The following is a 57671-nucleotide window of genomic DNA, read 5'->3' as shown; positions in this document are numbered from 1 at the left end:
GAATTCTTGGATCAACAACTGCATATACGATATCTGCTAAAAAGTTTGAAACGATTGTTAAACAAGAAAGAAACATCGTAAATGCCATCAATACTGTATAGTCACGGAAATTTAATGCTTCTAATTGAATATTACCAATCCCTGGCCAGTTAAAAATTTGTTCAATAATAATTGCCCCAGAAAACAATCCCGGTAATTCAAATGCTAATAACGTAATTGCTGGTAATATTGCATTTTTTAATGCATGCTTATAAATAACCGTCTTCTCCTTCAAACCTTTCGCTCTTGCTGTTCGTATGTAATCTTGTCTTACAACCTCTAACATACTTGTTCTAAAATAACGAGTTAGCGAGCCGACCCCAAGAAGTGTCAAAATAAATACTGGTAAAATCATATGTTTTGCAACTTCTATCACGTAAGCAAATCCTGTTGAATTACTGCCAACATCAATCATTCCACCTATCGGTAATAACTTAAAGTCAACCGCAAACACCTTAATTAAAAACAAGCCGATAAAGAATGAAGGGAATGACATTGCTGCAAAAACACCGATTGTTACAAGTTTATCGAATAAAGAATGTTGTTTCGTCGCCGAGAATACACCGATAATAAGTGCAATTAGCCAAATAAAAAACAATGCAATAATTGCTACACTAAAAGAATTCCAAATAAATTTATTTAATAATGACGTTACAGGCTCTTGATATTGAAGCGAGAAGCCAAAGTCCCCTTGCAATGCATTACCTAACCAATGAAAATAACGCTCAACAATCGGTTTGTTCAACCCATATAATTCCCTCAGTTCAGCTGCTCTTTCCGGTGTAATTTTCGGGTTTGAATCAATATAATCCCCAGGAAGAAGTGCGAACAGGACGAAGATAATAATTGATGTACCAAGTAGTGTAGGAATCATTTGTAACAACCTACGAACAATATATGTTTTCACCCTTTTTCTCTCCAATCTTATGCTTAAAATAGAAGAACATTTTTTCAAAGCGGCACATTACTAACCGAATGAAAAAATGTCTTCTACTTATACATTCTTATCGTTATTTTTCAAATGATAATACTGGTAAGTTTGCACTAATACTGTTGTACTTTTCGGGATCAATTCCTTTTATATTCCCGTTATAACCAGTAATTGTTCTACGGTAGTTTAATAGAATTACTGGTGGATCATCACTTAATTCTTTATACAATTCTTTATAAATAGGTTTACGCTTTTCGATATCTACAGTTTCAATACCTTTTTGAATTAGCTCATCTACTTTTGCATTCTTATAACCAAGACTAGTTTCATTTGCAGTAGACAAATATTCACCAGCTGTTTCACTCGGGTCACTTGTAATCGGTGTCGAAACAGAAGCTAAATCATAATCTCCTTTGTTTACCTTAGAAAGCATCGTATTAAAGTCCATAAATTCAGGATTAAACTCTACACCTATTTCTTTATAATTCTCTTTCGCAATCGGAATTAATAAATCACTATCTTTAGCCGAACTTGGACCGAAATAAGAAAGTTTTAATTTTTGACCATCTTTTTCACGAATTCCATCCGAACCAACTTTCCACCCTGCTTCATCTAATAATTTTTTCGCTTTTTCTTTATCATATTCGTATTTATTAACTCCTTCTTCCGTATAAGCCCAAGAAGTTGGATGAATTGGTACATTGGCTACTGTACCGTATCCTTTTAACGCTGTATCAACATATTTTTTGCGGTCTAATCCGTAAATAAGTGCTTGGCGAACCTTTTTATCCTTTAAGTAAGGCTTATTATTATTCATATAAATATAACTAAATGACGGCGCTGTTTCGATTTGGATATTTGCGAATTCTAAAGCCTTAGCCTGTTCAAGAACCTCATCACCGGTACCTAAGCCAGTATGGTCAACTTCTCCTGTTTGGAATAACTGAAGCTTCGTATCACCAGAAGTAATTTTATAAATAAAGTTTTGAATTTTTGGTTTACCCGCATAATAATTTTCGTTTGCTACAAAACGAACTTCTTGACCTGGAATATACTTTTCAAATTTATATGGACCCGCAGCTAATGGCTTTCCATATAAATCTTTTAAGTAATCTAAGCTTGTATTTTGCTTATAATCTTTTCCATAATAAGCTTTTGATAGTACTGTACCTCCTAAAACAAATATAGCTTGTGAATTCACTTTTTCAGTTGTAATTTTAATTGTTTGTTGATCAACAACTTGAATACCTTCAATTGAAGTTGCTTTTCCTTCTTTATATTCTTTACCACCTTTAACGGCATATTGAGAGATATCTACTTCACCTTCATATGCCTTATCATGTAAAAGCGTCAATGTGAAAGCTACATCATCCGCCGTTAATGGCGATCCATCACTAAATTTCAAATCTTTACGTAAATGGAATGTATATGTTAACTGATCAGAAGAAACGTCCCACTTCTCAGCTAATTCTGGAATTGGTTTCCCTTGTTTATCGGTTGATACGAGAGATGCAAAAATAACTGAAGTTACGTTTCCATCCCAACCATTTTGTTGAAAGTATGGTAAAAATACGCCGCCTGGCTTACTAATACCAACTACTAACGTATCTTTTCTATTCTTCGCCTTGTCTGGCACTTTCGTTTTATCTGTCGCAGCAATCTTTTCAATTTTCACACTTTTTAAATCCTGCTGTTTAACCGGCTCTGTAGAAGCCGCATCCTCCTGTCCCCCACAAGCAGATAACACAAGCGAACTACTCAGTAATACCGAAAATACACCAGCCCATTTTTTTGTCTTTTTCTTCATTGTCCCCACCCTAACTTTTCTTTTTTTAATAATTAAACCTTATGAACTGCTTGCCTTATGTATGCCTCCCACAGCAACATTTTATAGCCAATCGGAAAAGTCGGTTTTAATCGTAAAAAAATAGATGTTTTTGAGGGGTAACAATCTTATTCCGACCTTTCCGGTAGACTTTATGGTTATTAGCTTATATCTTCAGTTATATTTTGTCAATTCTTTCTAAATAAATATTTCAAGAATTTTTTTAAAATTATTATTCTATCTTTAATTTAGGTAAACTTAATAAAACTCCGTTATAGTCACCTTCTTATAATCCTTGAATTCGTGCATGATGTGTAGACACCATTTTGCTATTATTCAAGAAGATTACAGGCGGGGCTTCGCTTAACTCTTGATATAATTTTTTATAAATTTCCTTTCGCTTTTCAATATCCAACGTTTCTAATGCTTGCTTAGCTAATTCATCTACTTTCTGATTATAATATCCATCATAATTTCGTTTACTTGTTGAAATAAACTCTTCAATCGCTCTCTTTTATTTCTTATAAAAAAATTAAAAATTCACTTCTATTCCTTCAGCATGAAACATAGAATACTAATAACCACTTACCAAAAAGGGGGCGAAAATATGGACAACCTATTCCAATACGTCCTGCACTACGTATTATTAACACTTATGATAGTCGGAGCGCTATTACTATTCCCGTTCTTCCCAAAGTTCGTCCTCTTTTTAGCTTTTTTTATCATGCTCGGGATCGCTATTATAATTTCAACGAGAGAAGATGCCACGCAAAAAGAGAGCAGAGTTCAGCGCGTAAAGCTGTAACTTTGCTCTCTTTTTGTTTTCATTCACTAGTCTCTGTTACACATATTTATCCCGCTATTTGCCGTGCAGTAAGACCCCCACCTCAAAATTCAGCGAAAGCAAAATAAGTTAGGTCAGGGTCGGGGTGCCCGTAAAAGCCCTCACTTTATCTCTCGGGAAATAATTAGCCTTTGTTTTTGTAATTACTCCTATCGAAAAACCACTAATGACATTTATTTTTCACCTTATCATTTTCATATGTTTCACAAACTATGCAAATTGAGGAAAATGGATTTATCTAAGTTACTGTTTCACGTGAAACACATCGCTTCATTTAACCTTTAAAGCAAAATATCATTATGAAAAAAGCCACTTCCTCCAGCAAAACTGAAAGGAAGTGGCTTTCTACTCATTACTCCACCATATTCTCTAATTCATTATATAAATCTGCTCGTAACAACTCTTTCTTCGTTTTTTCCTCATACAATTGTTCAAGCATTTCAACATCAACTACTTGTTCCATCTTACACTCAAGTGTATATATATCTTCTTCTACATGCATTAACTCTGTTTCGATCTCTTCAACATTCCTAGATTCTTTCTTTTTTACAGGAGCTGTTTCCACACCTTTTCTTCCTTGGTGCTTCTGCTTTGTTACTTGTTTCTCGAGCTTTTCCTCCCACTTTTGACGAGCCCATGCATAGTTCCCTGCAAACTCAAATAATTTACGCTCATCAATCCAATACGTCTTTTCAAATAACTTATTTAAAAAATAACGATCATGTGAAACAGCTAAAATCGTTCCATTATATTGTTCAAGAGCTTCCTCTAAAACTTCCCTTGATTCAATGTCGAGGTGGTTTGTCGGCTCATCTAAAATCAAAAAATTGATATCTTGATACATAAGTTGCGCAAGTCTTAACCTCATTTTTTCTCCACCACTCAGCTGCGTTACTTTCTTAAACACCGCTGGACCATAAAATAAAAACTTAGCTAATATATGTCTCGCTTCTCCCTCTGTTACAGCTACATATTCTCTAAAAGCCTCTAATACATTACTCTTCATATTTCCGTACGCATGCTGTGATAAATAACCGATTTTCACACTACTACCAATTCGAATTTCTCCCGCGTCTGGTTCTATTTCTTCTAATAATAATTTTAGTAGCGTTGTCTTTCCTGTACCATTACGACCAACGATGGCCGCACGCTCTTGAAAACGAACATGTAAATTCACTTCGTTAAATAAGGGGTGGTCAGCAAATCCTTTACTCACTTCTTTCATTACAACAACATCTTTCCCACTTCTCTCTTGGCCTTCAAACTGAAGTCCCATTTGTTTTCGCTCTAAAATAGGTTTCTTTAGTTTTTCCATGCGCTCGAGTGCACGTTCCATACTTCTCGCTCTCTTATGCAATCCTTCATTCGGAGGATTCGCCTGATTTGCCCATTCACGTAGTCGCTTAATTGCTTCTTTCATTTTCTTTATTTTCTTTTGCTGTTCTTGATAAGCTTGAAACTCCTGAAGCAACCGTTCTTCCTTTTCCTCAACGAACTGAGAATAGTTTGTATGATACACGTGAATCTCTCCATCTTCTAAATCAAAAATCTTCGTTACAACTTCATCAAGGAAATAACGATCATGTGAAATGACCATAACCGTTCCATTGTATTCTTTCAAAAATTGTTCTAACCATTCTACCGCAAATAAATCTAAATGATTGGTTGGCTCATCTAGTAAAAGTAAATCTGGTTTCTGCAACAGCATGTATGCAAGGCTGACTTTTGTTTGCTCCCCCCCACTTAACTCCAGAAATGATCGAGGAAATAGTTCTGTCACCTGTAGACCATTTGCTACCTTCATAATATTCGCTTCTATTTCATAACCACCAAGGAATGCAAACTTTTCTTGGATTACTCCGTACCTCTCCATTAATCTTTGTAAAGCAGACGATTCCTGTTCTTCCGCCATATGTTTTTCTAAAGCATGCATTTCCCTTTCTAATTCCTTTTCTATTTTAAAAGCAGAACTCAATACATCATATACAGTCATATCTTCATCAAATTTCGGAATTTGCGCCACATGACCAATACGTGTACCTTTCTTCATATGAATGGCTCCTGCATCCAAACTTTCCATTCCAGTTAGAAGCCCAAAGATTGTAGTCTTCCCACTACCGTTTCGACCAACTAATCCAACACGTTCACCGTTCTTTATTTCAAGCGATATATTTTCAAATATGATGTTTCCACCAAAAGATTTCGTTACATTATTTACACTACAAATTGTCATTTTCCGTACTCCTTTCAATATAAAAAACCATGGGAAAGAAACATTCCCCATGGTTTTCGGCATAGAAAAAGGAAGCCAAATAGCTCCCTTTTCACACGTTTATTAAAAATGGGTGAAGAGATTTCTATCGTTCAATAGCTACTATGCAATTGTTAAAAAAGGACAGACGTATCCCGTTAACAACTACATCATGAAAAATCGCACGACAAAAATAGATAAAATCTAAAAATTTGGCACGCGCAGCTAAAGAACGTTTCATCTCATTCACCTCTTTCGTACGGCATTTAATACTTACTTCTTTATTATACTTTCCCGTTTCATGTTTGAATAGTCATTTTTCTGAAAATAATGAAGATAGACTAAACATTTCAATAAGTGACATCAAATCTTACAAAACTGTTATGTTCACGTAATGGAAAGCGATAGTACGAAAAGATGCCTCCCTATACAATAAAGATGTAAAACAAGAGAGACAAACACAAGGAGGAAACAAACATAATGAAAGAAATCGTAAAAGCAATCTTTGAGGTATTAGTGAACGGACAAGCAGTTGTAAAAGAACTAAATGAACTATAAAAAGGAGTGAAGAAATATGATGAACATGGTGAAAATGATTTTACACGCTTTAGTCGATGCAAAAGCAGTTAGCCAAGAATTAAACCAACAATAAAAAGGGGTATATGAATATGAAGAAAGCCATTATTATAATTGCAAGCACAGCAATTACTTTATACACAATAAAAAATAGAAAAAAGAAAAATAATGAAAATGTTCTATATTATCCATACACACTATTAGAGAAAAAATAAAAGACAAGGTACCCTATCGTAATGAGGATATCTTGTCTTTTATTTTTTCCATATTGTCTTTAGAGGATTTCCTTCTCCTTTTCCCGAATGTATTAAGCGGGATTTTTACACATATTTTAAAGGGGCATATATACAAATGGATACACAACAACTATATTTTTTAAACGATATCGGTAAACAAAAACCAGAAAGTATTCGGAATAGAAGCGCTGCATGTCCATTTTGCGATAAAGAACATTTAACGGATATTTTAGCAACTGATGGTTCTATTATTTGGTTAAAAAATAAATTTCCTACATTACAAGATACATTTCAAACGGTGCTGATTGAAACGGATAATTGCGAAGATCATATCGCAACATATACAGAAGAACATATGCGAAAATTAATGCAATTTTCTATTCAACATTGGTTACACTTACAGAAGAACGAAGAATTTGCATCTGTAATTTTATACAAAAATCACGGTCCATTTTCAGGTGGAAGTTTGCATCATGCACACATGCAAATTATCGGAATGAAATATGTAAATTATCTTGAAAATATTGAAGAAGAAAATTTCCAAGGGGTAATTGTTCAAAAAAATGAACGCATTGAACTTAATATTTCAGAGCGTCCCATTATTGGCTTCACTGAATTCAATATAATCATTGATAATATTTCATATATAGATGAAATGGCAAATTACATTCAGCAAACTGTACGTTACATACTGATAGATTTCCATAAAGGATGCAGTAGTTATAACTTATTCTTCTATTACTTAAATGGAAAAATCATTTGTAAAGTTGTACCTAGATTTGTCGTTTCACCATTGTATGTAGGATATAAAATACCGCAAGTTTCTACAAAACTAGAAGAGGTGAAAATACAACTCACGCAGTATTTCACGAAAGAAAAGGATGAAATTATTCATAAAAAAACAGAGTAGGTATAGAAAACCTACTCTGTTACCCCGCATTAACGAGCAGTAAAACTTCCACCTCAAAATCCGGAAAACGCTAGAATTTAGGCGGAAGATTAACTGCTCGTAAAAGCCCGATTGGTGAAGACTAATAATCAGCGGGGGATGAACAGACTCCCCCACTGATTAAAGTTTCACTTTATTACACCTTTATTTCGATAGTACACATCTTCTAGTCCGATGTTATACTTCATGTTATTATCCGTCCACTCTGGCCCTAAATTCCCTGGCCATCCAGATGTATTCGCTATATATTTCAGTAATGCAAAATCAGTCAAACCTTTTTGCACCCCACGCTTATATCCTTTCATTAAATGCGGCATTGCAATTTGCGCATTTGTACGTGGATCTTTCAGCTCATCATCAGTTAAATGTTCTGGTGCAAGCCCGCCGCCGCGGTGTAGTTGAAACAATCCAAATGAAGTTCCATTATCTCCAACACTTCTTGGATTTAATCGACTTTCATGCTCGGCAATTGCAAGAGGTATCCATTCCGGAAGATTTACTTTCTTCGCTTCCTCTATAATGATTTGTTTCATCTGTTTTGCTTCTTCTGAATCAACATAGCTTGTTCCATTCACTAGCTTATCCATTCCTTCAGACTTTCCTTGGAAATATAAATATACTCCAAGAACAACTAAAAATCCTACAAAGAATTTCTTCACTACCTCTACCTCTTTCTCCGCTGAAATTTGTCCCCTTTCAGCCTTCCCTTTACAATTACCTACATTCTATTACTCTTTTATCATAGCAAATAACTATACGTATTATCATCATGCTTTAGACCGATTTTGTGAAAAAACAGCTGGTAAATACGTGCAAAAATGTAACTTTCATAGACTATAACGCATTTATTGTATATAATTGTAAACTGAACTCTATATATAGAATAGGAGCGTACAAAATGAAAAAATGCCTAACACTCTTGTTCAGCATTTTACTACTCATCCCTACCTACACCTCTGCACAAACATCATCAAAACCAAAAGTACTTGTTTTGTATAGTACACAAGACGATAAAGTTTCAAATAATGTTCAAATCCTTAATACTCAATTAGGACATTTTACAAATGATATAACCGTAAAAAACTTAAAAGAAGCAACTTCAATTAATAACGTATCCTCCTATACACATATTGTTTATATCGGTCAAACAAAAGAAGCGTTTTCTGATGAAACGAAACAATTTCTAGAAAACTTCTCCGGCCCTGTATTAGTATTAGGACAAAATGTTGAACAATTATCTAAGCGTTTTTCTTTCATTACATTGAAGAGTGACGATATACGAGTTAATAAAATTGAATATCCAGAAAAGAAGCTAAAAAATACCTTAGAAGAGGAACGATTAATTCAATCATTTGATACGAATGGAACTGTGCTTGCTAACGCTTTAAGCTCAAATAACACTAACCCACTAATCGTTCAGCATGAAATATCTTATTATGTTGCAACACCTAACCTCTTTGATTGGATGTCTCATTACGTCGGTGAAATGTTATTTTCTTATTTCAGCCAAAAACCAACGAAAAATAAAGTTGAAGCTTATTTACGTCTTGAGGATGTTCACCCAGCAGCAGATATAAATCAATTGAAAGAAATTGCTAAATTACTAAAAGAGAAAAAGATGCCTTACATGATTACTGTTATTCCGGTATATAAAGATCCAGATACAGGAAAGATAATACATTTAAAAGATAAACCAGAACTAGTTGATCTTTTACGCTCTATGCAAGATGATGGTGCAGCAATTATTATGCATGGTTATACACACCAATTTTATGATAGTGAAACTGGGGAAGGTTTTGAATTTTGGGACGTAAAGACAGATCAACCAATTCGCCAACCGAAACATGAAAAACCAAAAACAAAAGATGCCTTCCCTAATATAGAAGCATATAATGCATACGTAAAAAAAGGGGAAGAATTTGAAGAAAAATATACAACTGAGCATATTGAAAAAGGCATTCAAGAACTTGTAGATGCTAAACTATATCCCGTCGCATTTGAAGCACCCCATTACACGATGTCTCAGAAGGGGTATGAAATATTATCAAGGTACTTTTCAACTTATGTAGGACAACTACAGTTAAATGATACAACTTGGAAATCCATGCACTCACCATATTATACAAGTACTCCTTCATTTTTACATGGAATGAAACTATTGCCTGAAACAGTCGGATTTATTGAAGAAGATACGCCACAAACTATTGCTAAAATGAAAGAACGTGCTCTATCTGTTTCTAAATTATCCGATGGGATTATTGGGGCATTTTATCATCCTTACTTAGGTGTGAAACCATTACAAGAAGTGTTAAAAGCTCTAGAAAGTATTCCAAATATAGAATGGATTGATTTACAAAAGGAAAAGAATGAAGTAAAAATGAAAGATATTCATATTACGACGAATAAAGACGGCATTCACGTTGAAAAACCAACCAGTGCGAATGACATAATTGATTATATAAAGCAATATGGCTTCTTCCTTATACTGGGGTTCGTTATCATTGTCTTTCTTTTATTATTAAAACGTGCGAAGAAATTAGAATCCTAATACAAAACCACCGAGCGGAACGCTTGGTGGTTTTTTGTCATATATCAAACCGTGGCATTTTATTAAATACATTCAATTTTCACTTTTTCCGTTATATGATTAAAACTATAATTCTCCTATCCTTTCAAATAAAATCGACTTGTATTTTCATATATTGTTTTTGCGACCTTATCAATGGATATGTTTTGTATAGAACTAATTTCCTTTAATACATCTCGAATCATTCTCGGGTGCGTCATAACATCGTCTTGAAATTCCCACGGTCCATCTGTTTCTACCATCATATATTCAAGCGGATAATACGAAACAATTTTTCTAATCTTCTCCTTATGTAAAACATCCGGTGTAATCGAAATATAATAACCATTCTTCATCATCCGTTTCATTGTTTCATCACTTCCTTTAAACCAATGGAAATGTGCACGTGAAACTTTATATTTCTCTAGCAAATCACATACAGTGTCAGCATCTTCATAAACTGCGTGTAATATAATCGGCAAATTATACTTACTAGCTAGTTCTATAAATTTTTTCAATACAGCTATGTATGGATCTACAGCAATGCTTTCATCTTCTTTCCTCAAATAATAGGGCAAACCTACTTCACCAATCGCAACAATTTCCTCTGCGTTCTGTTCAATAAGTTTATAAATCTGTTCACACTCTTCTTTATGAATCTGTTGCTCTGGATGAAACCCTATCGCTGGATATATAAAGGGATACTTCTTCGCTAAAGATAACGTTTCCTTACAAGATTGATAATTCATAGATACAGCAATAAGCCCCTTTATTTCATTACTATTTTCCACCTCTTTCAGTAATCTGTTCTTCTCTTCATCCTTATATTGATCAACATGTATATGACTATCAATCCATTTCATCTTTATGCCCCCATAAAAAAAAACAAGAAAGGACTTCCTTTCTTGTTTTAGCATCTATATTATTTAACAATTAAGTTTGTTATGATATCAAATAATCCAATACACACTACGGCAACAGTAAAGTAGCTACAGAAATCTTTAATTGGTAACTTCACTACTTCTTCTTTACGCATCCCATTTTTCTCCCTTCTTACTAGATCCCTAATTATTTTTCTATCTGTATCTATTATGCAAAAAATATGACAAATTTACTATCGAATTAACTTACGTAAACCTTACAATGTTGTAAGGTTTAAAAAAGGATCCTCATCTTTATTCAGATGAGGATTATTAAAAATTAGTTGGTTTTTCATTCTTCATTACAAACAGAAAGTAATACATTAAGACTTTCTAGTTACACTATATGAAAATTACTATCTTTTAACTATCGAATTACATTACAGAAGACTTACATGTTTGTAAGTTATGTGTAATGTAATTCGATAGTTTCCCTTACTTATATTTCGTACAATAAAGTTAGAAAGTAAGCCAAATAAGAAGAACACTCAAATAACCAAATTGCATTGCTAGTAGCTACTCTTCTTATACCTTTCAACCACGCTACTACAATGTACCCCCTTCCCCTTTATATAATAAAAAAGCCTTAGTCTATATGGACTAAGGCTTTTTTATTAACTCCTAAAATACCCTTACCTGGTATTTTTATTTTCGACAAAAAATAGCTGGGGGTATATTTTACTATCTCATCGTTAAAAGTTTACTCTTCGCATTTATAGGAATATTTGCAACCTCAATCTCTTCAATCGATTCACCGTAACGTCCTTTTGCAAAAACCTTTAATGCTTCATCTCTCTTTAACATATGCTTAACCGTTTTCTTTATTTTCTGCTCTCTACCACGTTCATCGAATGCAATAAATTCATATTCATACCACTCATCACCAATATGCTGACCAATTGTATTCACAACCGTATAGTATTCTTTCGTCTTATAAAATGGATTATATTTATCGATAACCGGTCCAAGTTTCGTAGGCAGTAACATTACTACTATCACTATCATCGCTATTATAGTAGTGATCATTTTTTTCTTCATAATAAACATTCCTCCTCTGCAGGATATATATACATCCATTTTAAAAAGGGGGAATAAAATCTACTATTGAATCTCATTACATTACACTTACATTTTTGTAAGAATTAAAAAAGGTGAACGAATTTACTCGTTCACCTTTTAGCTTGCTTTAAAGCCACCGCCAAGTACATCACGTACATCATGTATAACAACGAAAGCATCTTCATCTACCCGGCTAATAACTTGTTTTAACTTAACAAGCTCTTGTTTATTAATAACAACATATAAAACTTCTTTATTTTTACCAGTATATCCGCCGCGCCCTTCTAATACAGTAACACCGCGTGTCATATTTTTCGTAATAGCTTCACGAATTAAATCTGGTTGATTCGAAATAATCGTAACAGCCGTTTTTGTATCCATTCCTTCTACAATGAAATCAATCACCTTCGCTCCGATGAACACAGCTACAAGTGTATACATTGCCTTTTCTTGCCCTATTATAAATACAGAACCAGCAATTACAACAATATCAATAATTAGTACGCCTTTACCTACGCTCCAACCTAAATATTGATTTGCTAACCGAGCTAAGATTGCTGACCCTCCCGATGTACCTCCGGCTTTGAACATACAGCCTAATCCAATACCCACAAATAAACCAGCAAATAAAGCTGCTAATAATGTATCACTATTTACATGATACTCAATATGTTCTGTAACGTATAAAAACAAAGATGTTTCTACAATCCCTAAAATTGTATAAATCATTGTTTTCTTATCAAAAAATTTATAACCAATAGCTAGTAAAATTGCATTTATAGCAAAATTCACAATCCCTGGTGACCAATCAAATAAGTAGTACGTAACAACCGTTAAACCAATAATTCCACCTTCCGATAAACGGTTTGGAATTGCAAAGTAATTAATACCAATTGCGAATAATAATGAACCAATTGTAATTAGTGTTATTTCCTTTATACGTTGATTAACCATAGTTCATACCCTCCCCCCATTTGACATTGTATCACTATCTCCTAGAGGTTTAGAAGTGGTTTTTATTCCGCATTTTCCCTCTTAAAAATTGAAATATTATGTTTAAACAGAGGGTTGATTAATTATTCATATTTGCTCTAACTGCACGGACAAATTGCTCCACATTCCCTTTCTGAATATACTTAGCGCGAATGGTTTCATGATTACAAGTAAACTCAAAGTACGGATGAAAATCTATGCTATCTATATGCAAATATGAGTACTCTTTAAATGTTGAAGGATAGTAAGGAAATTTCCCGTAAAACAGGAGGCGTCTAGTAGTGGCAACAAAAATTCCATGTTGATAACATAACATGAAATTATCCTTCTCAAAGATCCCTACCACAAAAACCAAAATCTTTTCATCATCATCTACATACTTTTTCATACTCGATAAAAGTTCATTCATGCATATTCCTCCAAATTCTATTCACTGCTTTAACACTTGAAAAGAATCCATGGATATTACAGACCGGTTTAACTCCTTTATAAAGTATGAAACGCGTTTCCTGTCAAAGATATTTCAAAAAAATAATCCGTTATGCGATTATACACATAACGGATTAAGATTAAACTGTAGAGCGTTCCACAAGTTCGTATGGAATTTCCAGCTTTTCTTGTTTAGAACTCTCGTCATTCACTTTTCTATGCAACATTTCAAAAGCAGTTTTCCCTATCTCCTTTAAATTTTGATCAATAGTTGTCAATTGTAACACTTGCGAGATAGGTTGATTATCAAAGCCAATAATCGCTAAATCCTCAGGAACTTGAATCCCTAATTTTTCAACCTCTGTCATAACCCCAATCGCAACTTCATCACCTGCTACTATTAATGCTCCAGGAAGATCCTGCATCTCTTTTAACTTATGAGCCACTTTTACACCATCTTCTAGTGTAAAACATTCTGTAAAAATCCATTCTTCGTTAACCTCTTCATCTATAGATTGCAATTGCTGTTTATAAACATCAAAACGCTTTTGACTACTCGGCCCTAATTTTCTTCCCGTACAATAGCCAATTTTTTTATAACCTTTCTCAATCAAATAATCCATTCCTAATTGAAAGGCCGCTGAATGATTCGTATATACACTTGAGATGTTTGAAATATCATTGTCTTCACAAGCAATTATTGCGCCGTAAGAAGCATACGGTTCTATCGTTTCCCAATCATTTGCACGTGAACAAATAATAAGACCATCCAATTGTTTTGTTTTTAACATATGTAAACTTTTCATTTCTTCTTTTTTATTATAATTCGTTTGGCAAAGTAGCACCCTGTAATTATGCGCTAACGCAGTCTCCATCATTCCGCTCACCATCGCATCAAAACACGGATGATTAATATACGGTAAAATCACACCAACAATATTCGTTTTTCCTTTTGATAAATGAACAGCATTTGCATTTTGCGAGTAATTCAATTTCTCAACTATCTCTATAACCGCTTTCCTTTTTTCTTCACTTACATATGGGTGATCATTCAACACTCTCGAAACAGTCGTAACTGAAACTCCCGCCATCTTTGCAATATCTTTAATATTAGCCATACACTCACCTCTACCTTTAAGTTAATGAATCTCATGAACATATGTCAAATCTTCTTATCATTACACCTTCATTCGTTTCTCTTACAAAAGTGTAATTTTTCTGTAAGCTAATTCGATAGTGAATTTCCGCAACATTTCATACAATTAAGTCAGAGACAAGGTAACAACTATTCGAAAAGGAGCGGATTAATATGATGAACAAAATGAAAACGAACAATTTCTTACATACAATGGGCATGGTATTTTCCGCCCTTATCGACGCAAAAGCTGTTGCTTCTACATTAAACAAGTAAGGAGAATATATTATGAATAACATCACTTTTAACAAATTAGATTTTTTAGGACTAGCTAGTGGCTCGCTTCTTCTTACTGCTTTTATTTACACCGCTACGCTTGTATAACTTTGTGTCCCCTTTCCCCTTTATTATAAATAGTAATAGAAAAGACGACCGTCTATGCCCGGTCGTCTTTTCTTATTTTTGATTTGATTGCAAAGCTTCTTTTAACTCCTCAAACTTCTCATTTAATTGATCTGTCATCATTTTCATAGCGGTTTTTCGATCTATTTGTTCTCCACCCTCAATTTGAATTGGATCTCCAAAAATCAATTGTGCCTTTTTCCCCTTTATTAATTCTTTTACACTTGATGGACCAACATAAGCTGCTGGTACTAACGGAACATTAGAACGCATCGCAATTGTCACAGCACCCGCTTTTAATGAAACATCTTCCGCTGATCTCGTTCCACTTGGAAAAATCCCTACTACCTTTCCTTCTTTTAATAAACGTGATGGAATTTTAAGTGTACTCGGTCCCGGATTCGCGCGATCTACAGGGAATGCATTTACATTTTTAAAGAACCAATTTTTGAATTTCCCTTCAAATAATTCTTTTTTTGCCATGTAATGAATTTGAGTTGGGTACATCCCTGTAGCTAACATTAATACATCCATAAAACTTGTATGTGTACACGCAACAACATACGGACCACCTTCTGGTAGCTTTTCTCTTCCTTGCACTTCTACTTTCCCAGCTGTTTTAAATATATATTTCAACAAAAATGTAATTGGTTTATACATTTATTTCGTTCCTTTCTAAACATCCGAAGTATAATCATATTCTTACAACAATTATAACACTAAGTTTTAGGAGTTGGTAATAAAAATAAGTATGAATTGTTAAATTTCAATTCTTACAAAAGTGTAATTTTCTTGTAAGCTAATTCGATAGTTACTTCTCACTATATTTCATACAATTAAGTCAGAAACAGGGCAACAACTATTCGAAAAGGAGTCGATTGATATGATGAACAAAATGAAAACGAACAATTTCTTAAATACAATGGGCATGGTATTATCGGCTCTTTTCGATGCAAAAGCTGTTGCTTCTGCATTAAACAAGTAAGGAGAATGTATTATGAATAACATTACTTTTAACAAATTAGATTTTTTAGGATTAGCTAGCGGCTCTCTTCTTCTTACTGCTTTTATTTACGCTGCTACGCTTGTATAACTTTGTGTCCCCTTTCCCCTTTATATAGAAAAAGACGACCGTCTATGCCCGGTCGTCTTTTTAATTTTTTCTTTCTTTCAATTCTTTTAAAAGCTGTATCAGCTCAGCTTGTTGTTTTATCTTTTTACGACCATTTCGATTAATTGCTGCAAGCTCACAGGCAACTCCGACGGCGAAGAAAAACAATAAACTTTCTAACATGTAAAATCCTCCATTTGCCTATTAAACAGCTTGACGTAATTGTTCTTCTTGTAAAACTCTCTTATTTATATTTTCTTCTTTTCTCTGGCAAACGTTATTGCCAATAAGCGCTGTAATAACAAGTACAGTCCCTATAATATCAAACATTGTGATCTGATACCCTTGCATCATCATAATAACTAAAGTCGTAATTGGTACAAAATTAATAAATAAAATCCCATTAATGGATGATAAAATTTTCACACCGTAGTTCCAAGCAAGTAGCGCTACTATACCTGGCAATGTCATCATAAATAACAAATCATACTTCACAATAGAAATCGTTCCCATACTAGGAACTGAAACATATCCAAGCGACGTAATAATTACCGTTATAATTCCTGTAACAGTCGTACCGAATACACACGTCAACGTAGAATAACGTAATGTTGACCAATCACTACACGTTTGACCACCCATCGTATAAATAACCCAGCCTACAACACCAATAAATATAAATGCTAATGAGAACATATTATCTTTCAATGTTACAAAGAAACTCATGTCACCTTTTGTAATAACAAACACAGCTCCTACAAAAGCAATAACCATACTCGTTATCATATACTTCTTCGGTTTTATATGCTTATATCCCCATAAAATACAAATAGAAATCATCGGCATAAGTGATTCCATAATGGAAGCTACCATTACACCCGACTTACCCATCAACATTTGCCCTAAAAATATGAGGACATTATATACTGTAAATGCCATCGTTCCAAAAAAGACGAGTAACTTTCCTCTTCCCTCTAAACGAAATGCCTGTTTTCCTTCTTTCATTAACAACAATACAATCAGCATTATCGCCACTGCTCCATAGCGAATAAGCGAAAAATAAAATGGATCTATGTATTCTAGCGCATGATCAGCAACTGGAAACATCGCTCCCCATGACATACTCGCAATTAAACACGCTAAAGCCCCTATTATCATTTGACCTCTTCTCACCGCAATCCCCCGTTTCTTTCTATTTGCACAAAGAGAATTGTAAAAGAAAAAATATATCACGTAAAATGATTCAAAATGATGTTAACTATCATTTATAATGATAGTTAACATCAAGGGGGATTACAAAATGGAATTACGAGACTTACAAATCTTTAAAAGCGTTGCCGATCAGGGTAGTGTAAGTAGCGCAGCAAAGGAATTAAATTATGTACAATCAAATGTAACTGCACGTATTAAACAACTAGAAAACGAATTAAAAACCCCACTCTTTTACCGCCATAAACGAGGAATGACTTTAACAGCTGAAGGAAGAAAAATGCTCGTTTATGTTAGTAAAATTTTGCAAGATGTCGACGAACTAAAACAAGTATTTTTAGATAGCGAAACACCCTCCGGTATATTAAAAATCGGTACAGTCGAAACAGTAAGTACACTGCCTACCATTTTATCTTCTTACTATAAAAGCTATCCGAATGTCGATTTATCATTACAAGCGGGTCTAACAGAAGAATTAATTAGAGAAGTACTAGATCATCAATTGGATGGCGCCTTTATATCAGGTCCTATTAAACATCCACTAATCGAACAATACGATGTTAGTACAGAGAAATTAATGCTTATAACACAAAATAAAGCCTTTCATATAGAAGAATTTACAACAACTCCTCTACTCGTTTTTAACCAAGGATGTGGATACCGCTCCAAACTAGAACGTTGGCTTAAAGATGAAGGTTTGCTACCAAAAAAAATTATGGAATTCAATATATTAGAGACAATATTAAACAGCGTTGCACTCGGCCTCGGAATTACACTCGTACCACAGTCTGCTGTCCATCATCTTTCTAAAGCAGGTAAGGTACATTGTCATGCAATCCCTGAAAAATACGGCAGTATTTCAACGGTTTTCATACGCCGTAAAGATAGCTATATGACGAATTCAATGCGTAGTTTTTTAAAAACAATTGAAGAACATCATCATATCAATATGCTATGAAAGACATTCTTACACGAATGTCTTTTTTTCTTACAAAAGTGTAAGTCTTTCGTAAGCTAATTCGATAGTTGCAAGTAGACATATTTCCTATAATTAAGACATAAGCAGGGCAACAACAATTCGAAAAGGAGCGGATACGCATGATGAACAATATGAAATCAAATAAACTTTTAAATACAATGGGCATGGTGCTATCCGCACTTGTCGATGCAAAAGCTGTTGCAACTACATTAAACAAATAAGGAGAGTTTATAATGAACAACATTACTTTCAACAAATCAGACTTTATCGGACTTGCAAGTGGAGCCACTCTTCTTACGGCTTTCATTTATACACTTGCTCAAGGTCTTGTTTAACACTTTGTTTCCCCAACCCCCTTTATATATAGAAAAAGCTGCTCGTCTTATAGACAAGCAGCTTTTTAGTTTGTTTCATATACAATTTGACCTGTTTTCGTAATATCATATCCGCCAATCGCATTTAATTCATTATGAAATTCTTCCGATTGCAGAATGTCTTTCACAACTTCAATCAACTCTTCATTTTCTTTATTCTTCAAAATTACTAAATCATACTGTTCTTTCATGATTGGAATAAAGTCCACATTTACAATTTGCGAAAACTTTTCTGAACCTACTCCTACATCAGCTTTTCCATTTGCAACTTGCGTGGCAACACCAAGATGATTCGATTCTTCCCATTCATATCCACTAATATCAGCTTTATTTAATTTTTGGATTCGTAATTGTTCATCGACTAACACTCTAATACCAGAACCCTTTTCTCGATTCACAAACTTTATAGTGGACCCGGATATGTCAGCCCATGCCTTTATTCTCTTCGGATTTCCTTTTCGGACATAAAATCCTACATTTCTGGACAATAAATTAATCATAATGCATGGCTGTCCTACTAAAATGCGTTTTACGTAAGGAACATTATATGTACCAGTTTCACCATCAAACAAATGCAAACTAACGATACTTCCTTCTCCTTGATACATTTTCACTAAACTCGTTAAGCTACCTTGATACGCCCTTAAAACATTAGAACTTGGCAAACGATTTTCTATACGTTTAGCTAACATATCTAACGTTAGTTCTTGACCACTAATAATACACGTGTTCAAGATACTACTACCATCGTTTTTTACAGGAGTAACTTGTACCTTTCCTGTTTTCATTTGTTTTATATATTGATCTAAATCTGTTGCATCAATGCGCATCTGTCTACCAACTCTATAAGAAGGAAGTTCTCCTTTTTTAATTAAGTCGTATACAGTTAATTTTGATACTTTTAATCGCTTTGCTACTTCTTCCGTTGTGTAGGAATGATGATCCATAGACGATTCCTCACTTTCTCCTTTCATTGTAACAAAGAAAAGAATATTTCTCCTATTTTTTAAAAATAGATATATGTTCAAATTACATTCAATTATAACTAGTTATATTTAGATATAATTAGTTATAATTAGATGTATCAAAACGAAAGGGGATTTTTTTATGAATAAATTTACATTACGTTCCATCGGGGCACTTATACTTTCTTTCCTTCTTATATTTAGTGCTGCTTGTACAAGTGGGGAAAAGCATACAAAGTCAGCTGCTAAAGAGGATAAAACAGTTGAACTGACTATCTCAGCTGCTGCAAGCTTACAAGATGCATTAAAAGAAATCGAAAAACAATATAAAGAAAAAGAGCCAAATATCAAACTTTCTTTTAACTTCGGTGCTTCTGGAGCACTTCAACAACAAATTGAACAAGGTGCACCTGCTGATTTATTCTTCTCTGCAGCAGAAGATAAATTCCAAACCCTTGTAAAAAAAGGATTCATTAGTGAAAAAGAAGGGAAAAATCTTCTTGGAAATGAACTAGTTCTAGTCATCCCTAAAGATAGTTCACTTACAAAATTTCAAAATTTAAAAGATGAGAAAATCAAAAAAATTGCACTTGGTACACCTGAATCTGTACCTGCTGGCAAATATGCAAAGGCTTCTCTAACACACGAAAACCTTTGGAATGATGTTCAAAATAAAGTCGTATTTACAAAAGATGTTCGCCAAGTGTTAACATATGTAGAAACAGGGAATGTCGATGCTGGCATCGTATACAAAACAGATGCTCTCATTTCGGATAAAGTAAAGATTGGTGAGACAGCAGCAGCTACTTCTCATGAGCCAATCCACTATCCTTTAGGTGTTATAAAGGAATCTAAACATAAGAAAGAGGCGACTTCATTTTATGAGTATTTGCAGTCAAAAGATGCACAATCTATCTTTAAGAAATATGGATTTACAGTTCTGTCGTAATTACTATGAGCATTGATGCTATTTTATCGCCTGTCTTTCTATCTTTAAGAGTAGCTGCGTGCGCCACTATTCTCGTTACAATTTTAGGGACAATTGTCGGGCGAGCACTAGCTCGCTCCTCATGGCGATATAAAGTACTATTAGAAACCATATTTTTATTACCAATGGTACTTCCACCAACTGTTATCGGCTTCTTTCTCATTATCATCTTTGGAAACAACAGCCCGATCGGAAAGTGGGTTGAATCATTATTTCAGCAGTCTATTATGTTCACATCTACTGCTGCGATTATCGCTTCTACAGTTGTTGCATTTCCGCTTATGTACCAATCAGCGAAAACGGGATTTTCTATCGCAAATGTACAAATTGAAGAAAGTGCTCGTGACCTTGGCGCAAGTGAATATCAAGTTTTTCTGCACGTTACACTTCCACTCGCATTTCCTGCCTTACTAAGCGGGATGATTTTGAGCTTTGTCCGCGCGCTCGGTGAGTTTGGTGCTACACTCATGTTTGCCGGGAACATTCCTGGTAAAACACAGACAATCCCAACTGCAATTTACATGGCTATTGATGCAAGTAATATGCAACTCGCCTGGACACTTGTAGTTATTACTATCGGTATGTCACTCGTATTTCTACTATGTATTCAACTTATTAATAAAAGAATCACTAACTCTTAAAGCAGCTTTTGTCGAAGCTGCTTCTTTATTTCTTAGGAAATAAAATATACCAATGGGAAATAACTGAATTTTACCTCTTATTTAAATATACATTTTATTTGAATTCACTTTCTAAAATAGGCAATTTCCTGTTATTATATGGAGGTGTTTCAAAAAATGAAGAAATGAAAACGCATTTATATTGTGAATTCTTCATCCTGTTTTAGCGATCGGTAATCTTCTACTCTATTAGTGGGGCATTACCGATCGTTAGAACGATATGTAACTATATTGGTATAGCAAACCGAAGGGAGTCTTGTAATGGACATTTTATTAGCGCTTCTTCCTGCAATTGCATGGGGAAACATCTTATTAGTAAGCGTAAAAATGGGCGGTGGTGCATATAGCCAAACGGTAGGTATGACAATCGGTGCTCTATTCTTCGCAACAATTATGTATGTATTTACTCAACCAGCTTTAACAATGACAATCTTAATTGTTGGTTTTATTTCAGGTTTATTCTGGGCTTTAGGACAAGTAAACCAATTAAAAACAGTTGAAAAACTAGGTGTTTCAACTACTGTAACGATTTCTACTGGTATGCAACTTGTTGCAACTTCTATCTTTGGGGTTATCGCTTTCCGTGAGTGGACTACTACTACAACGATCATTCTGGGAACGATTGCAATCCTATTAATTGTAGTTGGTGTTGTATTCACATCATTAGATGATAAAGAAAATGCTCAGCCACCTGGACAATTAAAAAAAGGACTTCTTACTTTAATTGTTTCTACTTTCGGCTATCTTGTATATGTAATTATTATTCGTTGGTATAATATTGATGGTTGGTCTGCTATTTTACCACAAGCAGTTGGTATGTTTGTTGGTGCGGTTGTACTGACGTCTAAACATAAACCATTTAACAAATATGCAATCCGTAATGCTTTGTCTGGTTTACTATGGGGAACTGGAAACTTATTCTTACTTCTTTCATTACCACGTGTTGGAGTAGCAACAAGCTTCCCATTATCTCAAACTGGAATCGTTATCTCAACATTTGGTGCGATTGTCTTCTTAGGTGAAAAGAAAACAAAACGTCAATTGATCTTTATTGCACTAGGTAGTGTTTTAATTATCGGCGGCGCTGTATTACTTGGTATGACAAAAGCATAATCTTATATTCTATTAGTAAACCCCTGAAGCATATATGCTTCAGGGGTTTTTCAATTCTAATTATTTTCTAGATATAATTATTTGTATGTTCTTGCCCCCTATAATTGCTCTTCCACTCTAGCAAACCAGCTACACATATAAAGAGATTAATAACAGTTAATATTAGCATGAATTTCCGCCTTCTCATTATCCATTCCATCTACGGTAAGTCTTTTCTTTTTACAACATTCTCTTAAAGATGATATCGTTTTTATAACATATCTCTACTAGAAAGGAATAAAGAATATGCTAACTAAACATCGAATTTTATTTATTGGTGCCGGTCGTATGGCAGAAGCTATATTTTCCGGATTACTTAAAACAAGCAAAGAGTACATCGAAGAAATTATCGTCTCTAATCGAAGCAACGTAGAAAAGCTAAAACAGTTACAACATCGATATAATGTGTCTACTGCAACAGATTGGAAACAGCATGTTACATCTGTTGATACGGTTGTTTTAGCAATGCCACCTTCTGCTCATGAAGAGTTATTAGCTGAGCTATCTCCGTTAATATCAAATCAACTAGTCGTAACAGTCGCAGCCGGCATTGGACCATCTTATTTAGAAGCTAGACTCCCAAAGGGCACGCCTGTTGCTTGGATTATGCCTAATACAGCTGCTGAAATTGGAAAATCTATCTCCTTATATACAATGGGACAATCAGTAAATGAGATGCATCAAGAAACCCTGCAACTGCTTTTAAAAGGTATTGGTACTTCGCAACTTTGTACTGAGGAAGAAGTTCATCAGCTTACTGCAGTTACTGGAAGTGCACCAGCCTTCCTTTATTACTTTGCTGAAAGCTTAATTGAAACAACAAAAAGTTATGGAGTCGATGAAGAAACCGCAAAACATCTTGTCATTCAAATGATTTCTGGCTCTGCTTCTATGCTCGAACAAACGCAAAATCCAGCTAACCTCCGCGAACAAGTAACAACGCCAGGTGGTTCCACAGCTGAGGGTCTCAAAACTTTATACGAATATAATTTTTCAGAGGCAATTCAAAAAGCAGTAGAAGCAACAAACAAAAAAGCTAAGGGGAAATAATATGATTTTAACAAGTTTAAAAGACTATACAACATTACATAACGGTGTAAAAATGCCTTGGTTTGGTTTAGGTGTTTTTAAAGTAGAAGATGGTTCAGAAGTAATTGATTCTGTAAAAGCAGCAATTAAAAATGGCTACCGCAGCATCGATACTGCAGCAATCTATCAAAATGAAGAAGGCGTTGGACAAGCGATTCGTGAATCCGGTGTTTCACGCGAAGAATTATTTATTACCTCAAAAGTATGGAATAGCGATCAAGGATATGAAACAACACTTCAAGCATTTGAAACTACATTAGAGAAATTAGGTCTAGAATATTTAGATTTATATTTAGTACATTGGCCTGTAAAAGGGAAATATACCGAATCATGGAAAGCATTAGAAAAACTTTATAAAGATGGCCGTGTTCGCGCTATCGGTGTGAGTAATTTCCACATTCACCACTTACAAGACGTATTTGAAATTGCTGAAATTAAGCCAATGGTCAACCAAGTGGAATACCACCCACGTTTAGCACAAGAAGAGTTACATGCATTCTGTAAAGAACATAATATTCAGCTTGAAGCTTGGTCACCATTAATGCAAGGACAACTACTAGATAATCCAACGTTACAAGAAATTGCGACAAAATATAATAAATCAACTGCGCAAATTATTTTACGCTGGGATTTACAAAACGAAGTTGTAACAATTCCCAAATCAATTAAAGAACATCGCATTATTGAAAATGCAAACATCTTCGACTTTGAATTAGGTGCTGATGATATGAAAGCAATTCAAGCTTTAAATGAAGATCGTCGCGTTGGTCCAGATCCAGATAACTTTAACTTCTAGTAGAAAAACCACTGCCCTATGCAGTGGTTTTTCCGTTTAAGAAAACTGAAAATTTAAACTATATTTCATTTAGTTGACACTTCATTATTCAAGGTGTAAGATTTTGAATTATCAAAGAAACACAAAAATTAATAAAATTTATTCGTTTACTCATTGTATCAAGAGAGGTGGAGGGACTGGCCCTTTGAAACCTCGGCAACAGGTTCATTTTGAATACTGTGCCACTTCCTGCAAGCTTTATGCTTGAAAGATAGAATGAGGGACTTCGTTTATATACGGGTGCATAACTTGTACGTAAAAATCCCTCTTTCTCAATATGAAAAGAGGGATTTTTTATTTTTCATTTCCCTCATCATCATCCAAACTTAATTATTTAGGAGGAAAATCAAATGAAAAAGAAGTTTGTACCCGGTATTGCATCAGTTGTAGGAGTAAGTATTTTATTAACTGGTTGCGGTAGTTATAAAAACGAAGCAAGCGGAGCAAATGCAAAAGACGAGGCACCTAGTAAACAGGTTTTAAACTTATCTTCACCTACTGAAATACGAACAATGGATACGGCTCGTGCTACAGATACTGATTCTGGTCAAGTAATGAGAAACGTATTTGAAGGTTTGTATAATCTTGGTGAAGGTAACAAACCTGTTCCTGGTGTTGCAAAATCTCATGAAGTAAGTGGCGATAAAACGAAATACACATTCCATTTACGAGATTCAAAATGGTCAAACGGCACTCCTGTTACAGCTAAAGATTTTGTGTTCGCTTGGCAAAGAGCCGTAGATCCAGCAACAGCCTCTGAATATGCATTTCTATTCTTTGATATTAAAAACGCAACAAGAATTAACAACAAAGAACTTCCAGCCGACCAACTTGGTGTAAAAGCAGTTGATGACCATACGTTTGAGGTAGAATTGGAGCGTCCTGTTCCGTATTTTATTAGCTTAACAGCGTTCCCAACATTTCTACCAATTAACGAGGAATTCTTTAAAGCACAAGGTGATAAGTATGCTTTAGAAGATAATACAATCTTGTACAACGGAGCTTTTACACTAAGCGATTGGAAGCACGAACAAAGCTTTAAATTCAAGAAAAACCCTACCTATTGGGATAAAGATACTGTCAAACTAGAAGAAATCAATTTTAACGTCGTAAAAGAAAAATCAACAGAAGTAAATTTATTCGAGTCAAAACAATTAGATCGTATAAAACTAACATCTGACTTCGTCGATAAATATAAAAAGGATGCTAACTTTAAAGAACGTCCAAACGTAGGCGTACAATTTTTACGTATGAATCAACAAAACAAAGTGCTTCAAAACGTTTCTGCACGCCAAGCAATTGATCAAACAATTGATAGAAAATCCTTTGTAAATACGTTATTAAATGATGGATCTACACCAACATTTGGTCTCGTTCCAAAAAACTTTGCAAAAGGACCTGAAGGAAAAGACTTCCGTACTGCAAATGGCGATTTAACAAAAGTTGATACAAAATCTGCACAAGAGTTATGGAAAAAAGCTAAACAAGAGCTTGGTTCTGAAAAGATAACATTAGAATTATTAACGAGTGATGCTGACCTTGATAAGAAAACTGGTGAATTCTTAAAAGGACAACTAGAAAAGAATCTAGATGGATTAACAGTAAATATAAAACCGCAACCGCGTAAGCAACAAGTTTCGCTTTTATTAAAAGGTGACTACGAAATCGGAATTGATGGCTGGAGCCCTGACTTTGCGGATCCAATTACATTCCTTGAGCTATTTACAACGAATAACCCTTATAACTTAGATCATTACTCTAATAAGGAATTCGATGAAACAATAGCAAAAGTGAAAACAACTTTAGCTGGTGATGAAAAAGCTCGCTGGGAAGCATTACTAGCATCCGAGAAAATATTATTTAAAGACTCTGTTATCGCTCCTCTTTACCAAAAAGGCGAATCTTATTTAGAACGTTCTTATGTGAAAGGAGTTGTGCAAGTAGACTTTGCAGGGCAATTAAACTTCAAGTGGGCAAAAATTGAAAAATAAAGTGAAACTTTAATAAGTGGGGGTTTCTTCATCCCCACTTATTATTAGCCCACACCAATTGTTTTTTTAGCAAAATATATTAAAAATAGGTTCTCTCACACATGAGAATCCGCTTTTTCAATATATTATTCTAAGAAATTAACAATCTATTTTTATTATTGACATATAGTTCTTTCCAGTGTTAATATTCTAAATAATCAAAGAAACGAAATATTTCACCATCAAAATATAATGTCTACTACGTTGAAACATATAACGATAGATTATAGATCAACATGTATATACATATAGAACACCTGATTACCTATAAACAAATATTTATAATAGGTTTTATCTCCTTCTATAGCTACTTCAGACATGGACATTATGACGTTACGAACAACACATTTAGGGAGGAACGAACAATGAAGAAAAAAGTTATACCTGTTGTTGCATCTGTTTTAGGGGCAAGTCTATTACTAACTGCTTGCGGGGGAAATAAAGATAATGCAAGCGGAGCGAAAGCAAACGATAAAGCACCTGATAAACAGGCAATTAACTTATCATTCGCTTCAGAAATTCCAACAATGGATGTTGCAAAAGCAACGGATGGGGAATCCATGAACGTAATGCGCAATGTTTTTGAAGGGTTATATGCAATGGGAGAAGATAATAAACCGGTTCCTGGTGTCGCTGAGTCGGTTGACATTAGTCCCGATAAAACAAAATATACATTCCATCTGCGTGATTCAAAATGGTCAAACGGTACTCCTGTTACAGCAAAGGACTTTGCCTTCGCTTGGCAACGTGCCGTAAATCCTGATACAGCAGCTGAATACGCATTCTTATTCTTCGATATAAAGAATGCGAAACAAATAAACCAAAAACAATTGCCAATTGATCAACTAGGGGTCAAAGCTGTTGATGACAACACGTTAGAAGTACAACTAGACCGTCCTGTTCCCTACTTCTTAAGCTTAACGACATTCTCAACATTCTTACCAATTAATGAAGAGTACTTAAAGTCTCAAGGCGATAAATATGGTTTAGAAACAAATCATTTAATTTACAACGGTGCTTTCACATTAGAGAACTGGAAACATGAACAAAGCTTCCAATTGAAGAAAAACCTTAACTATTGGGATGCTAAAACGGTAAAACTAGAAGAAATCAACTTCAATGTCGTTAAAGATAAGTCTACAGAAGTGAACTTATATGATTCAGGACAAATTGATCGTGTTGCTTTAACTGCAGAGTTTGTTGATAAATATAAGAGCGATCCAAACTTCAAAGAACGCGCTGAAGTCAGCATTCAATTCTTACGACTAAATCAGAAAAATGAAACATTAAAAAATCAACATGCACGCCTTGCTATTAACGGCGCAATGAATAAAAAAGCTTACGTAGAAACAATCTTAAATAACGGCGCTGTTCCAGCTGAAGGAATGGTTCCTGCGAAATTCGCAAAGAGCCCGGAAGGCAACGACTTCCGTAAAGAAAATGGAAATCTAGTCAAGGATGATGTGAAAACAGCGAAAGAAAACTGGAAAAAAGCAAAACAAGAACTTGGTACTGACAAAGTAACAATCGAACTATTAACAAGTGACAATGCTTTAGCTAAAAAGACTGGTGAATATTTAAAAGGTGAATTAGAAAAGAACTTAGACGGATTAACAGTGAATTTAAAACCACAACCACGTAAACAACAGCTAAAACTACTATTAAGTGGTGACTATGAAATTGGTATTGACGGCTGGGGCCCTGACTTCGCTGATCCAATTACATTCTTAGATCTATTTACAACAGATAGTGCTTATAACTTCGATAAATACTCTAACAAAGAGTACGATGAGCTAATTCATAAAGTGAAAACAGATTTAGCTGGCGATGAAAAAGCACGCTTTGAAGCAATGAAGCAAGCTGAAAAAATTCTATTACAAGACGGCGCTGTCGCTCCTTTATACCAACAAGGTCGTTCTTACTTACAACGCTCTTTCATTAAAGGACTTGTAACAACTGACTTCGGTGGTGAGTTTAACTACAAGTGGACAGAAGTTGCAAAGTAACAAAAGTAAAAGGTATCCCATGAAGGATACCTTTTTACTTTTATACAACTTTAACTACAGAGCTTCCTCTTCCCTTTGCCATTCCTTTTATAGCTAAAATCATACCTGCTACTAATTGTATAACCAATACAATAACTAATAATGAAATAATATTTCTTTCTAAACTAACTCCTCCAAATATTATTGTATAATAGCCATTTCCTGCATATATTGCAGGAAATAATTCACCGATTGTTTGATATGTTTTAGAAAGCATTTCATGTGGTACAATTACACCCAAACTTACAAGTTGTAACGATAGTGAGATGATATTGAAAATCATACCTGCATCTCCAAAAACAGTTACAACCATTTGTGTTAATGAAAGAAAGGCGAAGAAGACTATTGTCAATAATCCTCTTTTCCTTCTTTTTGCATTGAACCAAAACTCATCATAAATATAAACACAAACATCAAATATGTTCTCCACGTCAAAGAAGGTATATGCCCTGACCAAAGATAGCTAACTAAATAATTAATTCCCATAATACAAGACGATATTACTAAACTAATACTTATTAGTTTTACATATTTGAGCATATCTTTTCTCCTTGTTTTTTATTTTTCTACTTCTTCAAATTGTAGATTCACTGGCTCTTCTAAAAGTGTTTCATAAAAGTTCTCTGCCAAATCTGTTGAAGGAATTTTTTCATCTACTTCATCAAATCGAATACTATCTAGCCACACACAACCTTCTCCTGATAATAAAACACCAAATGCAATACCAAGTGCTTCTTCTTTTATATCTAATACAACCGAGTACGATTGCCAGTTATTCGTATTTTTAATGGGGCGATTTTGCATATTATCCATAGCGAGCGGTTCTGTATCTTTTCCATCTACTCGCATCCACAATCCTGCCCAATCTCTTACATTTTCACTCTTAATAAATGCTGTAAAACGTAATCTCTTTCCTACATATTTATCCGCTCGGAACATTTGCATTAATGTTGAAAATCCTCCGTGCGTAACATTCTCTTTTGCTTTTATGTATGCAGATACTTTCCCCTGATGGACAACTTCATAATCTAAACCCATCTCATATTCAGCAGGATGACTTCCACTTAAGATCCATCCTTTCGGTATACCTTTTTGCATTGAAACACCCTCTCTTTCTATATAAAATGACTGAAAGTACTTTCGATATTTCTTTGGTGGCAATTGAAACATTCTTTTAAAAGCTCTCGTAAATGCCTCTTGTGAGGAAAAACCGTATTGCACTGCAATATCAATAACAGCTCTCTCCGTTGACACTAAAACTTGCGCAGCATGAGTTAACCTTCTCTTTCGAATATAATCTGTTACACTCATCCCAACATATCTTTGAAAGATGCGATGAAAATGGTACATCGATACTGCACTGTGAGATGCCACTCTTTCTGTTGTAAGCTCCTCATGTAAGTGATTCTCTATATATTCAATTGATTTTTTTATTATCTCTTTATATTCTTCATGCATTTTAGCCCCTCCTCACAACTTCAATTTACCATATACATACAAATCTTTTTTGATTTAAATTGCGGATTAGCCCTTGCAACTACAGAATAATAATTTATTTTCAACACATACATAATTACATGTTTTTGGGAAAAACTTGTATAGAACGAATTTACATAAGGAGGAATTTATAATGAGAATTCTACTATCAGTTTTATTAGCTCTTATGCTAGTACCTGCATTAACAGGATGTAAAGCTCCTGCAAAAGAAGACACAACTTCTAATAAAAAGACGACTGAAGAAGCAAAAAATGAGGCTCCTGCAGATTTAAAACTAAACTTCAATGAATTCGATTTAAAGGCAGACTACCAAGATACAAAGAAAGACTACGAAGCAGACTATAAAAATGTAGCAGCTGATAAGAAAATGGAAGCAAAAATTGAAGATCATAAAGCAGATGTAAAATTAACAGGAGACGAGGCTATCACAAAATTAAGCCCACTCTTACAAGAATTAAAATTTGATAAAAATACTGCTGACCAAGAAGTAATCGATCAAGTAGTGAACGTGTTCAAACTTGATAAAGACTATCAAAAATTTGATTTAGAAGTTGTCTTCTCTGATGGAACGAAAAAAGAATACAAAAGAGAAATAAAATAAAGAAGTAGGCGGTAGTAAGAAGAAAAAATAACCTTGCACAGGCAAGGTTATTTTTTCATTTCTGCTTGAAAACGTTTATAGTATGTTGATGCTGTTGCAAAATTAATTTCTATATCACGAATCAACGATGAATCTTCTTCTTTAGCTAACTTCTGTAATTTTTTCATTGCTTGCTCCGATTCATTCAAGAAACCAACATATACTTCATGTTCTTGCTCTTTCGACTTCGGCACACGAATTTCTTTACGTATATGATCAATATCTTCTAACATGCTCGTTGTTACCTTTTGCACATCTTCTTTATATGTAGCAGTCGTTATTTCCTTACCGCCCTTTTCTTTTGCTACTTCAAATAACTGCAGTGCTTTATTAATTTCTTTATTCATTTTCATATCGTATTTTTCATGTACTGCACGGTATTCTTTCATCTCTTCTGTTTGTTCTGTAGATTGCTCTACCTTTTCTTTCGGTTCTTTCGTATCTTTATTTCCATTACATCCTGCTAGAAGGAGCATTCCTCCCATTACGGCAATACCCAAAACCTTCTTCATCTCTTCTTCTCCTTTTATCTACAACTATTACTCATTATAGTTTCTTTTATCTCCACTTGTTATTATACCGAGAACATCCTACTTTTTACACTTAAGACGACACCGTAATATATATACCAACATGTTTGTCACAGTATCGTCACTTTATACAAATAATTTTTGCAATGCTTTACTACATCACCTTACAAAACTGTATGAGGTATTTCAAAGAAATGAAAAAAGAACTGATTCAAACATTCCCTTTGAATCAGTTCTTTTTTGTTAAGCCTCTAGATTTTGTTTTTGTTGCAGTTCAAACTGTTTCTCACTTCTTCTGGCCATAAATAGATAACATAACACTGCTCCTACTTCACAAAGCGCAATAACAATACCCATCGGTAATGCTGTATTACTTCCACCGATACCTACTAGCGGAGCAACAAGAGCTCCTGAAATAAACTGTAATAAACCTAATAAAGCTGATGCTGTTCCTGCAGCTTGTTTCTGATTTCTCATCGCTAATGAGAACCCAGTTGTTGATACAACCCCGACACTTGATACAACAAGGAATAACGAACATAAAACACCAATTAAACCTATTCCTAGTACGATTGTCAGTAGTAAAGATAGACCACCAACAGCTGCGATAATAATACCCGCAACAAATAATGTCTTCTCATTCACTTTCCCCGCTAAACGACCCGTTACCTGACTAGCAATAATAATACCGATGCCGTTAATCGCAAAGAATAAACTAAATTGCTGTGGTGATGCTCCGTATATGTTCTGCAACACAAATGGTGAGCCCGAAATGTATGCAAACATTGCCGCTGTTACTAATCCTTGTGACAATGCATATCCCATAAACAGACGGTCCTTTAACAATTTTCCGTACGTCGCCAAAGTCCCTGACAAACCACCCGTTTCTCTTTCTTCAGGAGGTAATGTTTCACGTAATACAAAAGTAGCTGAGATTAACATGAATACGCTAATTGCTCCAAGAACGATGAAAACACCGCGCCACGTTGTAAACTGTAACAATTGCCCCCCAATAATCGGTGCCAAAATAGGTGCTGCTCCGTTTACTAACATAAGCAGTGAGAAAAACTTCGTCATTTCAGAACCTGAGTACATATCTCTTACCATCGCACGTGATATAACAATCCCGGCTGATCCTGAAGCTCCTTGTAGGAAGCGCAATAATACTAATGTCCAAATAGATGGCGCAACAGCACAAAGTAAAGAAGAAGCAACATAAATAATAAGAGCAATAATAAGTGGTTTGCGTCTTCCGTAAATATCACTAATTGAGCCAACAAATAATTGCCCTACTGAAAGCCCAAGTAAACAAGCTGTTAATGTAAGCTGCGCTAGGGATGCACCTGTTTGCAAGTCATCCGTTAACTTCGGTAATGAAGGCAAATACATATCAATAGATAATGGCCCAATTGCCGTAAGTGTCCCTAATACAAGAATCATCCACAACCTGTTTGCCTTTACAGGTTTATATATTTCGTGATTAACTTCATTCACTTTTTCAATTCACCCTTTCCTATACACACTGAATCGTAACAATTATAGTTACATCATAAACATACGTCAAGTACAGTGCATTTTCCTCTTTCATAATGTAAAAAAAGCGATAGAAATTCTACCGCTTTACTTTTTCACATTGCTATTCGTAAATTTAGATACCGAGGCCATCGTCTCTCCCGTATCTAAATATGTAATTTGAATTGGATCTCCTACTTCTGTAAACATAGCATATGGAAATTTCTTCACTGGTATCATAAATACCTTTTGTTCATTCTCTAAAAGTACGTACACGATTGTATTTTCACCAGATTTTTCTTTATATACACGTTGTACAATACCTTCTTTTTGCGCTTCTTTTCCTGTTGAGGTTGGTCTAAATGTATCACCATTACCGCTCATTACGTTTTTATAATTCTCAAGCGCTTCTTTCTGCGAAGAACCTGTCGCAAATATTTTTGCATTAGCAGCATATACAACTGTATGCGCACGTACTAGGCCTCCGTCATCAACAACCGGAATAATCCAAGCTGGTTTACCGTATACGTTATAAATGACAGGCATTGTCCCATGCCATTTCTCTCTCTTAAAGGAATTATCCACTACTTCTGTAGCTGCTGAACCATCCATAATCCCCTTTACTTCTTTTCCATTATAATAATATAGCTTGCCTGTGCGTGCATCTACTAATGAATAGCCTAGAGCTGAATCTACTCCTTCTTTTGGAGAAGTAAAGTCTGTAAAATAATACAGTGTTCCATCTTTACCAAAAATCGGGGTCACGCCTTCTTTCGTTCCCCACTCAGTCGGAATTTTCATATCTGTTTGTGAAAATTTCGTATTCCAAAATCCGTGAATATATTTACCAAAGTACGTATTTAACGTAGATGCAGTCTCATGATTTAATACACCATCAACAAATTTAGGTGCCTTTCCTTTATCATATCTTTTCACTTCACCTGTTTGTGCATCTACTACGACAACACCTTCTACCTCAAATCCAGATCTTCCTGAAATAAATTCACCATACGTCATTGTATAATATGGTTTTCCTTTATCATCAACCTCAAATTTAGGTTTTCCTTTAAAGATTAAATTTGGTTCTGCTTGCCTTACCACACGCTCTAAATTATTACCAAAAAACATGCTTGGCACATATTTCATTTTATAACCGAGGTGCAGTTTCGCTTCCGCATCAGGATTCGTACCTGACATCGTTACATACCCTGGAATTGTCTCAGCTTTACGTGCTTTAAAAAAACCTGAAACTTCAATCGGCGCTACATATAAAGCTTCGCCGTTTACCATTTGTGGCGTTAATTCTCCTAGCTCAAAATAAGCTACTTTTGGAATATCACCAAATACTTTTTTCATCTTATTCTCCGCTGTCTTTGGCGGCACTGTAAACGGCTGGTCATTTTCAGTAAATGGCTCTGAAATATCTTTCTCTACCTTAACAACAGAATCATATTTCTTTTGCGAGATTACTATATCGTGCAAATAACCAAAGTAGCCGTAACTTGCGAGTAAAATAAACATTAGAAGTCCTTTTAATGTACCTTCTAATTTCCCTATTTGATCTTGTGAAAATAAAACAAGCCCAATTAAAATTGCTACTGCAACAGAATAATGAGTAAGAATCGAATCTACTCGATCATCAATTAGCCAAAAGTATTCATAGATTGCAATACCTATCCAAAATAAAACAGGAATAACTAAAATAGATGATTTCTTACCCTTTACAACCTTCTTATCTCCCTTCTTATCCACTGCTCGAAGCTTACTACTACTTCTTGTCCATGGAATCAAAAACAAAGTAAGAATAGCTAAAACTACAAATTTCATCAAAGGCACTGTCCCCTTTTCTTTTGTATTCCCTTTTAGTATAACAAATAAAGGGTATTAAGGTGAAAATAGGAATAGTTATATTTTTTTACTACTTAATACAATCCCGCTCACTACATATAAAATAGATGCAATATAAAAAATTGTACCAATTGTAAAGAAATCTACTAAATATCCCGTGGCAATAACCGCTACTGCTCCGCCAATGGATGTCCACACATGGTATTTTCCAATCTCATAACCAGCCTTTTCCTGCGCAACCTTTCGTGCTAACGAAGTCTTCTCAGTATTACGCTGCACAGCACCTAAAACGCCCATTACAATTTGAAGAATATACACATGCCAAACTTCCGTGGCAATTGGAAAGCAAAGCATTAAGATTGCCATGGACCAAGCGTATATGATTAATAATTTTTTATCCCCTACTTGATCAGATACCTTTCCCACTAGTGGATATACAAGTGCTGATGTTAAAGCAAATAAGCCATACGCCCAGCCAAATTGCGAGAAGCTATTTCCAACGTTTCGAAGCAATAATATATAAAAAGGAAATACCATACTTCCTGCCATCATGATGATACTTTGCGAAGCCACAAATCTTCTATATGTCATTTCGTATACTCCCTATAAAATAAATTCACAAATCTCTCTTCTGAATCTACTTCCTTCTTTTTCTTGAGAAATTCTTCAATGCGAGGATATGCCCTCTTTAACTGCTCTTTCGTTGGATAAGAATAATACGGCAAATAGTAACTACCATTATGCTTTAAAGTAACATCAATCATCTTTCGAATGACATCCTCTGTTTTCTTTATCTCACTCTCTGAGCGTCCCTGGTTAATCAAAAGAACCAGCGCAAACATATCATCTTTCGCATAGGACAAAACTGCATTTTCATTCTTTTCCACGTAACGAATCGTAATGTTGAGTAAATTAAACTCTTCTTCATTTAATACGTTACGTAAATCATCTATATACTCTGTGAAAGCATCTATAGGCACAAAGTATTCTTGTAACACTTCGGTCCTATTTGGATTTTCATATTCCATAAAAGCACTATCTGATCTCATAACATTATTACGCGTCTCATAATTTCCATCTGTACGTTCAAAATAACCTCTTTGTATATCCCAAAATGTATTCTTTCCCCAATCACTATAACGTGATAAACCAAGTAAAAATTTCGGTGCAGCTATAATATTTTCTTCCTTTAATTCACTGTACTCTTCTCTCATATTTTGATTTTGTGCCAAAGTATAATCTGTCACATACATCTCTTTTAAAAATGAATTTGGAGCAACAGAAATACGCGCTAAGTGCATACGAACATTCTCATCTCTTTTCACTTTCTCTTTGAAATAAGATGCGTATTCTTTATAATCTATCATTCTCGTGTGCATTTCATATAATTCATCATCTGTTAACTTCAGCGTCACATCTAAAATAACTCCAAATAAACCGTAACCCCCAATGACATATGGAAATAACTCTGCATTTTCTTCTCTACTTACATTACGTACCGTGCCATCTGCCATTAACAATCTAAATGAATCTACTGTATCAATCAGTGCCTCATGACGAATATCACGCCCGTGTACATTTACACTTAATGAACCGCCAACAGTAAAAATATTTTGAGACTGCATGACCTGTACCGCAAGGCCATAAGGATTTATTTTCTTCTGAATATCATTCCAGGTGACACCACTTTGAACTGTAATCCGCTTCTTCTCTGGATCAAATTCTAATATTTTATTATATCCTTTCATATCGAGCATCGTGCCATTCGGATAATATGTCTGTCCTCCTTGGCTATGTTGCATGCCTGCAATGGAAATTTTCTCTCCTGAAACTTTTGCATCTCGCACTAATTTTATTAACGAGTGCTCTTCCGTAGCACCTTCAACACGTTTTATTTTTGTCGGAAGCAATTTACCTACATCACTCATAATAGGATGATCAATTTGTTTTTTATACGTATGTACAGACGTTGCAAGCAAAACCGTATATGCGACAATGACCACTGCTATCTTTCTTTTTTTCAAAGGACACTCTCCTTATTAGCAACAAAAAGAGATACCCGTTCTTTCAGGTACCTCTCTTGACAGTGATTACTTTGCTGCTGGCAATTGTATTGGATCAAATTTATCATACGATGTAAACTTTGCATCCGTAATAATGTGCGCTTTATCCTCACCATTGCTACTCATAACCATATCTATCTTTGCTGATTCATATTTAAAATCTTTTGTAATAATATATTCCCCATCTATTTCTTCTATCTTTGCATTTTGGCCTTGTAGCATTTGTTTCTGCTTTTCATCCATACTAGCTAACATACTCTCTGTCTCTTGCCCTTTTAATGCAAACTTCAGCTTATAATTATCTCCACTTTTCTCCATCTTCACTTTATTTAAAATTTCCGATGGAATCTCTAAATTATCTACCATTCCTTGAGTCGCGTTCATTCCGTTAGCATTCAATTGTTCCTCTGGTACAGACATAATTTCACCCGTATTAGGATTTTTTAACTGACCAGCAATTTTGCCACCCACATCATAAACAACAACCTCTGTACCAGAAACATTCATTTCAGAACGAGAATTTTTTTTCTTCGGCTCTAGTTGCATTTTAGCCTTTATTACATTCATCTCTGTTCCTTCAGCCTTTATTCCCACATCATATGTCATCGTTACATTTTCTTCGTTTTTAAAAGCTTCATTCGCTTTATTAAAAACATCCTTCGCTGTTAATTCCTTTTCTTTCTGCACAGCTTCTTTTTTCGGTTCGTCAGTCTTTTTTGTTTTCTCATTACTACACCCTACTCCTAGACCGACTGCAAGTACTAAACTTGAAATTAAAATAAGTTTTTTCATAACGTCCCCTCCTTCCCAAAAATAATATCATCTCTTTTCCTATGAAATCTATATAATTCGTAATATTTATCTTTAAATTTATTTCCTATATAACAACATGTTTGAGAAAAAGTTTAAATATGATGTAAATAATAACAACTCATTTCAGGAGGTCATTATGAAAGCGATTATTTGTACAAAGTACGGACCACCTAATGTTCTCCAGCTTCAAAATGTAGAAAAGCCTAAACCTAAAAAAAATGAAGTATTAGTTAAAATTCACGCAACAAGTGTATCGACTGGAGATTGTAGAATACGTGGCTTTAATAGCCCACTCTTATTTTGGATTCCTATGCGGATCATATTAGGTTTCAGAAAACCGAGAAAACCTATACTTGGCGTAGAGTTATCCGGTGAAATTGAAGACATTGGAACAGATGTAACACAATTTAAAAAAGGAGATCAAGTTTTTGCATTAACAGAACTAAACCTTGGTGGTTATGCGGAATACACATGCGTGCATGAAAGTGGATTAATAGCATTAAAACCTACCAATGTGACATATGAAGAAGCTGCCGTTATTCCTTTCGGCGGAACTTCAGCATTGCACTTCCTTAGAAAAGGACAGATAAAAAAAGGGCAACGAGTACTTATATATGGCGCCTCTGGGTCAGTAGGGACAGCTGCCATACAACTTGCTAAATACTTCGGGGCGACTGTCACAGCCATTTGTAGTAGTTCGAATTTCGATTTAGTAACAACTTTAGGGGCAGACAACGTAATTGATTATATGAAAGAAGATTTTACTAAGCGGGGCGAGCACTACGATATTATATTTGATGCAGTTGGAAAATATAAAAAGTCTCTTTGTACAGATGCATTAATGCCTAATGGAAAATATGTATCTGTGAACGGAATGATGGCAAAGGTCAGTAAAGAAGATATGAACCTGCTAAAACAACTAGCTGAAACAGAAAAGCTAAAACCTGTTATTGATAGAACTTACCGATTAGAAGAAATTGCTGAAGCTCATATATATGTAGAAAAAGGACATAAAAAGGGGAACGTTTCGATTACCTTAAAGTAAAATATATTCTGAAAATATTATTGACAATTCTTTTTGTAAGATTTACTATTAGTACCATATTCAAAACTACATACACATACTCTTATCAAGAGTGGCGGAGGGACTGGCCCGATGATGCCCGGCAACCGAGCTTATGACGTATAAGCTAAGGTGCTAATTCCTGCAAAACGAGTTTTCGTTTTGGAAGATAAGAGAGGAATCTATTTCGTCTATTCGGCACCTCTCTTATTTTTGGGAGGTGCTTTTTATTTTGGAACGTATATGAAGGGGGATTTATAGATGAAAAAGGTATTATTAAGCATTGTAAGCGGAGCAGTATTATTATTAGGCGCATGTAGCGTGAGTTCAGATAAAGAGGTAAAAGCATTAGACGAGAAAAAGATTACTGTCGGTGTAACAGGTGGACCACATGAACAAATTTTTGAAAAGGTAAAAGAAGTTGCAGCAAAAGATGGTCTCGAAATTGATATAAAAGTATTTAATGATTATGTAGCGCCAAACGTATCTTTAGATGAAAAAAGCCTTGATGTAAATAGCTACCAAACGAAATCGTATTTAGATGTATTTAAAGCTGAACGCAATATGAAATTAGCTGAAGTATTTTCAACAGTAACATTCCCTATGGGCGTATATTCTAAAGATATAAAAGATGTAAAAGACTTAAAAGAGGGCGACGCAATTGCTGTACCAAATGACCCAACGAATGAACTTCGAGCTTTAAAATTATTTGAAAAAGCAGGGGTTTTAAAAGTTGATCCGAAGGCTACAGAAAAAGCGACTGCAAAAGATGTAATTGAAAATCCAAAAAAATTAAAGATTGTCGAATTAGAGGCATCTCAATTACCAACACAACTAAGTGAAGTGAAAGCAGCTGCTATTAACACAAACTTTGCATTAGGTGCAAAATTAAGTCCAGCGAAAGATTCTATCTTCCGCGAAGGAAAAGATTCACCATATGTGAACTGGGTCGTTGTTCGTACTGAAAATAAAGATGATGCCGTTGTAAATAAATTAAAGAAAGCTTATCAGTCTAAGGAAGTAAAAGAGTTTATCGAGAAAAAATTTGATGGTTCAGTTTTACCATCTTGGTAGGAGCTGACGATAATGATTGAATTACAAAACATATCCAAAGTATTTACAACAAAAAAAGGGAATGTTGAGGCTCTTAAGTCTACTTCCCTTAAAGTAGAAAAAGGCGAGGTATTTGGAATCATTGGGTATAGTGGCGCTGGTAAAAGTACATTGATTCGATGTGTAAATTTATTAGAAAAACCAACGACAGGAAATATCATTGTAAACCAACAAGACTTAACAACATTATCGACAAAAGAACTAGCAAAAGCGAGACAAAGAATCGGAATGATCTTCCAAGGATTCAATTTACTTAAAACTGTTACCGTTTATGAAAATATCGCATTACCGTTACGGCTTGCTGGCATTCCAAAAGCAGAAATTGAAAAAAGAGTAGAAAAGTATTTACGCATTGTCGATCTTTTTAATCGAAAAGATGCGTATCCAAGCGAACTTTCTGGTGGTCAAAAACAGCGTGTTGCAATTGCTCGTGCGCTATCACATGAACCTGAAGTGTTATTAAGTGATGAAGCAACGAGCGCATTAGATCCCGAAACAACCGATTCTATCCTTGATTTGTTATTAAAGATTAACGAAGAAATCGGAATTACGATTTTACTCATTACACATGAAATGAATGTCATCCAGCGTATATGTGACCGCGTTGCTGTTATGGAACATGGATCTGTAGTCGAAAGTGGGACTGTAAAAGATATTTTCACAAACCCACAACATGTAACAACGAAGAAATTTGTAAATAGCGCATTTGCAGCGAAAATTCCAGAAGAGGTACAGAAAGAACTACAAAGTACTGGAGAAATTGTAACACTTTCATTTATTGGCACTACTTCAGGGGAACCTGCCTTAGCCGTTGCCACAAAACGTTTCCAAGTGTATCCGAATATTTTATCCGGTAATATTACGCAGTTAAAACATGAAACATATGGGAAACTAGTCGTTCATATGCAAGGGGAACAAAATGAAATCCACCGTGTTTTATCATTTTTACAAGGGCAAGGAATCATCGTAGAAGGAGGTAGAACAGACTATGGGAAACAAGTCCTTTTTGGATGAATGGGGTAAAGTCATATGGGAAGCAACAATCCAAACATTTCAAATGACATCTATTTCATTACTCATCTCGATCCTTATTGCACTGCCACTTGGCGTCACACTTGTTTTAACGAGACCTGGTGGGCAACGTGAAAATAAAATCATCTATCCTATTCTTAATACAATTATTAATATCATTCGCTCTCTTCCATTTATCATTCTATTATTCTTCATCTTACCTTTTACAAAGTTTCTAATGGGAACGTCCATTGGCGTGCAAGGTGTTATCGTACCGCTTGTCGTCTTCACAGCCCCTTATATCGCACGTTTAATGGAGACAGCTTTACTAGAAGTCGATCGCGGTGTCATTGAAGCCTACCAAGCGATGGGCGTTTCTACTATAAAAATCATTTGGCACGTTATGGTGAAAGAAGCACGTCCCTCCCTTGTACTCGGATTAACAATCGCAACGATCGGCTTAATCGGCGCAACAGCAATGGCTGGCCTTGTAGGTGCTGGCGGGCTAGGGGATTTAGCATACCGCTTCGGACATTTACGCTACGAGCCTGAAGTAATGTATGCAACTGTCTTTATTTTAATTATCCTCGTTCAAGGATTACAGTCTTTAGGGAATGGTGTTGCACGAAGATTGAAGAAAGATTAAAAAAGAAGGCATCTCACCCTGGTGAGATGCCTTCTTTTTTATCTTTTAAATCCACCTTCTGAATGAATAACTTGCCCAGTAATCCACTCGGCTTCTTCACTTACTAGAAATTTAATGAGTCTAGCTGCATCCCTTGGCTCACCAATTCTGCCAAAAGGAAACATCGGCTTTAACCCTTGTTTTATCTCTTCAGTCATCCATCCTGTATCGGTTGGTCCTGGATTAATTGCATTCACTGTTATTCCTAAATGAGCTACCTCTGCTGACAACGTACTAGTAAGAGCATCAATAGCTCCCTTCGTTGTCGCATAAGCTAGTTCTCCTGCCATAGGACCTTGAAATTGCCCCGAAGTAATATTAACAATTCTACCACCAGATTTCTTATCAAATCCCCGAGAAAATTGACTACTTAACAGGGTACTCGCACGAACATTTACCATATAATGCTTATCTAATTCTTCAACAGTCAACGTAGAGAAATCATTATTCGTAGAATATGCTGCATTATTAATTAATATATGAGGGTACCCTAATTGTTCAGTAACTTTATTTATAAGCTCTTTTGGTGCATCATTCTGAGTTAAATCTAACTCCATACTTGATACTTTAACACCGTTTTTTAGTAACTCTTCTTTTAATTGTATTTGTTCATTTTTATCAACGCCCCAAGGCATCTCTTTATCGTAAGCTGTCCAATACGTAAAAAATATATCGTATCCTGATTCAGCTAATTCTTTACAAATCGCTGCCCCTATACCATCTAGACGACTTACCCCTGTAATAACTGCTACTTTATTTTTTAATTGGTTCATCATATACTCCTCCAAGTTTAAAGGACGCATATTTTATATAAGAGATATAAACTTTCCCACAAAAAAGACAGATACATAAAATAGACACCTATCCTTATAAAAGGGATGTACAAGCCAAATATGCATTCCTTGAATGATTTACAGATAACTAAATAAACCCTCGCTTATGAGAGCAAAATTTATCTATCTAGTAGTTTCTAATCATTACAAGTTCATCCACATATTGAGTCTTTGTCTCCTTTACATATATCTCTATTCTTAGTTTATCAAAGCAGATAAAATGTTACAAAAAATAAAACAATTATTCACAACCTATCCTTGTTCACATTCTCTCCATTGTGAATCTTTTCACATTGGATATATAATAAACGTGTAAATACAATATTGGAGGGATTTCAATGGTTATCAATTTTTTAAGAACTGATAAACGTGCTACTTTCATATTATTACTTTTACGGCTTTACATAGGATATACATGGTTCGCTGCTGGGATAGGCAAAGTCTTCGGACAATCTTTTGACGCAAGTGGCTTTCTAAAGGGTGCTATTGCTCAAGCATCAGGGGACCACCCTGCAGTACAAAGTTGGTGGGCAGATTTCCTTCAACATTTTGTCCTTCCAAACGCAGACCTATTTAGCTTTTTAGTTCAATGGGGAGAAATTTTAGTAGGTCTAGGTTTAATTTTAGGCGGATTAACAAAAACAGCTGCATTTTTCGGAATCATAATGAATCTTTCATTTTTATTAAGCGGAACTGTTAGTGTAAACCCAAACCTGCTTATTTTGACTATGTTCATTTTAGTTGCAGGGCAGAACGCTGGACGTATTGGATTAGATGGCTATGTTTTCCCTAAACTTTTCCGTAAAAACAACCACGGAATATATAAATTAAGTAAAACTGCGTAGTAAGAATTTACTTTTAAAATATAAATAAGAAAAAGAGCCTGAATATAGGCTCTTTTTCTTATTTATCCTAATTTAAACTTTTAACGAACCACGAAAACCTCTGGCAGCATAGTAAGAGTCTGCTCCATTGTGGTACACGAAAACATGTCCAAAGCGATAATCGCAAAATAGAGCACCACCAAGCTCTCTAATATCTGAAGGTGTTTGTACCCAACTCGATGATTTCATATCAAAATCTCCAAGTTGTTGCAATTCCCGATATTGTTCTTCCGTTAATAGTTCAATGCCCATAGCATTGGCAACATCAATAGCGTTATTTTCTGGTTTATGCTTTTTTCTTGATTCTAACGCTTCAAGATCATAACAAAGACTTCTGCGGCCTTTAGGACTCTCCTTTGAACAATCATAGAAAGTATATTCGTCCTTTTCTTCATCATAACCAATAACATCCGGCTCACCACCAGTTACTTCCATTTCGTTAAGTGACCATAATTTTTCAGCATTAGCTTCTATCTTCGCTTCAACTTTAGCCCATTCAAGACCTTCATGGCGGTTCATGTTTTTCTCAAAACGAGCTTGCAATACTTTCAATAACTCTTCACGTTTTTCTACTAATAAGTCATTTTTATTTCCTGTCATATTAGTCCTCCCTGATATATGTACTGATAGTAGTTTAAGTATATATTTTATAATAAATCATCTCAATATGAAGACCGTTTCGATCATATATCTTGTACAAACATCTATTACAAAGTCCTAAAACCCTCCATACTCTCTTCAAGCATATAGTGTGAAAACCACCTCAAGTTCTGCTTCATAATAGCCACATGAACTCCTGGTTGGTCAGAACTATATGCCATTCCTTTAAATATAATTAATTCTGTATCAACTTCCATATCCATTAATCCTTGATATAGATCATATGCATTTGTAATTGGAATTCTTGCATCCTTTTCCCCATGTTGAATTAAGGTAGGCGTACAAGCTGATTTAATATACGTCATAGGTGATGTCTTCGTATATATATCTGGATCATTCCATGGAGTATTTCCTAAATACATTCTAATAAAGTAAGGTATATCTGTATTTACGTAATGGGTACTCCAGTTAGTTATTCCACCGCCAACTGAAATAGCTTTAAACCTGCTACTAAATGTAGAACAGAAAGCTGATACATATCCACCGTTGCTCCATCCCATAACTCCTACTCTATCTTTATCTACTATCCCTTGATCAACTAGTTTATCAACTCCTGATATAACATCGTCGTAGTCAGCAATCCCCTGTTTTCTATAGTTAGCTTTTAAAAATTCATTACCATAACCTGAACTTCCTCTGTAATTTGGCTCTAAAACGATAAAGCCTTTTTCAACAAACTGTTCAATCGGATATTTCTCATTGAAGCAGTCTGAAAATATCGGAAAAGATGCCCAAGCCGGACCACCGTGAATTACTACTAATAAAGGATATTTTTTATTAGTGTCAAACTCTACTGGCGTTGATAAAACACCTTCTATTTCAAGACCATCACTACTTTTCCATGAGATGATTTCCCTGTTACTTTTAAGTTTCCCTTTGAAAAAGCTATTTTCATCCGTTATTTTTTTATCGTCTAAATAGATTTCAAAGGTTTCATTTGTTATAGCCTTATTATAGGTTATATGATTTCCATCCTTTGTTATAGAAGCATCCATTATAAAGCCATCTACTTTTTCGCTTAATATTTCCACAGTGCCATCTTCGGCTAGCAATCCAATAAGATAATTCGTTTTATTCTGCCACCTAATTAAAATCCCTTTAGCTGTCCACTGTAATGGCATAACCGTACTATCAAAATCTGTTACAGGTTGAATTACCTCTCCGGTATTTATATCATATATCTCTAACGTACTATCTTGTATATGGTTTCTATAGTAATCCTTCTCTCTTATGCTTGCTGTGTAACATATTTTACTGCCGTCAGGAGAAAAGCAAACACTCCCTCCCAACAATTTATCCACATTTAGCTTTTGTAGCTCTCCAGCTTTAATATGGAGTATGTATAGATCTCCATTTATATAATCTGCCATATTTGAGCTTGGTGTCGCCATAAATACAACCTTTTTACCATCATTTGAAATATCAAATTCATGGATATGAAAATCCTTACCATCCGTTAATTGATAAACAACTCTGTTCTCGTGTTCATCTGTATCACTTTGTATCACCTTTTCTATTTCAATGTAATATAAACAATTATTCTGGTGTTCCTTACCAATATGTTGAAAATCTCCATATAGGTCCTTACGTTTCTTTATCTCCTCACATTCTTTTGACTGCGTAACATAATAAAGCTCCTTGCCAGTAGGCCCCCATTCGAATGTACTGACTCCTTCTTTCTCATCAGTAATTTGAACTTCGCTATAATCATCTAGCGACTTAACAAATATCTGATTTTCCCCATCACCAACTGGACTAAGATATGCGATACACCTAGCATCTGGAGACCATAATGGGTGTGTACTATCTATATCCCCATTTGATAATGGGTAACTCTGCTTCTTATCTTTTTCATATATCCATACATGATTCCTATATGTATTGTCTTTCCAATCAGCCGTCTTCTTAACAAATGCTACGTTTTTACCATCATCACTTATGTTTGTACTTGATACGGTTGGTAATGAAATAATCTCTTCTATACTTAAATATGTTTTTGCTTTCACTTTCATATAATAAGCCCCCTTGTAATGTCCATGAATCTACCGTCTCTTCTTGTCGTAATAAAGGAAATTGTTCACGGATACTTAAAATAGTAACGGAAAATTCAGATAAATAAAAGTGAATCCGATAAAGTAAAACTTTAATCTATAGGGCTCTTTCCGCTTATCAATTTTAGATGTTCTTTTTCGACACAAAAACACCCCTTTTAGATACAAATTTGTAAATTTATTTTAAAGCTATAACTATATGTTGGTTTGGAATAAAATTTGATAAAAATGAAGTCACAAATCTTTATTTAACAACAAAAAAATTCATTTTGAAAAAACGATTGATCAAAATAGAATTACTCTTTTTAACTAAGTATGAGATTTTCATAAAAAAATTTTAATCAAAACTCACTTAGAATCTTTACTTGAAGAATAAAGCTTCGCATCTTTTTTGTGAACATCGTTAAACTAAGATAAATTTTGACCGAATCTGTAATTAATTGTAAAATATTACACATAGAAAGGTATTATAAAATAAATATAGAAGGGGTATGTTTTTTAGTTTTAAAGGGGCTAAAGCACATCTATTTTATGTTTTTAGAGGGAGAATTGAAAAATCATATGAAGAATTTCAAAAAGAGTACAGGTAAAATTTTACTAGCATCCGGATTAGTAGTTTCTATGTCAGCTTGTAGTGTAACTAGTTTATTTGGAGAAAAAGAAAAAACAAATGCTGAATCTGGTAAACAAGAAAGTAAAGAAACTAAGACAGAAGGTAAATCATCTGAAACAAAGGAAAAATCAACTAACTCAAAAGAAGAAAGTAAAGATGTTAAGATGATTATGGTTTTACCTGAGGATTACCCACAACTTATGGTAGACATTGAAGAAGACTTATTAAGACGTCTAGATTACTATGATGCTTCTGTGAGGGATAATAAAAAGGGAAGTAAGTCAAATGAAGAGGTACGAGATAGTATTAAAGACTTAGATAAAGTATTTAATAAAATAGAGCGTATAGATGCACCAGGAAAATACAAGGAAGATCATAAGGAAATTGTAAAAGCTGTTCAAAAGTTAAAAGAATCTTTCAAAGAAGTATCGAAGTTATTTGATTACTCTAAAACACTTAAAGATACGGATGATGCAATCATAGATAAAGCAAACAATAAATTAGATGAAGCAAAACGCATTTGGAAACCTGTATTTGATAAGTTAAAAGCGGAAGCTAAGAGTAGTTCAACAACTACTTCTACAACAAGTGGTACTAGTTCTTCTAACTCACCGAGTTTATCTAGTGGTAATACAGTTAAAACATACAGTACCCAAGATAAAACTGGTATATTCAAAGGAAAAATTGATACACCAGACGAGGGTTCGGCTAAGTTTAAGAATGTACAGAACAACTATAAAGACGGTACAGAGCTTGTAGGTAATTGGGGTATTGATTACGGAGACGGAGTCAAAACTACGTTAGTCCTAAAAGCAGATAAGACATTTGAAACATATGCAAATGGTTCTTATCCAAATAAAGATAATTACTTAACAGGAACATACCAAGCAGACGTTTCTTCCCATCAGTTAACGCTAATGGTGGAAAAAGGAACTCAAAATGGTCAAGAAGTGAAATTGGAAAGACCTATTTATTCATCATATGAGGTTAAAAATTTAGATGGTAAAGCATTACAGATTTTCCACATAGACGAACAAGTAACAATTTGTTATGTAAAACAATAAATAACTAAAAGAACTCTGTAAAATGATTTTTACAGAGTTCTTTTCTTAGTTTTAATTTATTATAAACGATCAGACTTTTTTATAAACTATCAAAATTTATTTCAAACGCATAACTATATTTATTAACCTACCAATCTCCTACTCAACAGTAACAGACTTAGCTAAGTTACGTGGCTTATCAACGTCACACTCGCGGTGAAGTGCTGCGTAGTATGAGATAAGTTGTAATGGAATAACTGCTACTAGCGGTGCTAGCGCTTCGTGTACAGCTGGTAATACGAAGCTGTCACCTTCCATTTCTAAGCCTTTCATTGAGATGATACATGGGTTAGCCCCGCGTGCTACTACTTCTTTCACGTTACCACGAATTCCAAGGTTTACGTGCTCTTGTGTAGCAAGTGCGATAACTGGTGTACCATTTTCAATTAAAGCGATTGTACCGTGTTTTAACTCTCCTCCAGCGAATCCTTCTGCTTGGATGTAAGAGATTTCTTTTAGTTTTAACGCACCTTCTAATCCTACGTAGAAGTCTACGCTACGGCCGATGAAGAAACAGTTACGCGTTGTTGCTAAAAATTGTTTTGCTAATGCGTCCATTTCTTCTTTTTGATCACAAAGTTCTATCATTGCATTTGCTACAAGTCCTAGTTCGTGTGTTAAATCGAAATCAAGAACTTCACCTTTTGCTTTAGCAATATCAGCCGCTAAAATTGAAAGTACTGCAAGCTGTGCTGTGTAAGCTTTCGTTGATGCAACTGCAATTTCTGGTCCAGCGTATAACGGAAGTGTATAATCAGCTTCACGAGAAAGCGTAGAACCAGGCACGTTTGTAATTGTTAATGCTTTATGACCCATTTCATTTGTTTGTACAAGTACTGCACGGCTATCAGCTGTTTCACCACTTTGTGAAATGTAAATGAAGAATGGTCTTTCTGTTAATAATGGCATGTTGTAAGAGAATTCACTTGCCACGTGTACTTCAACTGGCATTTTTGCAAACTTCTCGATAAATTGTTTTCCAACAAGACCTGCATGATAACTCGTTCCACATGCAATGATGTAAATACGATCGCTATCTAAAATCGCATTGCGGATGTCTTGATTTAATTCAATTTCGCCATTTTCATCTTGATACTTTTGAATTATATTACGGATTACAAGTGGTTGCTCATCGATTTCTTTAAGCATGAAATGAGGATATGTTCCCTTTTCAATATCACTTGCGTCTAATTCCGCTGTAAACGGTGCACGTTCAATCGTTTCACCTTGTAAGTTTTTAATTGTAATACTTTCTTTCGTTACGATTACGATTTCTTTATCCATTAACTCAATGAATTGATCTGTAACTTGTAACATCGCCATAGCGTCGCTTGCCACAACATTAAAGTTGTCACCAACACCTACTAATAGCGGGCTTTTGTTTTTAGCAACATAAATCATGTTTGGATTTTCAGCATCAAGTAATCCGATTGCATAAGAGCCATGTAAAAGAGATAGCGTATTACGGAACGCTTCTTCTACACTTAATCCTGTGCTCACTTGTTGTTCCATAAGCTGTACGATAACCTCTGTATCTGTTTCACTTACGAACGTTACATCTTGTAAATATTCCTTTTTCACTAATTCATAGTTTTCAATTACACCGTTATGAACTAATGTAAAGCGTTTTGATGTACTTTGATGCGGATGCGCGTTTACTTTACTTGGAACACCGTGTGTAGCCCAGCGTGTGTGTCCGATACCTACGCTTGCTGCTACGTTCTCATCTACGATTTCACGAAGTTTTGCGATACGGCCTTTTTCTTTGTATACAACAACACCGTTCTCTGCTTGTACTGCAATACCTGCTGAATCATATCCACGATATTCTAGCTTTTCTAAACCTTTTAATAAAATTTCCTTTGCATCTTGCTCTCCAATAAATCCTACGATTCCACACATGTTTAGTCGCCGTTACAAATGCTTACACTGCTCTGCGAACATGTAACGACATAGTCCGATACCATTTTTATTTATACTAAAAAACGGATTACATATTGCTAGCCCTGTAAGCTTGTAACGGCTTTCACCTTCCTCTCGATTGGGTTTAAGTCCGTATATACTTATACAGCTAGTTTTCATCCGTTCCTCTTCTCTCATCACACTTTCACCTTTGTCCACTAAGTCACCTTAATGATTTAAGTAAAAGCTTGCGGTTGTGATGAACAACCGGGAGTCATCCGCCGAAATCTCGATAAACCCCACCTCGTCAACTACACTATTTGTAGTTCTGGCGCTTTTATAATTTACAATATTTCCTTTGAGAAAAAGAACAAGACCATCTTATAACAAACATGGATAAACCGTCAATGAAATTTTTTTCATCGTCTATAAAACATATGAAAAAGGAGCACTTTTTGTGCTCCTTTTTCATATAAATTCAGCTAATTATTCAGCGCCAACTTCGGCTTTCACAACTTCTACAATGCGATGTACATATGCATCACAAACTTCTTGTGTTGGTGCTTCTGCCATTACACGAATAAGTGGCTCTGTTCCAGATGGACGAACAAGAATACGACCATCACCGTTCATTTCTTCCTCTACAACACGAATAATTTCTTTGATTTTTTCATTTTCTAATGCTAATTTTTTATCTGTTACACGAACGTTTACTAGCAATTGTGGGAATTTCGTCATTTCTCCTGCAAGCTCAGATAATGGCTTTTTCGTCATTTTCATGATGTTTACAAGTTGAAGTGCACTTAACATTCCATCACCAGTTGTAATGTAATCAAGTAAGATAATATGGCCTGATTGTTCTCCACCTAGGTTGTAACCTCCGCGCTTCATTTCTTCCATTACGTAGCGGTCACCAACTGCTGTTTTATCACTTGTAATATTATTTGCTTCAAGTGCTTTGTAGAAACCTAAGTTACTCATAACAGTTGAAACAACTGTATTATGTTTTAATTGACCAGTTTCTTTCATGTACTTCGCACAAATGAACATAATTTGATCACCGTCAACGATGTTTCCTTTTTCGTCTACAGCAATTAAACGGTCGCCATCGCCATCAAAAGCAAGTCCTATATCCGCTCCTTTTTCTTTTACCAATTCAGCTAAGCCTTCTGGATGTGTAGATCCTACACCCTCATTAATATTCATACCATTTGGGGAAGTTCCCATCGTTGAAATATCAGCTTCTAGGTCTGCAAATAAGTATGGAGCTAGAGAAGAAGTTGCACCATGTGCACAATCTAAAGCGATATGTAGGCCAGAGAAATCTTCTTCAACAGTTTGTTTAATGTACTGTAAATATTTTTGTCCACCTTCAAAGTAATCGCTCACTTGTCCAAGATTAGTACCTGTCGGACGTGGTAGTTCATCAACTTCTTTGTCTAATAAAGCTTCAATCTCAGCTTCTTGCTCATCTGTTAATTTAAAGCCGTCTGAACCAAAGAATTTAATACCGTTATCTTGTACTGGATTATGAGATGCAGAAATCATAACACCCGCTTGTGCGTCTAGTGCTTTTGTTAAATAAGCAACGCCCGGTGTAGAAATAACGCCAAGGCGCATTACTTCTGCTCCAGTTGATAATAGCCCTGCTACTAAAGCTCCTTCTAACATATGGCCAGATACACGTGTATCACGACCGATAATTACTTTTGGACGATCTGTATCTTTTGTTAATACATAACCACCAAAACGTCCAATTTTGAAAGCTAATTCAGGTGTTAACTCCTTATTTGCAACTCCGCGTACTCCATCTGTACCAAAATATTTACCCATTATGATTCGCTCCTTTTTCTTGCTCTTTTTGATTGTGATTATCTACTGTTGGTTCTTGACTCGTTTCTTTATCTTTATCTTGATTTTGATTTTGGTTTTGATTCTTTTCCTGTTCTTTTTCTGAATCAGGTTCAGGATTTTTTGGTTTCTCATTTTGATTTTCTTGATCGGTGTTTGAATCCGGTTGTTGACCGTTACCCTGTACTTCTTTATCTGGTTTTTCTTTCTTCACAATAGTAACTTTAGCACTTTTTTGTTTTGGCTCTATTGAAATATTACCAGGACCACTCACTTGAATGGAAATATCTTTCGTTCCTGGAGATACATTTTGCAGATTAATTACCGCTGTTATTTGAGCAGCTGTTATTTTATCTACTATACTTGCTTCTCCTGAAATATCAACACTTATCTTTCCATCTTGCGGCGAAAGTAGCTGAGCAGTAACATCTTTAGAAAGTCCATTTTTCTGGATTGGGATACCATCAATCGTTTTTGTTTTCGTTTGTTTTGTTTTTTGCACTCCCACCGAAACCTTCACTTGATTCGGTTTTGCACTTGTTACACCCTTGGGTAATAAAACAGAGGCATCGAATGTTGTAGACTCTGTCAATTGACTAAGATCTACTTCGACCCCCTCTAGCGATTGTATATTATCCAAAATATCTTTTGGACCTGCTATCGTTACTTCTCTCGGCTCAACACTGATATTTGTAACTGCCAATCCTTCTGCTAAACTCCCCTTCTTCGTATACGTTACAGGAACAGTTTTTTCAGTATTATTGGCTGTAGTTTGCGTTGCCACATTCAACGTTACACTAATCTTAGATGGACTTGTTCTTACATTTAAACGTTTTCCTTCTTTATTGTATAATGTAACTTCGGGCGTTTTTGTAACAGTTTTATTAACACCTTTTAAATCAACATACGCTTTGGCAGATGAAATACTTTCAATTTCTTCTTTCGTCCCAACTACCTCAACAGTATCCGGTTTAAGGCTTGATTTTTCTAGTGTAGTCCCCGCTGGCATCTGATCCTCATTTGATAATTTCAGATCTACATGAACATATTTTCTCGCCTTTTCATGAAGAGTAACTTTAATTGTTGATGGCTGAACTGTTCCTTTCACATCATCTGGAAGCCCGTTCGTTTTTAAAGAAATCTCATAAGTTCCTTTTGGACTATCTCGCAAATCAATCGGTATATCAAATTGTTTTTTTGCTTTTGCTGTAGCAACTGATGCTTTTGGGCCTTCTAATTTCACCTTAACGCCCTCTGCTGGAATACCACTTACAATATATTTCTCCTCATCATACTTAAGATTAATAGCATAATTAGTTAATGTTTCTTTCGTATCATTTGCAAAAGGTAATATACCTGATGTCGTATTTTTTTCAGTTAACGTCGCTGACATAAAAAGCATACACGCCAATAGTAATGAGATCCCTTTTAAAAACCAATGATTCTCCATTAACTTATCCATGACGCTTTCTCCTCCAATTCCATAAAGACGAAGAAGTCGTTTTTTCGTTTCCACTAAATTCAGCTAATAACATATCCTTCAGCTGTTCTGTCTTCAAATCACGATGCAACTTACCATTTTTCGTTAAAGAAATTTGACCAGTTTCTTCAGACACAACTACTGTAATACTATCAGTAACTTCACTAACTCCCATTGCAGCACGATGTCTAGTTCCTAATTCTTTAGAAATAAACGGACTTTCTGATAATGGAAGATAGCATGCTGCTGCTTTAATTGTACTTCCTTGCATAATTACCGCTCCGTCATGAAGAGGTGTATTTGGAATAAAAATATTAATAAGTAATTCCGACGATACGTTTGCATTCAGCGGAATACCCGTTTCCACATAATCACCCATACCGGTCTCTTTTGACAAAGTAATTAATGCACCAATTCTACGTTTCCCCATATATTCGGTTGCTTTTGCTATCGCTGTTGCAACCATTTCAGGTTCATCATCCTCATGTGTTCCAACACGCGAAAATAAACTTCCGCGCCCTAGCTGCTCAAGTGCTCTTCGCAATTCTGGCTGAAAGATAATAATAACGGCTAAAAATCCCCACGTTAATACTTGTTCAGTTAGCCAAGATAGCGTACGCAATTCAAGGAAAATACTGATCATCTTAACGACGATAATAACTGTAATCCCTTTTAAAAGTTGAACAGCTTTCGTCCCTCGGATTATAAGAATTAGCTTATATATAATAAACCATACAATGGCAATATCTAATGCCGTACTAAGATATTTCAAAATGGTCGTATCTTCAAAAGGCATGCTATCCCTTCCTCCTACTTACGAGCAATTCTATCCATATATTGAAATATTGTTTTATGCTCTATCTGTATGTATTTCCAACAACTAGTTAATTATACCATACATGAAACAAACGACAATTACAAACAACCCCCTTTAGCTCAAATTGGTAAGATGTCAACCATTTTTATTGTACAGTATAATATAAATCATTATTATACGCCTATTTTCAAATAAAAAAAGCAACTTCTCAGTTGCTTTTCTTACATTTATTTTAGTTTTTCACCGAATAAAGAACCCATTAAAGCAACTGCTGTTGTTGCCGTTCTATTTCTCTCATCTAAAATCGTATTTACCTCAACAAATTCAGCAGATGTGATAATATCAGCTTCTGCTAACATTTCCATCGCCAAATGACTTTCACGATAAGATAGACCGCCAATTACAGGCGTTCCAACACCTGGTGCATCATGAGGATCAAGACCGTCTAAATCTAATGATAAGTGTACACCATCAGTATGAGATAAATATGCGATTGTTTCTTCCATAACAGCCGTCATCCCCATCCGATCAATTTCATGCATTGAGAACACTTTAATACCTTCATTGCGAATGAAATCTTTTTCTCCTTCATCCAATGCACGCGCACCGATAATTACGACATTCTCTTTTTTCACCTTTGGATATGCTCCGTATAAATCTACAAGTGAAGAATGTCCATAACCTAAACTTGCTGCAAGTGACATACCATGAATATTTCCAGATGGTGAAGTTTCCTCTGTATTTAAATCACCGTGTGCATCATACCAAATAACGCCTAAGTTTTTATAATGTTTTGCTACACCAGCTAATGTACCGATAGCAATACTATGGTCACCACCTAATACAAGTGGAAAACGACCTTCTTCTATAATATGATCCACCTTACTTGCTAATTCATTACATACAGTTGCAACTTGTGTAAGGTTTCTTAATTTTGTATTTTCATCTATCTCTTTTTCTCTCTCTATACATATATCTCCCATATCTTTAACGTCATATCCAATTTCTTCAATTCTTTCAATTACCCCTGCATAACGGATCGCGCTCGGTCCCATATCAACTCCACGACGCATCTGTCCTAAATCCATTGGAACTCCAATAACTGAGATTTCTTTTTTCATAGATAGTATCCCCCTTTTATGCCTTCACTAAATATTTTAAATCTTTTATATAGTCTGACTCAACTCGACATTTTTCTGTATGGATATACAATTTATTCACTTATATTTATGCTGAAAACAAAATTTTAAGACTATTCTATGTATAAAGTTAACTTAATGAAACAATCGCAATCACTATTATTAAATAATAATAATAAAACACTCCTACATTTAGAAGTGTTTTTCTGATGCTATTTTCCATACTATTGCAATATTTTTTGTTGTCATTTCAATATTTTCTTCTACTACTTTATATGCTTCTTCTAGTGTCATCGGTCTCGTTGTAATACTAAATACCGCATCTATTCCTTTCTCGTACACAGCTGAATAATCAGATGATACAGACCCTCCAATAGCAATTACAGGCACCGAAAAACGTTTCGCACGCCCCGCAACACCCACAGGAGCCTTTCCATATGCAGTTTGTTTATCTATTCTACCTTCACCAGTTATAATGAGATTTGCATCTTCTATATGTTTATTGAAATTTGTGTAATCTAATACAATTTCAATGCCCCTCCGCAAGTCTCCCTTTAACACTGAAATAACAGCCGCTCCCATTCCTCCCGCTGCCCCTGCACCAGGTATTTCAGATACATCAAAAGATACATATTGTTTAAGCATATTCGCATAATGTTGTAAATTCTCATCTAGCTCTTTCATCATCTCTACATTTGCACCCTTTTGTCTCCCAAATATGAAAGATGCTCCCTGCATTCCGACTAATGGATTATCCACATCACATGCCGCTTCTATCTTTACCCCCTTTAAGCGTGGGTCCATTCGTGAAAAATCAATAGCAACAATCGAATGTAATGTGCCTCCAGATGGATCTATTACTTCACCCTTGTCATTTATAAATCTTACTCCTAAAGCTGCTAACATACCTGCCCCACCATCATTTGTAGCACTTCCTCCAAGTCCTAAAATTATGTACTCCACTCCTTGATCTAGCGCATGTAATATAAGTTCTCCTGTTCCTTTTGTCGTTGTAATAAGTGGGTTGCGCTTTTCTACTGGAACGTGCTGTAATCCTGATGCTGCTGCCATTTCAATAAACGCTGTCTTTTTATCTTTAGAAATGCCATAAAAAGCTTGTATACCTTCTCTAAGCGGTCCTGTCACACTAATTGATATAATTCTCCCCCCTGTAGCATCAACAAGTGATTCAACCGTCCCTTCTCCTCCATCTCCAATTGGTATTTTCACATACTCTGCATTAGGAAAAATTGCTCTAAAACCTCTTTCAATAGCTCCACATACTTCTATAGCTTTTAGGCTTTCTTTATATGAATCAGATGCAATAACAACTTTCACAATTATCTCCCCATCCCTTATTTTTACGTTTTCTTCATTTTAAACGACAAGTATAAAAGTTGTCTTTTTAAAAACAAAAAAAGCTTACATCATATGATGTAAGCTTTTTTATTTAGATGGAGCCTAGCGGGATCGAACCGCTGACCTCCTGCGTGCAAGGCAGGCGCTCTCCCAGCTGAGCTAAGGCCCCTTATTAATTAAGCGGAAGACGGGATTCGAACCCGCGACCCCAACCTTGGCAAGGTTGTATTCTACCACTGAACTACTTCCGCAAAAATGATGAGCCATGAAGGACTCGAACCTTCGACCCTCTGATTAAAAGTCAGATGCTCTACCAACTGAGCTAATGGCTCGTAAATGGCTGGGCTAGCTGGATTCGAACCAGCGCATGACGGAGTCAAAGTCCGTTGCCTTACCGCTTGGCTATAGCCCATTAATATTTACTAGTATGGTTATCTTTTCAAAAAAATAAACCCTCTCAGGTTATTTTAAAGAAAATGGTGGAGGGGGGCAGATTCGAACTGCCGAACCCGAAGGAGCGGATTTACAGTCCGCCGCGTTTAGCCACTTCGCTACCCCTCCGACATTTTAAATATATATGGTGGAGGATGACGGGATCGAACCGCCGACCCCCTGCTTGTAAGGCAGGTGCTCTCCCAGCTGAGCTAATCCTCCAAAAGTGGTGACCCGTACGGGATTCGAACCCGTGTTACCGCCGTGAAAGGGCGGTGTCTTAACCACTTGACCAACGGGCCAAAAAAGTTTTAAACCTATTCCCAAGCTTCCAACCGGGCTTGAACCGGTGACCTCTTCCTTACCATGGAAGTGCTCTACCAGCTGAGCTATGGAAGCATAATGGCTCCGCAGGTAGGACTCGAACCTACGACCGATCGGTTAACAGCCGATAGCTCTACCACTGAGCTACTGCGGAATAATATTAGCCTGGCAACGTCCTACTCTCACAGGGACAAGGTCCCAACTACCATCGGCGCTAGAGAGCTTAACTTCCGTGTTCGGTATGGGAACGGGTGTGACCTCTCTGCCATCATTACCAGACTTTTATCATTATAAACATTTCTTTCGAAATGTCAAGAAGAAATTTTAATGTATATTCCTTCAAAACTAGATAACATCGCTACATATTATATGGTTAAGTCCTCGATCTATTAGTATTCGTCAGCTCCACATGTCACCATGCTTCCACCTCGAACCTATCAACCTGATCATCTTTCAGGGATCTTACTAGCTTACGCTATGGGAAATCTCATCTTGAGGGGGGCTTCATGCTTAGATGCTTTCAGCACTTATCCCTTCCGCACATAGCTACCCAGCTATGCCCTTGGCAGAACAACTGGTACACCAGCGGTGCGTCCATCCCGGTCCTCTCGTACTAAGGACAGCTCCTCTCAAATTTCCTACGCCCACGACGGATAGGGACCGAACTGTCTCACGACGTTCTGAACCCAGCTCGCGTACCGCTTTAATGGGCGAACAGCCCAACCCTTGGGACCGACTACAGCCCCAGGATGCGATGAGCCGACATCGAGGTGCCAAACCTCCCCGTCGATGTGGACTCTTGGGGGAGATAAGCCTGTTATCCCCGGGGTAGCTTT

General features: G+C 35.4%; 55 protein-coding genes, 9 tRNA genes, 2 rRNA genes, 1 pseudogene and 2 riboswitches (2 of these 69 cut by a window edge). Of the genes and pseudogenes, 22 read left to right on the top strand and 45 right to left on the bottom strand.

Features of this window, described 5'->3' with window-relative positions; genetic code table 11:
• The 3 genes and pseudogenes from NST27_RS01215 to NST27_RS01205 all read right to left on the bottom strand — a co-directional run.
• On the bottom strand, positions 1-946 hold the 5' portion of the coding sequence (locus NST27_RS01215) for an ABC transporter permease (protein WP_000860748.1). 11 nt of this gene lie to the left of the window's left edge; the window shows 946 of its 957 coding nt (coding positions 1-946); its start codon is at positions 944-946; its stop codon lies beyond the left edge, outside the window.
• Between the two features lie 103 nt (positions 947-1049).
• A complete protein-coding gene (locus tag NST27_RS01210) occupies positions 1050-2777 on the bottom strand; it encodes an ABC transporter substrate-binding protein (protein ID WP_000730665.1) in 1728 nt (575 codons plus the stop codon).
• A 304-nt stretch (positions 2778-3081) separates the two neighbouring features.
• Positions 3082-3300, bottom strand: a pseudogene (locus tag NST27_RS01205) (ABC transporter substrate-binding protein); the annotation flags it as partial.
• 102 nt (positions 3301-3402) lie between these two features.
• Here NST27_RS01205 and NST27_RS01200 point away from each other — a divergent pair.
• Complete coding sequence (locus NST27_RS01200) at positions 3403-3600, top strand: hypothetical protein (protein WP_000369263.1); 198 nt, start codon at positions 3403-3405, stop codon at positions 3598-3600.
• 391 nt (positions 3601-3991) lie between these two features.
• Here the strand turns inward: NST27_RS01200 and abc-f are convergent, their stop codons facing one another.
• Together abc-f and NST27_RS01190 are read right to left on the bottom strand one after the other, a co-directional pair.
• Complete coding sequence (gene abc-f / locus NST27_RS01195; protein WP_000150888.1) at positions 3992-5872, bottom strand: ribosomal protection-like ABC-F family protein; 1881 nt, start codon at positions 5870-5872, stop codon at positions 3992-3994.
• 124 nt (positions 5873-5996) lie between these two features.
• A complete protein-coding gene (locus tag NST27_RS01190; RefSeq protein WP_000830642.1) occupies positions 5997-6131 on the bottom strand; it encodes an RAxF-45 family protein in 135 nt (44 codons plus the stop codon).
• 421 nt (positions 6132-6552) lie between these two features.
• Here NST27_RS01190 and NST27_RS01185 point away from each other — a divergent pair, with 421 nt between their 5' ends.
• Positions 6553-6681: a hypothetical protein gene (locus NST27_RS01185; protein ID WP_001998915.1), complete on the top strand. Its 129-nt coding sequence runs from the start codon at positions 6553-6555 to the stop codon at positions 6679-6681.
• A gap of 136 nt (positions 6682-6817) precedes the next feature.
• Positions 6818-7612 carry a DUF4931 domain-containing protein gene (locus tag NST27_RS01180; RefSeq protein WP_001987642.1) on the top strand — a complete coding sequence of 265 codons (795 nt, stop codon included), beginning with the start codon at positions 6818-6820 and terminating at the stop codon, positions 7610-7612.
• A 167-nt stretch (positions 7613-7779) separates the two neighbouring features.
• Here the strand turns inward: NST27_RS01180 and NST27_RS01175 are convergent, their stop codons facing one another.
• A complete protein-coding gene (locus NST27_RS01175) occupies positions 7780-8310 on the bottom strand; it encodes a transglycosylase SLT domain-containing protein (RefSeq protein WP_000713248.1) in 531 nt (176 codons plus the stop codon).
• A 239-nt stretch (positions 8311-8549) separates the two neighbouring features.
• On the opposite strand from NST27_RS01175, the gene NST27_RS01170 reads away from it, so the two are divergent.
• Positions 8550-10199 (top strand): DUF2334 domain-containing protein, encoded by a 1650-nt coding sequence (locus NST27_RS01170; protein WP_047385513.1) that lies wholly within the window; start codon positions 8550-8552, stop codon positions 10197-10199.
• A gap of 116 nt (positions 10200-10315) precedes the next feature.
• On the opposite strand, the gene NST27_RS01165 is transcribed toward NST27_RS01170, so the two are convergent.
• The 5 genes from NST27_RS01165 to NST27_RS01145 all read right to left on the bottom strand — a co-directional run bounded on the left by NST27_RS01165 (position 10316) and on the right by NST27_RS01145 (position 14736).
• Positions 10316-11080, bottom strand: a complete 765-nt coding sequence (locus NST27_RS01165; protein ID WP_000871063.1) for a TatD family hydrolase — start codon at positions 11078-11080, stop codon at positions 10316-10318.
• A gap of 738 nt (positions 11081-11818) precedes the next feature.
• Entirely contained in the window at positions 11819-12175 is a 357-nt protein-coding gene (locus NST27_RS01160; RefSeq protein WP_000728422.1) for a YxeA family protein, read from the bottom strand.
• Between the two features lie 138 nt (positions 12176-12313).
• The gene (locus NST27_RS01155) at positions 12314-13150 is read right to left on the bottom strand and encodes a YitT family protein (protein ID WP_000248040.1); all 837 of its coding nucleotides are present in this window, start codon (positions 13148-13150) and stop codon (positions 12314-12316) included.
• A 118-nt stretch (positions 13151-13268) separates the two neighbouring features.
• Positions 13269-13598 (bottom strand): PH domain-containing protein, encoded by a 330-nt coding sequence (locus NST27_RS01150; protein ID WP_001004250.1) that lies wholly within the window; start codon positions 13596-13598, stop codon positions 13269-13271.
• Between the two features lie 160 nt (positions 13599-13758).
• On the bottom strand, positions 13759-14736 hold the full coding sequence (locus NST27_RS01145; RefSeq protein ID WP_001273906.1) for a LacI family DNA-binding transcriptional regulator: 978 nt from the start codon (positions 14734-14736) through the stop codon (positions 13759-13761).
• Positions 14737-15041: 305 nt separating this feature from the next.
• Here NST27_RS01145 and NST27_RS01140 point away from each other — a divergent pair, with 305 nt between their 5' ends.
• A complete protein-coding gene (locus NST27_RS01140; RefSeq protein ID WP_001060008.1) occupies positions 15042-15137 on the top strand; it encodes a DUF3948 family protein in 96 nt (31 codons plus the stop codon).
• A gap of 72 nt (positions 15138-15209) precedes the next feature.
• Here NST27_RS01140 and NST27_RS01135 read toward each other — a convergent pair whose 3' ends face one another.
• Entirely contained in the window at positions 15210-15815 is a 606-nt protein-coding gene (locus tag NST27_RS01135; RefSeq protein WP_000277779.1) for a lysophospholipid acyltransferase family protein, read from the bottom strand.
• Positions 15816-16152: 337 nt separating this feature from the next.
• On the opposite strand from NST27_RS01135, the gene NST27_RS01130 reads away from it, so the two are divergent.
• Entirely contained in the window at positions 16153-16248 is a 96-nt protein-coding gene (locus tag NST27_RS01130; protein ID WP_001060007.1) for a DUF3948 family protein, read from the top strand.
• 60 nt (positions 16249-16308) lie between these two features.
• On the opposite strand, the gene NST27_RS01125 is transcribed toward NST27_RS01130, so the two are convergent.
• Both NST27_RS01125 and NST27_RS01120 read right to left on the bottom strand, forming a co-directional pair.
• Positions 16309-16449: a YrzO family protein gene (locus tag NST27_RS01125; RefSeq protein ID WP_000894065.1), complete on the bottom strand. Its 141-nt coding sequence runs from the start codon at positions 16447-16449 to the stop codon at positions 16309-16311.
• Between the two features lie 21 nt (positions 16450-16470).
• The gene (locus NST27_RS01120) at positions 16471-17439 is read right to left on the bottom strand and encodes a DMT family transporter (protein WP_047385509.1); all 969 of its coding nucleotides are present in this window, start codon (positions 17437-17439) and stop codon (positions 16471-16473) included.
• Between the two features lie 127 nt (positions 17440-17566).
• Here NST27_RS01120 and NST27_RS01115 point away from each other — a divergent pair, with 127 nt between their 5' ends.
• Together NST27_RS01115 and NST27_RS01110 are read left to right on the top strand one after the other, a co-directional pair.
• A complete protein-coding gene (locus tag NST27_RS01115; protein WP_061661951.1) occupies positions 17567-18433 on the top strand; it encodes a LysR family transcriptional regulator in 867 nt (288 codons plus the stop codon).
• A 254-nt stretch (positions 18434-18687) separates the two neighbouring features.
• Entirely contained in the window at positions 18688-18789 is a 102-nt protein-coding gene (locus NST27_RS01110) for a DUF3948 family protein (protein WP_001060018.1), read from the top strand.
• 65 nt (positions 18790-18854) lie between these two features.
• Here the strand turns inward: NST27_RS01110 and NST27_RS01105 are convergent, their stop codons facing one another.
• Positions 18855-19775: a substrate-binding domain-containing protein gene (locus NST27_RS01105; protein WP_001987638.1), complete on the bottom strand. Its 921-nt coding sequence runs from the start codon at positions 19773-19775 to the stop codon at positions 18855-18857.
• A gap of 160 nt (positions 19776-19935) precedes the next feature.
• Here NST27_RS01105 and modA point away from each other — a divergent pair, with 160 nt between their 5' ends.
• The 7 genes from modA to NST27_RS01070 all read left to right on the top strand — a co-directional run bounded on the left by modA (position 19936) and on the right by NST27_RS01070 (position 28573).
• Positions 19936-20742, top strand: a complete 807-nt coding sequence (modA, locus tag NST27_RS01100) for a molybdate ABC transporter substrate-binding protein (RefSeq protein WP_001032230.1) — start codon at positions 19936-19938, stop codon at positions 20740-20742.
• Between the two features lie 5 nt (positions 20743-20747).
• The gene (gene modB / locus NST27_RS01095; RefSeq protein WP_000020526.1) at positions 20748-21422 is read left to right on the top strand and encodes a molybdate ABC transporter permease subunit; all 675 of its coding nucleotides are present in this window, start codon (positions 20748-20750) and stop codon (positions 21420-21422) included.
• A 300-nt stretch (positions 21423-21722) separates the two neighbouring features.
• A complete protein-coding gene (locus tag NST27_RS01090) occupies positions 21723-22574 on the top strand; it encodes a GRP family sugar transporter (RefSeq protein ID WP_000353544.1) in 852 nt (283 codons plus the stop codon).
• A 285-nt stretch (positions 22575-22859) separates the two neighbouring features.
• Positions 22860-23663: a pyrroline-5-carboxylate reductase gene (gene proC / locus NST27_RS01085; RefSeq protein ID WP_000956277.1), complete on the top strand. Its 804-nt coding sequence runs from the start codon at positions 22860-22862 to the stop codon at positions 23661-23663.
• A 1-nt stretch (position 23664) separates the two neighbouring features.
• Entirely contained in the window at positions 23665-24498 is an 834-nt protein-coding gene (locus tag NST27_RS01080; protein WP_000604195.1) for an aldo/keto reductase, read from the top strand.
• Positions 24499-24650: 152 nt separating this feature from the next.
• Positions 24651-24755, top strand: a riboswitch (SAM riboswitch).
• A gap of 132 nt (positions 24756-24887) precedes the next feature.
• A complete protein-coding gene (locus tag NST27_RS01075; RefSeq protein WP_000726484.1) occupies positions 24888-26528 on the top strand; it encodes a peptide ABC transporter substrate-binding protein in 1641 nt (546 codons plus the stop codon).
• Positions 26529-26932: 404 nt separating this feature from the next.
• Positions 26933-28573, top strand: coding sequence for a peptide ABC transporter substrate-binding protein (locus tag NST27_RS01070; RefSeq protein ID WP_000730944.1), 1641 nt, complete (start codon positions 26933-26935; stop codon positions 28571-28573).
• Between the two features lie 40 nt (positions 28574-28613).
• Here the strand turns inward: NST27_RS01070 and NST27_RS01065 are convergent, their stop codons facing one another.
• Genes NST27_RS01065 through NST27_RS01055 form a run of 3 tightly spaced genes read right to left on the bottom strand, consistent with a single transcriptional unit; the run spans position 28614 to position 30070 of the window.
• On the bottom strand, positions 28614-28964 hold the full coding sequence (locus NST27_RS01065; protein WP_000156941.1) for a hypothetical protein: 351 nt from the start codon (positions 28962-28964) through the stop codon (positions 28614-28616).
• The gene (locus NST27_RS01060) at positions 28961-29152 is read right to left on the bottom strand and encodes a hypothetical protein (RefSeq protein WP_000922547.1); all 192 of its coding nucleotides are present in this window, start codon (positions 29150-29152) and stop codon (positions 28961-28963) included. The genes NST27_RS01065 and NST27_RS01060 overlap by 4 nt, the downstream gene beginning before the upstream one ends.
• A gap of 18 nt (positions 29153-29170) precedes the next feature.
• A complete protein-coding gene (locus NST27_RS01055; protein WP_000544203.1) occupies positions 29171-30070 on the bottom strand; it encodes a helix-turn-helix transcriptional regulator in 900 nt (299 codons plus the stop codon).
• A gap of 172 nt (positions 30071-30242) precedes the next feature.
• On the opposite strand from NST27_RS01055, the gene NST27_RS01050 reads away from it, so the two are divergent.
• Positions 30243-30710 (top strand): YusW family protein, encoded by a 468-nt coding sequence (locus tag NST27_RS01050; protein ID WP_001221553.1) that lies wholly within the window; start codon positions 30243-30245, stop codon positions 30708-30710.
• A gap of 47 nt (positions 30711-30757) precedes the next feature.
• On the opposite strand, the gene NST27_RS01045 is transcribed toward NST27_RS01050, so the two are convergent.
• The 6 genes from NST27_RS01045 to NST27_RS01020 form a co-directional block, all read right to left on the bottom strand.
• Complete coding sequence (locus NST27_RS01045) at positions 30758-31261, bottom strand: hypothetical protein (RefSeq protein ID WP_000756516.1); 504 nt, start codon at positions 31259-31261, stop codon at positions 30758-30760.
• A gap of 261 nt (positions 31262-31522) precedes the next feature.
• On the bottom strand, positions 31523-32782 hold the full coding sequence (locus NST27_RS01040; RefSeq protein ID WP_223153447.1) for a multidrug effflux MFS transporter: 1260 nt from the start codon (positions 32780-32782) through the stop codon (positions 31523-31525).
• Positions 32783-32899: 117 nt separating this feature from the next.
• Positions 32900-34618, bottom strand: coding sequence for a DUF3981 domain-containing protein (locus tag NST27_RS01035; protein ID WP_000674048.1), 1719 nt, complete (start codon positions 34616-34618; stop codon positions 32900-32902).
• A 78-nt stretch (positions 34619-34696) separates the two neighbouring features.
• Positions 34697-35230: an MFS transporter gene (locus NST27_RS01030; protein WP_000222367.1), complete on the bottom strand. Its 534-nt coding sequence runs from the start codon at positions 35228-35230 to the stop codon at positions 34697-34699.
• Positions 35227-36663, bottom strand: coding sequence for an FAD-binding oxidoreductase (locus NST27_RS01025; protein WP_000746284.1), 1437 nt, complete (start codon positions 36661-36663; stop codon positions 35227-35229). The genes NST27_RS01030 and NST27_RS01025 overlap by 4 nt, the downstream gene beginning before the upstream one ends.
• A 66-nt stretch (positions 36664-36729) precedes the next feature.
• Complete coding sequence (locus NST27_RS01020) at positions 36730-37494, bottom strand: DUF6612 family protein (RefSeq protein ID WP_000733612.1); 765 nt, start codon at positions 37492-37494, stop codon at positions 36730-36732.
• A gap of 157 nt (positions 37495-37651) precedes the next feature.
• Between NST27_RS01020 and NST27_RS01015 the strand changes: the two genes are divergently transcribed.
• The 4 genes from NST27_RS01015 (at position 37652) to NST27_RS01000 (ending at position 41348) form a co-directional block, all read left to right on the top strand.
• Positions 37652-38560 (top strand): NAD(P)-dependent alcohol dehydrogenase, encoded by a 909-nt coding sequence (locus NST27_RS01015; protein WP_000643864.1) that lies wholly within the window; start codon positions 37652-37654, stop codon positions 38558-38560.
• A 79-nt stretch (positions 38561-38639) separates the two neighbouring features.
• Positions 38640-38754: riboswitch (SAM riboswitch) on the top strand.
• Between the two features lie 85 nt (positions 38755-38839).
• Positions 38840-39652, top strand: a complete 813-nt coding sequence (locus tag NST27_RS01010) for a MetQ/NlpA family ABC transporter substrate-binding protein (protein ID WP_000756992.1) — start codon at positions 38840-38842, stop codon at positions 39650-39652.
• A gap of 12 nt (positions 39653-39664) precedes the next feature.
• The gene (locus tag NST27_RS01005; protein WP_000571622.1) at positions 39665-40705 is read left to right on the top strand and encodes a methionine ABC transporter ATP-binding protein; all 1041 of its coding nucleotides are present in this window, start codon (positions 39665-39667) and stop codon (positions 40703-40705) included.
• Positions 40680-41348 carry a methionine ABC transporter permease gene (locus NST27_RS01000; RefSeq protein WP_000527151.1) on the top strand — a complete coding sequence of 223 codons (669 nt, stop codon included), beginning with the start codon at positions 40680-40682 and terminating at the stop codon, positions 41346-41348. Before NST27_RS01005 ends, NST27_RS01000 begins: the two co-directional genes overlap by 26 nt.
• 38 nt (positions 41349-41386) lie before the next feature.
• Here NST27_RS01000 and NST27_RS00995 read toward each other — a convergent pair whose 3' ends face one another.
• Complete coding sequence (locus NST27_RS00995; RefSeq protein ID WP_001987627.1) at positions 41387-42163, bottom strand: SDR family oxidoreductase; 777 nt, start codon at positions 42161-42163, stop codon at positions 41387-41389.
• Between the two features lie 395 nt (positions 42164-42558).
• Between NST27_RS00995 and NST27_RS00990 the strand changes: the two genes are divergently transcribed.
• Positions 42559-43065 carry a DoxX family membrane protein gene (locus tag NST27_RS00990; RefSeq protein ID WP_000236358.1) on the top strand — a complete coding sequence of 169 codons (507 nt, stop codon included), beginning with the start codon at positions 42559-42561 and terminating at the stop codon, positions 43063-43065.
• Between the two features lie 72 nt (positions 43066-43137).
• Here NST27_RS00990 and NST27_RS00985 read toward each other — a convergent pair whose 3' ends face one another.
• Together NST27_RS00985 and NST27_RS00980 are read right to left on the bottom strand one after the other, a co-directional pair.
• Complete coding sequence (locus tag NST27_RS00985; RefSeq protein ID WP_000147389.1) at positions 43138-43704, bottom strand: DUF4256 domain-containing protein; 567 nt, start codon at positions 43702-43704, stop codon at positions 43138-43140.
• 107 nt (positions 43705-43811) lie between these two features.
• Positions 43812-45776: a S9 family peptidase gene (locus NST27_RS00980; RefSeq protein WP_000864890.1), complete on the bottom strand. Its 1965-nt coding sequence runs from the start codon at positions 45774-45776 to the stop codon at positions 43812-43814.
• A gap of 588 nt (positions 45777-46364) precedes the next feature.
• Here NST27_RS00980 and NST27_RS00975 point away from each other — a divergent pair.
• The gene (locus NST27_RS00975; RefSeq protein WP_080009053.1) at positions 46365-47492 is read left to right on the top strand and encodes a DUF3994 domain-containing protein; all 1128 of its coding nucleotides are present in this window, start codon (positions 46365-46367) and stop codon (positions 47490-47492) included.
• A 138-nt stretch (positions 47493-47630) separates the two neighbouring features.
• Here NST27_RS00975 and glmS read toward each other — a convergent pair whose 3' ends face one another.
• The 18 genes from glmS to NST27_RS00885 all read right to left on the bottom strand — a co-directional run.
• Complete coding sequence (glmS, locus tag NST27_RS00970) at positions 47631-49433, bottom strand: glutamine--fructose-6-phosphate transaminase (isomerizing) (RefSeq protein ID WP_000334163.1); 1803 nt, start codon at positions 49431-49433, stop codon at positions 47631-47633.
• A gap of 12 nt (positions 49434-49445) precedes the next feature.
• A complete protein-coding gene (locus tag NST27_RS00965) occupies positions 49446-49631 on the bottom strand; it encodes a hypothetical protein (protein WP_001206405.1) in 186 nt (61 codons plus the stop codon).
• 288 nt (positions 49632-49919) lie between these two features.
• Positions 49920-51266: a phosphoglucosamine mutase gene (glmM, locus tag NST27_RS00960; protein ID WP_000521476.1), complete on the bottom strand. Its 1347-nt coding sequence runs from the start codon at positions 51264-51266 to the stop codon at positions 49920-49922.
• A complete protein-coding gene (locus tag NST27_RS00955; protein ID WP_000359595.1) occupies positions 51259-52746 on the bottom strand; it encodes a CdaR family protein in 1488 nt (495 codons plus the stop codon). The genes glmM and NST27_RS00955 overlap by 8 nt, the downstream gene beginning before the upstream one ends.
• On the bottom strand, positions 52739-53560 hold the full coding sequence (gene cdaA, locus NST27_RS00950; RefSeq protein ID WP_001115697.1) for a diadenylate cyclase CdaA: 822 nt from the start codon (positions 53558-53560) through the stop codon (positions 52739-52741). Before cdaA ends, NST27_RS00955 begins: the two co-directional genes overlap by 8 nt.
• Before the next feature lie 248 nt (positions 53561-53808).
• Positions 53809-54702, bottom strand: coding sequence for an arginase (gene rocF / locus NST27_RS00945; RefSeq protein ID WP_000711563.1), 894 nt, complete (start codon positions 54700-54702; stop codon positions 53809-53811).
• A gap of 210 nt (positions 54703-54912) precedes the next feature.
• Positions 54913-56058 carry a glycerate kinase gene (locus tag NST27_RS00940; protein ID WP_000869583.1) on the bottom strand — a complete coding sequence of 382 codons (1146 nt, stop codon included), beginning with the start codon at positions 56056-56058 and terminating at the stop codon, positions 54913-54915.
• A 117-nt stretch (positions 56059-56175) separates the two neighbouring features.
• Positions 56176-56248: transfer RNA gene (locus NST27_RS00935), tRNA-Ala, on the bottom strand.
• A gap of 10 nt (positions 56249-56258) precedes the next feature.
• Positions 56259-56330, bottom strand: a tRNA-Gly gene (locus NST27_RS00930).
• An 8-nt stretch (positions 56331-56338) separates the two neighbouring features.
• Positions 56339-56411, bottom strand: a tRNA-Lys gene (locus NST27_RS00925).
• A gap of 5 nt (positions 56412-56416) precedes the next feature.
• Positions 56417-56491, bottom strand: a tRNA-Gln gene (locus tag NST27_RS00920).
• 65 nt (positions 56492-56556) lie between these two features.
• Positions 56557-56640: transfer RNA gene (locus tag NST27_RS00915), tRNA-Tyr, on the bottom strand.
• A gap of 17 nt (positions 56641-56657) precedes the next feature.
• Positions 56658-56733, bottom strand: a tRNA-Val gene (locus tag NST27_RS00910).
• 5 nt (positions 56734-56738) lie between these two features.
• Positions 56739-56813: transfer RNA gene (locus tag NST27_RS00905), tRNA-Glu, on the bottom strand.
• 24 nt (positions 56814-56837) lie between these two features.
• Positions 56838-56910 (bottom strand) — tRNA-Thr (locus NST27_RS00900).
• A gap of 4 nt (positions 56911-56914) precedes the next feature.
• A tRNA-Asn gene (locus tag NST27_RS00895) sits at positions 56915-56989 on the bottom strand.
• 9 nt (positions 56990-56998) lie between these two features.
• Positions 56999-57114 (bottom strand): 5S ribosomal RNA (rrf, locus tag NST27_RS00890).
• A 90-nt stretch (positions 57115-57204) separates the two neighbouring features.
• Positions 57205-57671, bottom strand: a 23S ribosomal RNA gene (locus NST27_RS00885); it runs 2455 nt beyond the window's last position.

It is taken from the genome of Bacillus sp. FSL W8-0770, from assembly GCF_038008705.1.
Lineage (GTDB): Bacteria > Bacillota > Bacilli > Bacillales > Bacillaceae_G > Bacillus_A > Bacillus_A cereus.
The sequence above is the reverse complement of the archived record's forward strand: the minus strand, read 5'-3'. Positions and strand labels throughout refer to the sequence as shown.

Coding starts and splice junctions, on each gene's coding strand:
- NST27_RS01210 (WP_000730665.1), bottom strand. CDS start 2,777: ATGAAGAAAAAGACAAAAAAATGGGCTGGTGTATTTTCGGTATTACTG.
- NST27_RS01200 (WP_000369263.1), top strand. CDS start 3,403: ATGGACAACCTATTCCAATACGTCCTGCACTACGTATTATTAACACTT.
- abc-f (WP_000150888.1), bottom strand. CDS start 5,872: ATGACAATTTGTAGTGTAAATAATGTAACGAAATCTTTTGGTGGAAAC.
- NST27_RS01190 (WP_000830642.1), bottom strand. CDS start 6,131: ATGAAACGTTCTTTAGCTGCGCGTGCCAAATTTTTAGATTTTATCTAT.
- NST27_RS01185 (WP_001998915.1), top strand. CDS start 6,553: ATGAATATGAAGAAAGCCATTATTATAATTGCAAGCACAGCAATTACT.
- NST27_RS01180 (WP_001987642.1), top strand. CDS start 6,818: ATGGATACACAACAACTATATTTTTTAAACGATATCGGTAAACAAAAA.
- NST27_RS01170 (WP_047385513.1), top strand. CDS start 8,550: ATGAAAAAATGCCTAACACTCTTGTTCAGCATTTTACTACTCATCCCT.
- NST27_RS01165 (WP_000871063.1), bottom strand. CDS start 11,080: ATGAAATGGATTGATAGTCATATACATGTTGATCAATATAAGGATGAA.
- NST27_RS01160 (WP_000728422.1), bottom strand. CDS start 12,175: ATGAAGAAAAAAATGATCACTACTATAATAGCGATGATAGTGATAGTA.
- NST27_RS01155 (WP_000248040.1), bottom strand. CDS start 13,150: ATGGTTAATCAACGTATAAAGGAAATAACACTAATTACAATTGGTTCA.
- NST27_RS01150 (WP_001004250.1), bottom strand. CDS start 13,598: ATGAATGAACTTTTATCGAGTATGAAAAAGTATGTAGATGATGATGAA.
- NST27_RS01145 (WP_001273906.1), bottom strand. CDS start 14,736: ATGGCTAATATTAAAGATATTGCAAAGATGGCGGGAGTTTCAGTTACG.
- NST27_RS01140 (WP_001060008.1), top strand. CDS start 15,042: ATGAATAACATCACTTTTAACAAATTAGATTTTTTAGGACTAGCTAGT.
- NST27_RS01135 (WP_000277779.1), bottom strand. CDS start 15,815: ATGTATAAACCAATTACATTTTTGTTGAAATATATATTTAAAACAGCT.
- NST27_RS01130 (WP_001060007.1), top strand. CDS start 16,153: ATGAATAACATTACTTTTAACAAATTAGATTTTTTAGGATTAGCTAGC.
- NST27_RS01125 (WP_000894065.1), bottom strand. CDS start 16,449: ATGTTAGAAAGTTTATTGTTTTTCTTCGCCGTCGGAGTTGCCTGTGAG.
- NST27_RS01115 (WP_061661951.1), top strand. CDS start 17,567: ATGGAATTACGAGACTTACAAATCTTTAAAAGCGTTGCCGATCAGGGT.
- NST27_RS01110 (WP_001060018.1), top strand. CDS start 18,688: ATGAACAACATTACTTTCAACAAATCAGACTTTATCGGACTTGCAAGT.
- NST27_RS01105 (WP_001987638.1), bottom strand. CDS start 19,775: ATGGATCATCATTCCTACACAACGGAAGAAGTAGCAAAGCGATTAAAA.
- modA (WP_001032230.1), top strand. CDS start 19,936: ATGAATAAATTTACATTACGTTCCATCGGGGCACTTATACTTTCTTTC.
- modB (WP_000020526.1), top strand. CDS start 20,748: ATGAGCATTGATGCTATTTTATCGCCTGTCTTTCTATCTTTAAGAGTA.
- NST27_RS01090 (WP_000353544.1), top strand. CDS start 21,723: ATGGACATTTTATTAGCGCTTCTTCCTGCAATTGCATGGGGAAACATC.
- proC (WP_000956277.1), top strand. CDS start 22,860: ATGCTAACTAAACATCGAATTTTATTTATTGGTGCCGGTCGTATGGCA.
- NST27_RS01080 (WP_000604195.1), top strand. CDS start 23,665: ATGATTTTAACAAGTTTAAAAGACTATACAACATTACATAACGGTGTA.
- NST27_RS01075 (WP_000726484.1), top strand. CDS start 24,888: ATGAAAAAGAAGTTTGTACCCGGTATTGCATCAGTTGTAGGAGTAAGT.
- NST27_RS01070 (WP_000730944.1), top strand. CDS start 26,933: ATGAAGAAAAAAGTTATACCTGTTGTTGCATCTGTTTTAGGGGCAAGT.
- NST27_RS01060 (WP_000922547.1), bottom strand. CDS start 29,152: ATGCTCAAATATGTAAAACTAATAAGTATTAGTTTAGTAATATCGTCT.
- NST27_RS01055 (WP_000544203.1), bottom strand. CDS start 30,070: ATGCATGAAGAATATAAAGAGATAATAAAAAAATCAATTGAATATATA.
- NST27_RS01050 (WP_001221553.1), top strand. CDS start 30,243: ATGAGAATTCTACTATCAGTTTTATTAGCTCTTATGCTAGTACCTGCA.
- NST27_RS01045 (WP_000756516.1), bottom strand. CDS start 31,261: ATGAAGAAGGTTTTGGGTATTGCCGTAATGGGAGGAATGCTCCTTCTA.
- NST27_RS01035 (WP_000674048.1), bottom strand. CDS start 34,618: ATGAAATTTGTAGTTTTAGCTATTCTTACTTTGTTTTTGATTCCATGG.
- NST27_RS01030 (WP_000222367.1), bottom strand. CDS start 35,230: ATGACATATAGAAGATTTGTGGCTTCGCAAAGTATCATCATGATGGCA.
- NST27_RS01020 (WP_000733612.1), bottom strand. CDS start 37,494: ATGAAAAAACTTATTTTAATTTCAAGTTTAGTACTTGCAGTCGGTCTA.
- NST27_RS01015 (WP_000643864.1), top strand. CDS start 37,652: ATGAAAGCGATTATTTGTACAAAGTACGGACCACCTAATGTTCTCCAG.
- NST27_RS01010 (WP_000756992.1), top strand. CDS start 38,840: ATGAAAAAGGTATTATTAAGCATTGTAAGCGGAGCAGTATTATTATTA.
- NST27_RS01005 (WP_000571622.1), top strand. CDS start 39,665: ATGATTGAATTACAAAACATATCCAAAGTATTTACAACAAAAAAAGGG.
- NST27_RS01000 (WP_000527151.1), top strand. CDS start 40,680: ATGGGAAACAAGTCCTTTTTGGATGAATGGGGTAAAGTCATATGGGAA.
- NST27_RS00995 (WP_001987627.1), bottom strand. CDS start 42,163: ATGATGAACCAATTAAAAAATAAAGTAGCAGTTATTACAGGGGTAAGT.
- NST27_RS00990 (WP_000236358.1), top strand. CDS start 42,559: ATGGTTATCAATTTTTTAAGAACTGATAAACGTGCTACTTTCATATTA.
- NST27_RS00985 (WP_000147389.1), bottom strand. CDS start 43,704: ATGACAGGAAATAAAAATGACTTATTAGTAGAAAAACGTGAAGAGTTA.
- NST27_RS00980 (WP_000864890.1), bottom strand. CDS start 45,776: ATGAAAGTGAAAGCAAAAACATATTTAAGTATAGAAGAGATTATTTCA.
- glmS (WP_000334163.1), bottom strand. CDS start 49,433: ATGTGTGGAATCGTAGGATTTATTGGAGAGCAAGATGCAAAGGAAATT.
- NST27_RS00965 (WP_001206405.1), bottom strand. CDS start 49,631: ATGAGAGAAGAGGAACGGATGAAAACTAGCTGTATAAGTATATACGGA.
- glmM (WP_000521476.1), bottom strand. CDS start 51,266: ATGGGTAAATATTTTGGTACAGATGGAGTACGCGGAGTTGCAAATAAG.
- NST27_RS00955 (WP_000359595.1), bottom strand. CDS start 52,746: ATGGATAAGTTAATGGAGAATCATTGGTTTTTAAAAGGGATCTCATTA.
- cdaA (WP_001115697.1), bottom strand. CDS start 53,560: ATGCCTTTTGAAGATACGACCATTTTGAAATATCTTAGTACGGCATTA.
- rocF (WP_000711563.1), bottom strand. CDS start 54,702: ATGAAAAAAGAAATCTCAGTTATTGGAGTTCCAATGGATTTAGGACAG.